Origin of the sequence: Streptococcus tangpeifui (assembly GCF_011038795.1) — a bacterium.
Lineage (GTDB): Bacteria > Bacillota > Bacilli > Lactobacillales > Streptococcaceae > Streptococcus > Streptococcus tangpeifui.
Genome location: NZ_JAAKDU010000013.1, coordinates 1 through 54,651, shown reverse-complemented (window position 1 = coordinate 54,651; position 54,651 = coordinate 1). Strand labels below are relative to the sequence as shown.

Annotated in this window: 43 protein-coding genes and 2 pseudogenes; 9 read left to right on the top strand and 36 right to left on the bottom strand. The window is 42.6% G+C overall.

All coding sequences use genetic code 11. From position 1 onward, the window contains the following. The 7 genes from G7Y32_RS09295 to G7Y32_RS09265 form a co-directional block, all read right to left on the bottom strand. Nucleotides 1-566: nicotinate-nucleotide adenylyltransferase (locus G7Y32_RS09295; protein ID WP_165213094.1), on the bottom strand; the 566-nt coding region annotated here is incomplete at its 3' end. Between the two features lie 162 nt (nucleotides 567-728). Beyond that, nucleotides 729-1,040 (bottom strand): ribosome assembly RNA-binding protein YhbY, encoded by a 312-nt coding sequence (yhbY, locus tag G7Y32_RS09290; protein WP_165209752.1) that lies wholly within the window; start codon nucleotides 1,038-1,040, stop codon nucleotides 729-731. 14 nt (nucleotides 1,041-1,054) lie between these two features. Next, entirely contained in the window at nucleotides 1,055-2,176 is a 1,122-nt protein-coding gene (gene yqeH / locus G7Y32_RS09285; protein ID WP_165208976.1) for a ribosome biogenesis GTPase YqeH, read from the bottom strand. Next, nucleotides 2,176-2,703 (bottom strand): YqeG family HAD IIIA-type phosphatase, encoded by a 528-nt coding sequence (locus G7Y32_RS09280; RefSeq protein WP_165208972.1) that lies wholly within the window; start codon nucleotides 2,701-2,703, stop codon nucleotides 2,176-2,178. The genes yqeH and G7Y32_RS09280 overlap by 1 nt, the downstream gene beginning before the upstream one ends. A 264-nt stretch (nucleotides 2,704-2,967) precedes the next feature. Next, nucleotides 2,968-4,467: a prolyl oligopeptidase family serine peptidase gene (locus G7Y32_RS09275; protein ID WP_165208968.1), complete on the bottom strand. Its 1,500-nt coding sequence runs from the start codon at nucleotides 4,465-4,467 to the stop codon at nucleotides 2,968-2,970. An 804-nt stretch (nucleotides 4,468-5,271) separates the two neighbouring features. Next, entirely contained in the window at nucleotides 5,272-5,880 is a 609-nt protein-coding gene (locus G7Y32_RS09270) for a DUF4230 domain-containing protein (RefSeq protein WP_165208964.1), read from the bottom strand. Between the two features lie 153 nt (nucleotides 5,881-6,033). Next, a complete protein-coding gene (locus G7Y32_RS09265) occupies nucleotides 6,034-6,753 on the bottom strand; it encodes an immunity protein (protein ID WP_165208960.1) in 720 nt (239 codons plus the stop codon). A 108-nt stretch (nucleotides 6,754-6,861) separates the two neighbouring features. On the opposite strand from G7Y32_RS09265, the pseudogene G7Y32_RS09260 reads away from it, so the two are divergent. Next, nucleotides 6,862-7,139 (top strand): annotated as a pseudogene (locus tag G7Y32_RS09260) (SDR family oxidoreductase); the annotation flags it as partial. Nucleotides 7,140-7,226: 87 nt separating this feature from the next. Here G7Y32_RS09260 and G7Y32_RS09255 read toward each other — a convergent pair. The 5 genes from G7Y32_RS09255 to gatC form a co-directional block, all read right to left on the bottom strand. After that, nucleotides 7,227-8,102: a DUF3114 domain-containing protein gene (locus G7Y32_RS09255; RefSeq protein ID WP_165208956.1), complete on the bottom strand. Its 876-nt coding sequence runs from the start codon at nucleotides 8,100-8,102 to the stop codon at nucleotides 7,227-7,229. 356 nt (nucleotides 8,103-8,458) lie between these two features. Further along, nucleotides 8,459-9,574, bottom strand: a complete 1,116-nt coding sequence (locus tag G7Y32_RS09250; RefSeq protein ID WP_165208951.1) for a 5-methyltetrahydropteroyltriglutamate--homocysteine S-methyltransferase — start codon at nucleotides 9,572-9,574, stop codon at nucleotides 8,459-8,461. A 186-nt stretch (nucleotides 9,575-9,760) separates the two neighbouring features. Continuing rightward, the gene (gene gatB / locus G7Y32_RS09245) at nucleotides 9,761-11,200 is read right to left on the bottom strand and encodes an Asp-tRNA(Asn)/Glu-tRNA(Gln) amidotransferase subunit GatB (protein WP_165208947.1); all 1,440 of its coding nucleotides are present in this window, start codon (nucleotides 11,198-11,200) and stop codon (nucleotides 9,761-9,763) included. Continuing rightward, nucleotides 11,200-12,666: an Asp-tRNA(Asn)/Glu-tRNA(Gln) amidotransferase subunit GatA gene (gatA, locus tag G7Y32_RS09240; protein WP_165208943.1), complete on the bottom strand. Its 1,467-nt coding sequence runs from the start codon at nucleotides 12,664-12,666 to the stop codon at nucleotides 11,200-11,202. Before gatA ends, gatB begins: the two co-directional genes overlap by 1 nt. Further along, nucleotides 12,666-12,968 (bottom strand): Asp-tRNA(Asn)/Glu-tRNA(Gln) amidotransferase subunit GatC, encoded by a 303-nt coding sequence (gene gatC, locus G7Y32_RS09235; protein ID WP_165208940.1) that lies wholly within the window; start codon nucleotides 12,966-12,968, stop codon nucleotides 12,666-12,668. Before gatC ends, gatA begins: the two co-directional genes overlap by 1 nt. Before the next feature lie 131 nt (nucleotides 12,969-13,099). Between gatC and G7Y32_RS09230 the strand changes: the two genes are divergently transcribed. After that, nucleotides 13,100-13,882 carry a TraX family protein gene (locus G7Y32_RS09230; protein ID WP_165208937.1) on the top strand — a complete coding sequence of 261 codons (783 nt, stop codon included), beginning with the start codon at nucleotides 13,100-13,102 and terminating at the stop codon, nucleotides 13,880-13,882. A 95-nt stretch (nucleotides 13,883-13,977) separates the two neighbouring features. Here the strand turns inward: G7Y32_RS09230 and G7Y32_RS09225 are convergent, their stop codons facing one another. Both G7Y32_RS09225 and G7Y32_RS09220 read right to left on the bottom strand, forming a co-directional pair. Beyond that, nucleotides 13,978-16,611 carry an ABC transporter permease gene (locus G7Y32_RS09225; RefSeq protein ID WP_165208934.1) on the bottom strand — a complete coding sequence of 878 codons (2,634 nt, stop codon included), beginning with the start codon at nucleotides 16,609-16,611 and terminating at the stop codon, nucleotides 13,978-13,980. A gap of 12 nt (nucleotides 16,612-16,623) precedes the next feature. Further along, nucleotides 16,624-17,325, bottom strand: a complete 702-nt coding sequence (locus tag G7Y32_RS09220; protein WP_165208931.1) for an ABC transporter ATP-binding protein — start codon at nucleotides 17,323-17,325, stop codon at nucleotides 16,624-16,626. A 119-nt stretch (nucleotides 17,326-17,444) separates the two neighbouring features. On the opposite strand from G7Y32_RS09220, the gene G7Y32_RS09215 reads away from it, so the two are divergent. Next, nucleotides 17,445-17,993, top strand: coding sequence for a TetR/AcrR family transcriptional regulator (locus tag G7Y32_RS09215; protein ID WP_165208928.1), 549 nt, complete (start codon nucleotides 17,445-17,447; stop codon nucleotides 17,991-17,993). Between the two features lie 712 nt (nucleotides 17,994-18,705). Here G7Y32_RS09215 and G7Y32_RS09210 read toward each other — a convergent pair. The 3 genes from G7Y32_RS09210 to G7Y32_RS09200 form a co-directional block, all read right to left on the bottom strand. After that, on the bottom strand, nucleotides 18,706-19,257 hold the full coding sequence (locus tag G7Y32_RS09210) for a cysteine hydrolase family protein (RefSeq protein WP_165208924.1): 552 nt from the start codon (nucleotides 19,255-19,257) through the stop codon (nucleotides 18,706-18,708). A gap of 76 nt (nucleotides 19,258-19,333) precedes the next feature. Further along, nucleotides 19,334-20,119: a GTP-sensing pleiotropic transcriptional regulator CodY gene (codY, locus tag G7Y32_RS09205; protein ID WP_004226020.1), complete on the bottom strand. Its 786-nt coding sequence runs from the start codon at nucleotides 20,117-20,119 to the stop codon at nucleotides 19,334-19,336. A 301-nt stretch (nucleotides 20,120-20,420) separates the two neighbouring features. Further along, entirely contained in the window at nucleotides 20,421-21,635 is a 1,215-nt protein-coding gene (locus tag G7Y32_RS09200) for a pyridoxal phosphate-dependent aminotransferase (protein WP_004228433.1), read from the bottom strand. Between the two features lie 192 nt (nucleotides 21,636-21,827). Between G7Y32_RS09200 and G7Y32_RS09195 the strand changes: the two genes are divergently transcribed. After that, nucleotides 21,828-22,277, top strand: coding sequence for a universal stress protein (locus G7Y32_RS09195; RefSeq protein ID WP_172459641.1), 450 nt, complete (start codon nucleotides 21,828-21,830; stop codon nucleotides 22,275-22,277). 98 nt (nucleotides 22,278-22,375) lie between these two features. Here the strand turns inward: G7Y32_RS09195 and G7Y32_RS09190 are convergent, their stop codons facing one another. Further along, a complete protein-coding gene (locus G7Y32_RS09190; protein WP_165208919.1) occupies nucleotides 22,376-23,782 on the bottom strand; it encodes a Cof-type HAD-IIB family hydrolase in 1,407 nt (468 codons plus the stop codon). A gap of 70 nt (nucleotides 23,783-23,852) precedes the next feature. Here G7Y32_RS09190 and G7Y32_RS09185 point away from each other — a divergent pair, with 70 nt between their 5' ends. Then, entirely contained in the window at nucleotides 23,853-24,818 is a 966-nt protein-coding gene (locus G7Y32_RS09185; protein WP_165208916.1) for an asparaginase, read from the top strand. Between the two features lie 551 nt (nucleotides 24,819-25,369). Here the strand turns inward: G7Y32_RS09185 and G7Y32_RS09180 are convergent. Continuing rightward, nucleotides 25,370-25,717 (bottom strand): MerR family transcriptional regulator, encoded by a 348-nt coding sequence (locus G7Y32_RS09180; RefSeq protein WP_165208913.1) that lies wholly within the window; start codon nucleotides 25,715-25,717, stop codon nucleotides 25,370-25,372. An 86-nt stretch (nucleotides 25,718-25,803) separates the two neighbouring features. Here G7Y32_RS09180 and G7Y32_RS09175 point away from each other — a divergent pair, with 86 nt between their 5' ends. After that, nucleotides 25,804-26,166: a carboxymuconolactone decarboxylase family protein gene (locus tag G7Y32_RS09175; RefSeq protein ID WP_165208909.1), complete on the top strand. Its 363-nt coding sequence runs from the start codon at nucleotides 25,804-25,806 to the stop codon at nucleotides 26,164-26,166. Between the two features lie 54 nt (nucleotides 26,167-26,220). On the opposite strand, the gene recG is transcribed toward G7Y32_RS09175, so the two are convergent. Further along, nucleotides 26,221-28,236: an ATP-dependent DNA helicase RecG gene (gene recG, locus G7Y32_RS09170; RefSeq protein ID WP_165208905.1), complete on the bottom strand. Its 2,016-nt coding sequence runs from the start codon at nucleotides 28,234-28,236 to the stop codon at nucleotides 26,221-26,223. Nucleotides 28,237-28,494: 258 nt separating this feature from the next. Here recG and G7Y32_RS09165 point away from each other — a divergent pair, with 258 nt between their 5' ends. Then, nucleotides 28,495-28,647, top strand: coding sequence for a hypothetical protein (locus tag G7Y32_RS09165; RefSeq protein ID WP_165208902.1), 153 nt, complete (start codon nucleotides 28,495-28,497; stop codon nucleotides 28,645-28,647). Nucleotides 28,648-28,747: 100 nt separating this feature from the next. Here G7Y32_RS09165 and alr read toward each other — a convergent pair whose 3' ends face one another. From alr to G7Y32_RS09120, 9 genes are all read right to left on the bottom strand, one after another. Next, on the bottom strand, nucleotides 28,748-29,851 hold the full coding sequence (gene alr / locus G7Y32_RS09160; protein ID WP_165208898.1) for an alanine racemase: 1,104 nt from the start codon (nucleotides 29,849-29,851) through the stop codon (nucleotides 28,748-28,750). Nucleotides 29,852-29,907: 56 nt separating this feature from the next. Next, nucleotides 29,908-30,261, bottom strand: coding sequence for a holo-ACP synthase (acpS, locus tag G7Y32_RS09155; RefSeq protein WP_165208895.1), 354 nt, complete (start codon nucleotides 30,259-30,261; stop codon nucleotides 29,908-29,910). Nucleotides 30,262-30,447: 186 nt separating this feature from the next. After that, nucleotides 30,448-31,506: a 3-deoxy-7-phosphoheptulonate synthase gene (locus G7Y32_RS09150; RefSeq protein ID WP_165208891.1), complete on the bottom strand. Its 1,059-nt coding sequence runs from the start codon at nucleotides 31,504-31,506 to the stop codon at nucleotides 30,448-30,450. Between the two features lies 1 nt (nucleotide 31,507). Continuing rightward, nucleotides 31,508-32,539, bottom strand: a complete 1,032-nt coding sequence (locus G7Y32_RS09145) for a 3-deoxy-7-phosphoheptulonate synthase (protein ID WP_165208886.1) — start codon at nucleotides 32,537-32,539, stop codon at nucleotides 31,508-31,510. Nucleotides 32,540-33,027: 488 nt separating this feature from the next. Continuing rightward, nucleotides 33,028-35,562 carry a preprotein translocase subunit SecA gene (gene secA, locus G7Y32_RS09140; RefSeq protein ID WP_165208882.1) on the bottom strand — a complete coding sequence of 845 codons (2,535 nt, stop codon included), beginning with the start codon at nucleotides 35,560-35,562 and terminating at the stop codon, nucleotides 33,028-33,030. A 497-nt stretch (nucleotides 35,563-36,059) separates the two neighbouring features. Beyond that, a complete protein-coding gene (locus tag G7Y32_RS09135) occupies nucleotides 36,060-41,138 on the bottom strand; it encodes a collagen-flanked surface repeat-containing protein (RefSeq protein ID WP_165213092.1) in 5,079 nt (1,692 codons plus the stop codon). Between the two features lie 529 nt (nucleotides 41,139-41,667). Continuing rightward, nucleotides 41,668-42,615, bottom strand: coding sequence for a mannose-6-phosphate isomerase, class I (gene manA / locus G7Y32_RS09130; RefSeq protein WP_165212738.1), 948 nt, complete (start codon nucleotides 42,613-42,615; stop codon nucleotides 41,668-41,670). 109 nt (nucleotides 42,616-42,724) lie between these two features. Then, a complete protein-coding gene (gene scrK / locus G7Y32_RS09125; protein WP_165212736.1) occupies nucleotides 42,725-43,612 on the bottom strand; it encodes a fructokinase ScrK in 888 nt (295 codons plus the stop codon). Nucleotides 43,613-43,776: 164 nt separating this feature from the next. Then, nucleotides 43,777-45,741 (bottom strand): sucrose-specific PTS transporter subunit IIBC, encoded by a 1,965-nt coding sequence (locus G7Y32_RS09120; RefSeq protein ID WP_165212734.1) that lies wholly within the window; start codon nucleotides 45,739-45,741, stop codon nucleotides 43,777-43,779. 953 nt (nucleotides 45,742-46,694) lie between these two features. Here G7Y32_RS09120 and G7Y32_RS09115 point away from each other — a divergent pair. Together G7Y32_RS09115 and G7Y32_RS09110 are read left to right on the top strand one after the other, a co-directional pair. Next, a complete protein-coding gene (locus tag G7Y32_RS09115; protein ID WP_165212732.1) occupies nucleotides 46,695-48,131 on the top strand; it encodes a sucrose-6-phosphate hydrolase in 1,437 nt (478 codons plus the stop codon). A gap of 3 nt (nucleotides 48,132-48,134) precedes the next feature. Continuing rightward, nucleotides 48,135-49,097, top strand: coding sequence for a LacI family DNA-binding transcriptional regulator (locus G7Y32_RS09110; protein ID WP_165212730.1), 963 nt, complete (start codon nucleotides 48,135-48,137; stop codon nucleotides 49,095-49,097). A 74-nt stretch (nucleotides 49,098-49,171) separates the two neighbouring features. Here G7Y32_RS09110 and nusB read toward each other — a convergent pair whose 3' ends face one another. The 7 genes and pseudogenes from nusB to G7Y32_RS09075 form a co-directional block, all read right to left on the bottom strand. After that, nucleotides 49,172-49,591, bottom strand: coding sequence for a transcription antitermination factor NusB (gene nusB / locus G7Y32_RS09105; RefSeq protein WP_165212728.1), 420 nt, complete (start codon nucleotides 49,589-49,591; stop codon nucleotides 49,172-49,174). Next, nucleotides 49,584-49,970 carry an Asp23/Gls24 family envelope stress response protein gene (locus tag G7Y32_RS09100; RefSeq protein ID WP_165212726.1) on the bottom strand — a complete coding sequence of 129 codons (387 nt, stop codon included), beginning with the start codon at nucleotides 49,968-49,970 and terminating at the stop codon, nucleotides 49,584-49,586. The genes nusB and G7Y32_RS09100 overlap by 8 nt, the downstream gene beginning before the upstream one ends. Nucleotides 49,971-50,192: 222 nt before the next feature. Next, complete coding sequence (efp, locus tag G7Y32_RS09095) at nucleotides 50,193-50,753, bottom strand: elongation factor P (protein ID WP_004225331.1); 561 nt, start codon at nucleotides 50,751-50,753, stop codon at nucleotides 50,193-50,195. A gap of 91 nt (nucleotides 50,754-50,844) precedes the next feature. Continuing rightward, nucleotides 50,845-51,300 (bottom strand): deoxycytidylate deaminase, encoded by a 456-nt coding sequence (locus tag G7Y32_RS09090; RefSeq protein WP_165212724.1) that lies wholly within the window; start codon nucleotides 51,298-51,300, stop codon nucleotides 50,845-50,847. 9 nt (nucleotides 51,301-51,309) lie between these two features. After that, a complete protein-coding gene (locus G7Y32_RS09085) occupies nucleotides 51,310-52,377 on the bottom strand; it encodes a M24 family metallopeptidase (protein ID WP_165212722.1) in 1,068 nt (355 codons plus the stop codon). Between the two features lie 366 nt (nucleotides 52,378-52,743). After that, a complete protein-coding gene (locus tag G7Y32_RS09080) occupies nucleotides 52,744-53,613 on the bottom strand; it encodes a hypothetical protein (protein WP_165212720.1) in 870 nt (289 codons plus the stop codon). Nucleotides 53,614-54,107: 494 nt separating this feature from the next. Beyond that, nucleotides 54,108-54,651, bottom strand: a pseudogene (locus G7Y32_RS09075) (excinuclease ABC subunit UvrA); the annotation flags it as partial.

Below are 54,651 nucleotides of genomic sequence, written 5' to 3'. Positions count from 1 at the left end.
TGGCCAGTCTTAATCAACTCCCGAACATTAGTTGAGGAAATATCCATTAGGGGCACATCAACCCAGATAACCGGATAAGACGTCCCGACTTTATACTTGGGACGCTGCACCCCAACAAACTGCACCAGCTCAACCAGATCGTCAATGCGGTGCCATTTAGGAAGATATTCCACCATATCCGCCCCGATGATAAAGTAATAATCCGTATCGGGATTCTTCTCCGTCAGATACTTCATCGTATCATAGGTGTAGCTAATGCCTTGACGCTCCAGCTCAATCGTCTCGATATCCAAACCTTCGATACCATTGATAGCCAACATGAGCATATTGAGACGGTGCTGCTCAGCAATGGTCTCCTTTTTATCAACGTGAGGAGGAATGAATTCCGGCATCAGAAAAACTTCATCTAGACACAGCTGCTGACGAACCTGATCAGCGACAAGCAGATGAGCATTATGAACAGGGTTAAAATTGCCGCCTAAAATTCCAACCTGCTTACGACCAGTTTTCTCAACAGCTGTCTCCAATTCCACCTTAGTAAATGGCGTTACTAAATCAAGTGCCATAGACTTCTCCTCATGCTTTACGTATCAACTCTTTTAGCTTTCATTATAGCATAAATAGGGCAAAAGAAAAAGCCGACAAAACGGCTGGTTGAAAGCGATAAGACTACTTTTCAAGACTATTAACAAGGCTTATACTTTCACAAAACTATAAGACACTAAACGCTAAATTTCCTTGACTTTCTGAGATAGTTTTCGATTTTCCTTTTTGGCAGATTGCTTATAAAGAGTAAGGATGCGGCCAGTTTTGGCAACCGACTGGGCTCCAATTTCATCCTCTAAAATTTCAGCTACCTCATGAATCGTCTCATCAGTATTTTGCAACAGCTTGACCTTGATGAGCTCACGCGCATCTAAGGCATTGCGAACACTGGTCTTGATTTGGTCGTTGAGGCCGTTCTTACCGATTTGAACGATCGGCTTCATCGCATGAGCCTGACTATTGAGATAGGCACGTTGTTTTGATGTTAACATAATAATTTCCTTCTTTTTTAAATCAAAGCCTTGCGAACCAGCACTCCAACACCTTCAGGAGCCCAGCCAGCAACAAGGACAGGTTTGTCAGGCTTGGCAGCAATGCGTATCCAACCAAGACCAGAAAAGACCAAATCAGCCTTATCTTTAATGGTAAATTCGTGACGAACCAGTCTAGGAAAATTATCCTTGTCCTTAGCAGATGGTGGTGTCAAAAGACTGCCCGTATGCTTGTCGTAAAATTCATCAGCTCCCTCAAGTTTAGTCCGGTGGAGCTTGAGATTATTGTCAAAGTAGGCCGTAAAGCCCTGCTTATCTCCCTGAATAAAATCAAAGCGTGCCAGCCCCCCTAAAAATAGGGTCTGTTCAGAATTGAGCTGATAAGTCTTGGGTTTAATCTCCTTTTTAGGACTGACATACTTGAGGTCCTTGGCAGACAGGTAGTGGGCCATCTGGTGGCGATGAATAATCCCCGGTGTATCAAAGATATAAGAACCATCATCCAGTGGAATCTCAATCTTATCGAGTGTTGTCCCTGGAAAACGTGAGGTCGTGATAACATCCTTGTCTCCAGTGATTTCCTTAATGATAGCATTAATCAGCGTTGATTTCCCAACATTGGTCACTCCGACCACATAAACATCACGGCCAGCACGAAGCTCCTCGATCCGCTCAATCAAAGTCTTGATGGCATGATGATTTTGAGCACTGGCCAAAACAACATCTACTGGTCGCAAGCCTTCTTCGTGCGCGCGTTCACGCAGCCACTGGGTGACCTTGCCATCCTTAACAGACTTGGGCAGAATATCTTTTTTGTTCCCTACTAGGAGAACATCATTCCCAGATACAAAGCGGCTGAGACCTGGAATAACAGAGCCATTAAAATCAAAAATATCTACAACATTGACGACTAAAGCCTGACTATCCCCAACTTCATGAAGCAAGGTCAAAAATTCGTCATCGCTAATATGGACATCAACGATATCATTGTAGTGGCGCAGACGAAAACAACGCTGACAGTATAGTTCACCATCGCCTTCTGCTGCCTTCTCAATACTGGAGCGGGGCGTATAACCAGCAGCATCCTTATTCTCACTTTGAATCCTAGCGCCACAGCCAATACAATATAATTCTTCCATTAAATTTCCTTTTTGTAAGTAATTTCACCGTATTTCTCAGTAATCTTGCGCATAACCCGCCGCTCCCTAGCACGATTAAACTTGGTATTCCAGGCATCCGACCTCACCAACGGTTTGACCAAGATAGAACGGATACCTGCTCGGTGACAGGCCCTAATATCCGTCATAAGCTGGTCACCAACCATGACAACTTCATTGCGATCAAAGCTATAGCGCTCAATCGCCTTGTTAATACCACGAGTGAAGGGTTTCATGGCACGGCTGACAAAATCCACATGGAAAGGTTCAACCGCACGTTTCACACGTTCAAATTTATTATTGGAGACGACGACCACTGGGATACCAGCCTCTGTCATATCATCCAGCCACTCCCGCAGCTCTGGTGTGCCATCAGGATTATTCCAAGCAATCAAGGTATTATCCAAATCCACCAGCACCGCCGCAATGCCATGCTTACGCAAGCTTGCAGGCTTCAAATCATAAACAGCTTCCACCGCAAAGGTGGGTATGTAATCTTCAATACTCACAGCTTTCTCCAAAATATGATAGTACGCCCTATTATAGCATAATTTAGAGCTCTTTTGAGGGGAGAAAAAAATTTATCCTTAGTAGCATTCTTTACTATCCTACCTTTACGATAATAGGACTATGGCCTCTCAAATTATGATGCCATATACAAAAACATCTCTGTCCACGAATGAGTATGTAAAAAGCCCCAGTAGTACTAAGGCTTGTTTACATCTGAAAATGATACTCAAAAATCCAAATGTCCTATCACACAGAAAAAAACTTTACCGGTGCTGATCATTCAGCCAGTCAAAGAGATTATCGTAAGCTTTACCATCAACCTCAGCCTGAGCAGTACCGCCGGCTGATTGGTTGTCAGCTTGGAAACCCGTTAAGTCATCATGACTACTGATTTTTTGGACATCCTGAACACCTTTGACCTTATCGTTAAAGTAATAAGTCCAAGACCAATGGCCATTATAGTGGATTCCTTTCATATCAGAACCTTCAACAGACTTAAAGAAAGAGAACCATTTATTTTTGGCACCGCTATCCACCAAGGCTTTGTAAACAGGCAGAGCATAAAGTTCTGGATTAACAACCTTATCATTTTCTGCGTGGATAAACCATATTGGTATATCCTTCAAGGCGGCTACTTTTTCAGTATCAAAGTAAACCTCATCCGTCCTCACGGCTGCATAGCCTGACAGACTGTCCTTGCTGGCCACCATTTTATAGGTTCCATCATTATTACGTTCATAATTGTAATAAGAATAGGCTGCTGATTGAGGAACAAGGGCTGCAAAGTAATCAGGATAATGAATAGCCATGTTGAGTGTCATATAGCCGCCATTAGAGCCCCCACTCAAATAAATACGATCGGTATCAATATCTGGGTTACTAGCCACATATTTTTTAATCGCTGCCATCAAAACCTCAGTATAACGAGAATTTCCTGAACCAGAACCATTGCTGCCATCTCCTTCATCCATCCAATAGGTCGGGCATTCCACCGCCAAGACATAAGCTCCTTTGGTCTTCCCAGTTGTAAAGTGATTTTGAATAGTCTTTTGTGCCAAGGCAACGGCTTCATTGCCTAGAAGCGTAATATTCAGGTCATCGCCGCCTTCACCTTGTCCATGAAGCCAAATAAGCAGAGGATTTTTCTTACCGCCAGCTAAGGAATCTGGCTCATAGGCCGCATAACGCAGGGTAAGGTTTTCCTTAACCTGAGTGATTGGATTGCTATAATTGCCTGTAAAGTCATCACGTTTATTAAAGCTATCTGCCTGAGTTAAGATCCGATTGCCAATAACGTTTTCCTTATAGTTTAGACTCGTTGTCTTCCCACTCTTTGAGACTTTAAGTCCCTTAATAGATACCGTATAAGCCGTCACCCAATGGTTATGGAAATCATCCAAATCAAAGCTGAAAGGACTGGCAACCGCTGCACTTTTCTTAGTATCAAAAGAAACAGGAAGCTGAATCGTCACATGATGGCTGGATTTTTTAGACGTCCGATTGCCCTCAGCATCAGAGAGAAAAACTGTTTCTACTTTTTGCTTAACACCAGCCGTAGTGACGCTTAAGTCTTTTGACGAAACATTGGTGACAGCACTATCCAGGTCAATAACCAACTGACGGACAGCCGGACCAAATTCATATCCTTTAATACCAAGATTTACTTTATCAATAGCCACACCTGAATCTCCTTTCAAGCCTGAACAACCAACGATCAAAAAACTTAAAGCTAGAAAACCTAATATTAACTTCTTCTTACTCATATCCTTTCCCCTTTACTAAAAAATTTTACAAGTGCTGACACTAGAATGGAAAGTCCAAAAGCTTCACTTTCTGAAGCCAACCATCGCCAGAAGTATAATGAGACAAGCAGTCTGAGAGACTACAGTGGTATATTCCAAACTTCCCATTGTCTGTACTGACTTGCATCAGTAACTCCATGGCATGTCATCTATCTACACACCTATATTCTAGCACAAAAAATGTAAGCGTCAACATTCTTGAGGCAATCACTGTCCTCATTCATTTAGAAAAGCAAAAAGAGTGAGAACGAGCCCTAAAATTGAAAATTTCAGCTCTCACCACGTCCTGATTTAAGGGGGTGACCTGAAACTGTCCTTTCCCTACCCCCGCACAGCTTAAAAGATCCAAGGGACCTTTTAAGGTTGGAAATAAGATAAACGCTGGTTATCACATTTGTTTAGTTTTTCCAATTTGATCTTGTCCAGCTAGCAGTGGTTCAGTGAAGCTGGGGAAAAAGTATTCCAGCCTTCTATTTTTTGCAGTAATAACAGTTTGACGCAGTGGTTGGTTGGAGGTGGGACAACGAAGTCAATTTATATAAAAAATCGACTTCTTATACGTAATCTTCAAAGATTACAATGTTTTGTGGGTGAGAACGAAGCCATCATGGCTGTTTGTCCCACTCTCTAATGAACGTACAGGGGTAAGAGTTCATTCCGAAACAAGAAGGCTGGACGAGTTTTCGCCCAGCCTCTGTGAGATTATTAATATGATTTAGCAAAAACGACAAAGATTATCAAGTGCTACAAGTACTGACCTACCAATCAATCCTGAAACTCACATTCTACTTTTGCATCCTTATCAATAGAAGTTAGAAGTTGCCGATAGTATTCTTTAGCAGAATCTTTGATCATTTCCTTGTACTCCTTTAGATAACCCTCTTGTTCCTTATCAGCTAGACCACCTGCAACAAGCTTTCCAGTATCGACATCATCAGTTGCTCCACTTAAGAAGCCACCAGAAGTATCATACAATTGGTAAGGATTGTCTTTAGCTAATTCAAAACCTATAACCTCAAATTTTGGAACGATAACTTTATAGCTTGATTCTCCCAATTTCTGCACTTTTACAGGTTTTTTAATACCAAACTTTGCCTTATAATTAAGGATGATAATAGCTTCCTTTTCGGAAAATGGCAGATCTAAATCTGTAAAAAGGACTTTCGTCGTTTCTTTCGAAGTAATGACTTTTTGGATACCAACATTAAGGAACGTAATTTGATTAACTTTTTCTAAGGAAGTAATCCTAGCACTTACAGTTGTAGTTGGCTTTTGCTCAAAAAAACTATTTAAGAAGCCAGATCCCATAATAAAAATTACTACAAGCCCAATACACACAATCCAAACGAAATAGGTTAAAGTCTTTTTAATCATGGTTAATTCCCTTTCACAAGGTATCCTAAAATTATTACAATTATTCCTAACCAAAGATTTAAAAAGGCTAAACATACTCCGAGGATAACTAATATAACAGATAAATATTTCACGAATGACACCTACTTCCAACTCTGCGAAATTATCAATTAATCACTCTGATTCCAGCGGAACAACTGCTGGTTCCCCTTTGAACGAAAAATACGGTTTAATTTCTAGTTCTAAATCTTCATCACTGTTAACAGCAAAATGTTGAGTTGCCCCTTTATAATCGCGACCAGCGGAAATAGTTTCGAAAGTATTGTCATTAGCATAAGATTCCATTTTAGCTCCGTTTGCATAAAGCTCTAAATCATCTCCAATAACATAGTCATCGTCTGATAAATTTTTAACATCATAAGTAACCTTCAATACCTTTTTAGGCTGCGTATCTTCAAACTCATTTCGCTCATCCGTCCATTCAACTGACGTAATGGTGTACTCAACTTCCCCTTTAAAAGTGATTTTGTCGCCAACCTTATAAGTCTTTTGACTTTCTGACGATTTGGAAATACTTGAACCTCTTTTTTCGCTTTGCCTTGTTGGTTTATCATTTTTCCCCAAAGCATTATCCAGTACAGCCCCATAACTCGCCTGTGTCACCAGAACAACGATAAAAGAAATGATGGCAATCATAATTGAAATTAGAGCTAGCAATTTTTTCTTTTTCAGGTTAATGAACAAAGCAATCATTCCCAAAACAAAGGCAATAATCGCTAGAACGGCGGAGGCGTTATTGACAAAGGGTATCCATGAAGTCACCAAGGCGATACCACCAAAGATTAAAGCAATGATCCCCAAAACTTTCTTCTCATCTTCTTTAACAGGTTTCATCTCTTTTCCTCCATTTTTTAATTTTACAAAACTATTATATATATATATAATATGTCAATAACGTTACAAAGAAGTGGAGTTTTTGACTAAGCACTAAAATCGGTTAGTCAATTGGGCTTTATGCGCAGTGCTGCCTTAGAATACACAAAGAACGGTATCACTATCAATACCGTTCAACCGGGCAATGTTCTAACTGAAGGCCTGATTGCCCAAGGTCAATCCTATTTAAATGAAATGAAAAAAAACTATACCGATACACACATTGGGAGCTCCTGGGGATATTAGCACAGCTGACGCCTTCCTTGCATCAAAAGAAGCTCACTACTACATTATCGGACAAAGATTGCGGACAGATTTTGCCAGAATCTTTTGATGCTATTTTATAAATTCTATTCCTTTAGACAATAACAATAAGAGAGGCCTAATCTGGCCTCTCTTATTGTAAATACTAGGTTTCTTGCTAACCTACTCGGCTAGTTTCTGGCCTTCAGGGCTCTTTTGAAGCTCTTCTTCTGCTTTTTAACCAAACTGATCAAGGCTTGCCCTTCTTTGGCATAACCGCCTCTCTTATTATAAAAGCTGCGGTCAAAGTCAGCTGTTTTTCTTTCCTTCCAAAATCGAGCCAGTCGGACTCTACCCGTTCGATTAGGGGAGCGATAGCCCTTGGTTGCTTGACGGCGAAATGCAGGATCGTGCGGACCAACAGGATAAACATCAAGACGGAAATGACTTTTAGTTGTGTTGCCATAATTAAAACTAGCCCCATTAATAATCCCATTGGCAGTCATTCTTTCAGCATCAACTTCATTGAGAAAATTCCCGTGACTGTCAATAATAAATTCTGTCCGGAACTGGAGTAAAACCTTTATATTATAAGATTCTTGACCATCTGGAAAGAGAAAATCACCTGCCTTCAAGCACCGTTTATTATGCAAGCGGGCATGATCCCAAAGACTAGGGCGCAAATAGTTATCCCGCAGATAAGCAATCAAGGCTTCCTGATCTGTCATGCTTGATTTTCTATAAAATCGACGGACATACTGAGCCTGCTGACTTGAAATGATGTATCGAAGTTGATGAAGCTGACGATTAAAGAGAGTCTGCTCTTGAAAATCCTGCCCCTTCATTGCTAGACGAACCTGTTTGGCCAGATCAGCCCAAAATTTATCGTGAGGAGCTAAGTCCTCTGAAAACCTGGCGACCAAGGCTTGATTCTCTGTCAAATCTCCTGATAGATCCCTAGGCAGATCCAGTCTTTCCAGAAGGAAGCGCAGTGCCTTACTAGCATCTTTATCTTTTCTAAGTTCATCCCATTTAGTCCTGAACAATACTGAACCAATCTTGAGCATAAGAACCTCCCTTTTCTAGTATTATAGCGGGACTTGATCTAAATAGCAAAGGTTCCAGTCATCCGCATTTTGTGAAAATATCTTCGAGTTCTCTTACCCATCTTTCAGCAGACTGCTGACCAAGATTAACCCGCAAAACGTGGTAAAGTTCGTGAACTTTTATCAGCCAATCGCTCAAGCTAAAACTAGCCGATAATTTTCACGGCACCAGCTCAATTGACATCCTGAGACTCCTAATTAGTGATGTGGAATCAGAGCATAAGCTATAAAGCTAGCCAACACCTAAAGATGGCTGAAGCCGTAAAAAAAAGCCATTCCTAAGAATGACTTGCTAGTAGTCGTTGAGCGAGATGCGCTTAGCCCCAAACCTCATCAATAATCTCTTTAACAAGAGCCAGCTTGTTCCACTGATCTTCTTCTGTGATGAGATTGCCTTCTTGAGTTGAAGCAAAGCCACATTGAGTTGCTAGCCAGAGTTGTTCCAGGGGCAAAATCTCCTGAGCTTGACGGATACGCTTGATAACAGCCTCTTTATCCTCTAGTTTTCCTTCCTTTGTCGTAATCAAGCCAAGAACAGCTACCTTATCAGGATTCTTAAATTCTGCCAAAGGTTCAAATCCACCAGACCGCTCATTATCGTATTCAAGGAAGTAAGCTGTCGCCCGTTCGCGACCAAAGAGTGTCTCAGCCACTGCTGTGTAAGGTCCTGTTGTCGCATAGGTTGACTGGTAATTTCCACGGCAGACATGGGTATTAATTTGGAGGTCTTCTGGAAGATTTTCCAAGGCCTTATTATTGATATAAAGCAACCCTTCACGAATGGCATCCTTATCAATCTGACCACCTGTTACGGTCTTATAAAACTCATCATCCATGATAATACCCCAGGTACAATCATCCAGCTGAACCGTACGAGCACCTTCTTCGTAAAAAGCAAGGATAGCATCGTGATAGGCTGCAGCCAAATCGTCAATCAAGTCTTGCTGATTAGGATAGACCGCTAAGGCCTTTTGGATATTAGTGCCGCGTTGCAATTCAACCAAGCACTGAGCTGGTGCGGGAATGCTGATTTTAGCCTCCACGCCACGCTCATCAGCCAGTTTCTTCAAAAACTGATAGTGCTTGATGAAGGGATGATGTTCCTTGGTAAAACCAATTTTACCAGTAACGATAGCCGAATCATCGTTAGTTTCTACCTCTTGAAAGGCCAAACCTTCCCCATACTGATAGCGCTTAATGCCATCAAAGCCCCAGAAAAAATCCACATGCCAGTTAGCCCTACGAAACTCACCATCAGTTATTTTTTCAAGACCAGCAGCAACCTGCTTATCGACCAAGTCTGTAATCAGCCGGTCTTCAACTGCAGTCAAGTCTGCTTTCGAAATCTTACCAGCTTCAAAAGCTGCACGTGCTTCCTTCAATTCTGCTGGCCGTAAAAAGCTACCTACGTGTTCAAAATATTTTTTTGTCATGTATTCTACCTCTTGATTGTTATAGGTTCATTGTATCAGAGGGTGCTATAAGTGTAAAATATATATTTTATATAGAAAAACATAGTTATTAGTTATATCAAAAAGGGAGAGCGAGGAAAATCAAAATCGTGATTTTATCACGATTTACTGATTAAGTCCCACTCTCTCTTAGGGTTTAGGTTTATATCAATCTAATAGTTTTGCCAACTCTTCCTTGAGCAGTTTTTGAGCCACCTGCGGGTTAGCTTGGCCTTTGGTTGCCTTCATGAGGAAACCAGTAAAGGCCTTGTCGGCATTGCGTTTACCTGATTTGAAGTCAGCGACAGCTGCTTCATTATCCGCAAAGACTTGGTGGATAATCGGGATCAAGACATCTGGATCGGAGATCTGTACCAAACCAGCCTTTTCCACATAGTCACGCGCAGAACCGCCATTTTTAGCCAGATGGACAAAGACCTTTTTAGCAATCTTAGATGAAATGGTGCTATCTTCGATCAAGCCCAGCATTTCTACCAGATTTTCTGGTGTCAGATTAATGTGTTCAATGGTTTTAGCTTCGCTATTAAGAAATTGGGCCACTTCACCTTGGAGCCAATTGGAAACCTGCTTGGCATCGCCGCCTAGGCCAACAGCTTTTTCAAAGAAGTCTGATGTCGCTTTAGTCGCTGTCAATTGACTAGCATCATAGTCCGTCAGACCCAATTCATTCACATAACGAGCTCGGCGGTCTTTGGCAAATTCAGGCAGGCTACTCCGCATGTCCTCGATCCAATCATCAGAAATCTCAAAGATTGGCAGATCGGGCTCTGGGAAATAACGGTAATCGGCCGAACCCTCTTTAACCCGCATAAGAATTGTTTGTTTTCCAGCTTCATCGTAACGGCGGGTTTCCTGACGAATCACACCACCGGAACGCAGGATTTTAGCTTGACGCTCTACTTCATATTCCAAGCCCTTGCGAACATTGCTGAAGGAATTGAGATTCTTGAGTTCGGTCTTAGTACCAAATTCCTTTTGACCATAGGGACGCAAGGAAATATTGGCATCGACCCGCATGGAGCCTTCTTCCATTTTGACATCAGAAATACCGGTGTATTGGATAATCTCCTTTAAAGCTGTCAAATAAGCATAAGCCTCTTCAGGAGAGCGCATATCAGCCTCAGAAACGATTTCAATCAAAGGCACACCCTGACGATTGAGGTCAACGTAGGAATAACCATCATCAGCGTGGGTATTCTTACCAGCATCTTCTTCCAAATGCGCCCGTTCAATACGAATTTTCTTTGTTGAACCATCATCCAGCTGCGCTTCCAGCCAGCCATCATAACCGATTGGTTCATCAAATTGTGAAATTTGATAGGCTTTAGGATTATCTGGATAGAAATAGTTCTTGCGGTCAAAGTGCATGGTCTGATGAATATCCATATTGAGCGCCAAAGCAGCTTTTATGCCTGCATCAATAACACCCTTATTCATAACCGGCAAAACACCCGGGAAGGACCAATCGATGATATTAGTGTTGGCATTGGGATTCTCACCAAAATGAGCCGATGATGGTGAGAAAATTTTTGAATTGGTATTTAATTCCACATGGACTTCCAGCCCAATAATGGTTTCAAAGTTCATTAGTTCTCACCTCCAAAAATTGCTGGCTGCTGCTTATGGTAGTCAGTCACTGCTTCAAAAGCAGAGGCTGCTTGATAGATAGTTTCCTCACCATATTTAGGACCAATTAATTGCAATCCAACTGGCAACCCTTCCACAAAGCCTGACGGGATCGAAATTCCTGGCAGCCCAGCTAGATTGACCGGAATGGTCAAAAGGTCAGCTAGATACATGGCAACAGGGTCATGATTGAGTGTATCCAGGCCAAAAGCTACCTGCGGTGCTGTAGGACCAAGGATAAGGTCATAATTGACAAAGACCTTTTCAAAATCTTGAATAATCAAGCTACGTACCTGACCAGCCTTTTTAAAGTAGGCATCATAGTAACCAGACGACAGACTGAAGGTCCCCAGCATGATACGGCGTTTAACTTCATCACCAAAACCTTGGCTGCGAGTCTTGACATAGATATCCTCTAGAGATTCGGCACCTTCTGCTCGGAAACCATAGCGAATCCCATCGAAGCGTTGCAGGTTGGAGGAAGCTTCTGAAGAAGCAATGATGTAATAAACCGCCACACCATACTTGGAATGGGGCAGACTAACTTCTTCAACAATGGCTCCCAAGTTTTCAAACTGCTTAGCCGCTGCTAGAATATTTTCTTTAATTTGTGGATCAATGCCTTCGCCCAAGTATTCCTTAGGCAGGGCAATTTTCATCCCTTTGATGTCTTGCCCAATCTTACTGGTATAATCAGCAATCCGAACAGGAGCAGAGGTGGAATCCTTCTTGTCCTCGCTGGCAATAGCATTTAGCAGTTGGGCATTTTCTTTAACAGTCTGCGAAAATGGACCAATCTGATCCAGCGAGCTGCCAAAAGCAATCAGGCCAAAACGGGACACCGTACCATAAGTTGGCTTAAGACCGACAACACCATTAAAAGCTGCCGGTTGACGGATGGAACCACCCGTATCAGATCCCAGTGACAGACGAACCTGACCAGAAGCTACTGCTGTCGCTGAACCACCTGATGAACCACCGGGGACCTTGCTTTGATCCCAAGCATTTTTAGTCTTCTTGAAGTAGGAAGTTTCGGTTGAGCCGCCCATGGCAAACTCGTCCATGTTGGTCTTACCAACGACGATCATACCTTTTCCATAGGCATTTTGAACAGCTGTCGCATCAAAGATGGGTTCATAATTGTAGAGAATTTTCGATGCAGCAGTTGTTAAAATCCCCTTAGTCGAAATATTATCCTTAACCGCTAAAGGAATTCCTGACAGGACATTATCCGCATCAATTCCTTCTTCATCTATAGTCTGAGCCTGCTCCAAAGCCGCCTCTTCCGCTACCGTGATAAAAGAACCAACAGCCGTCTCACGCGCCTTGATATCCTCGAGTGTCGCCTCAGTCAGTTCAGTCGCAGAAATTTCTTTTTTGACCAGAAGGTCGTGTAATTCTTCAATTGTTTTATGATTAAAAGACATCAGGCATCTCCTCCGTCATCTAAGATCGCCGGTACCTTGATATAATAATCTTTCGACTCCGGTACATTTTTAAAGAGCTGATCGCGATCAGTTCCTTCTTCAGCCACATCAGGGCGAATAACTGTCTTGCGGTCAGCCATGGTTGTTGTAATAGGCACACCAGTCGTATCAACTTCATTCAACAGCTCAACCATGTCGACAATTTTGGTCAAGGTAGTCGCAAATTCAGCCGTTTCTTCATCTGAGAAGGACAACTTTGACAAAGCCGCTACATGGCGAACTTCTTCTTCAGAAATTTTCATCCATTTTTCTCCTATAAGCATTACATAGTCTTCAAAATTATATCACACTTTTAAAGATAAAAACATTCTTTCAAAATTGTAAGGGCAGGGCTTCATTATTTTGGTACACTGATATTAAGGAGGAAGATGCCATGAAAACACTAAAAGGATGGAATACTAATCAGCTTAAATACATCGCCCTGACTTTTATGGTAATGGATTCTGCATTTTTTGCCTTCCCTGGCTTGCCAAGCTGGCTGCATCTCATGACACGATTTGTTGCTCCTGTCTTTGCTTATTTAACACTGGAAGGTTTCTTTCATACCAGAAATCGGCAAAAACATTTGCTTCGATTGTGGGTGGCTGCCATTCTCATGCAGCTGGGTGACTTCCTATCTTTGCTGCTCCTAGGATCTAAGCACCAGATCGTAGATAATATTTTTTTAACCCTCGCTTTAGGTTACAGCATGATCTATTTTTGGCAAAAAGCTAAAGACTCCACCAATCAGCGCAGCCTTAATCTTATCTTGGGAACAGTGATTTTCATCATGGGACTTTTCCTATCGCTTATCGGTCTGCCTCTTGGCCAGCACCTCAGCCTGACACTGGAAGGCGGTGTCCCAATTCTCTTTCTTATGCTGATTTTTTGGGGATTCTACGGCAGTCCTAAAAGGCAGCTGCTCGTCTTTGGATTATGGAGCGTCTTGCTCTTTATCATAATGGGACCAGACCTTAATATCAGTCATTACCCAAGTCTGGGCGTCTGGTTTGAGATGTTTTGTTACAACAGCGATGCTATGAGCTTCCTCTTCCTTCCCTTCCTATTTTTCTATAACGGGCAAAAAGGCAGCACTAAGCCTATCCACAGATGGTTTTTCTACATCTTTTACCCTGTCCATCTTTGGATCTTGCATATACTAGCTTTCTTCTTGTAAATGGATCTTGCACATCATAAAGAGGTTGGGAACGTTCCCAACCTCTTTTAACCTGCAGAGAGGATGATATCACCAACACTTCTGCTGGAAATTTATCACTCTGCTGCCTGTAAAGCTTCCAGCATATCAAGATATTTGAGTCGATAGTGAACAAATACCCCTAATCCTACAAGAATAAGACAAATAAAAACAATTGGGATCACATAAACCTGAATATCAACATTTGTCCCAAATAATACATTATCAGAACCAATCATCTCCATGATTACTTGATGCAAATAATGACCAGCTAAGAGTCCCAAAACATTTCCTACCATTGAAAGAACAATCGTTTCACGGTAAATATACAAGGTAACCTCACTATCGTAAAAACCAAGAACCTTTACCGTGGATAACTCTCTAATACGTTCAACAATATTGACATTAGTCAAGTTATAAAGAATAACAAGGGCCAAAAGAACTGTATTGACAACCAGAACAATCATGGCTGCATTCAAAGAGGTAACAATTGTTTTAATCATCTTCATCCGAGATGTATTTTGAGTCACCGATGCAACCTCGTTCATAGCCAGTAATTTCGTTGATATATCCTTAATATGAGAAGAAGAATCATCCTTTAGGTTGATAAAATAAGCATTATCATCGGGCTTCTGACCAAAAATATCTTGATAGACTGACCGAGTCATAAATAAATAGTGGCCGACATTCATCTTGGCAATGGCAGCAACCTTGATACGGCGCTTCTTACCATCACTGTCCTTAAGATAAAAACTCTTACCCTCATCGACCTTATAAAAGCGGGCTAATTTTTCAGAGATAACGACACCGTGCTTAGGCAGTTTTAAGTCCTGATTAGTACGGGCATCCTTTAAGCGAACAAAGTCGTCAAAGTTGTCGCCATCCGTTGCCATAACAGCAATACTCTGCCGGTCTTTTAACTGAGGGACCTCTTCAGTCAAGTTAGTGTAATAAATACTCTGATAACGCGCAACGTCCTTTGACCTTAAAAAGTTCGTTAAGCTATCATTATCTTTGACACCTTCCTTTTTCATAGCTACCAGATGATAAGGGGTCAACTGCGTAAACTGTTCCCTAATCACCTTTCCCAAAGAGGATTGGATTCCTAATCCTGCAAAAAGAAGTGCAACTGAACCAGCCACCCCCAAAATCGTCATCAGCATCCGCTGCTTATAGCGAAAAATATTACGGACGGTCACTTTATGAGTAAAACTCAAACGCCGCCACATAAACCCTATCCGCTCTAAAAAGATCTTCGACCCTCTCACAGGCGGCTTAGGCAGCAGCAACTGAGCCGGTTTTTCACCCAACTCCTTACTGGCAATAAGATAAGCCGGTAAAACAGCACTCGCCAATCCTAACAAAACAGCGATTAAGGTATAAGACCAGTAAAAGGATAAATGGGGACTGCCCAAGACCATATTCCCTGAAAAAATCTGTAGCACAATTCTTGAAAGTAAATAATGGCCTCCGATAATACCTAAGAGGCTGCCCAGCATGCTAGCTACAAAACCATAAATAAGAAATATCCGGATAACATCCTGTTTCGTATAGCCCAGAGCTATCAGTAAACCCGATTTGTTTCTTTCCTCATCAACAAATCGAGTCATCGTCGTAAAGGTAACCAAGGCAGCAACACCATAGAGTACAATAGGAAAAATATTGCCGAGATTGCCCATACTGTCTGCATTGGCAGAATAGACCGTATAACCTTCTCCGCCCAGCATGGTCGAACGTGTATAAGTATTATAGATTGGTTTTGGCATGGCATCAATTTGAGCCTGAGCTTTTTGAATCTGCTGCTCCTTTTGAGCGATTGATTGGCGCGCTTGACTAATAGACTGCTGAGCCAACTCTTGCTGATAAGGAGGTGCTGATGCTAGAGCAGCTGTACTTTCTTGCAGCTTCTTTTTTGCGTCAGCCAAGGCTATTTTACTTTGGTCAACTTTTTTCTGCGGTGCCTTTTTCAAGTCTGCCAGACGCTTTTGGCCATTATCCTCTAACACTGTATCTAACGCGTCTTGATAACTATTCACTTTTTTAGTGTAACCATCGGAAAAAGGATTAAGCTTTTTCAGTCGGTCATAGCGAATTCTAGCCAAAGTATTGGTGCTATTCGCAAAGGCTGAGGAATTCACAACACCATAACTTGTCAGATTACCATCTCCTGCTGTCGATGATCCTAAATTTAAGTTAGACCAAATTTCAGATGACTTGATGAAACCGACTATTTTGAAATCTTTTTCTACCAAATTAGACTTCTCAGAAAGCTGAAAGGATAATTTATCACCCAGTTGATATTTCTTTTTCAAAGGAGCAGCCAGAGCAATCTCATTCTGTTTCTTGGGTAAATTGCCTGATTCTAACTGGTAAGTCGAGATGGTCTGACTTTTGGAAAACACCCTCACAGCATTGTCGGTATCCTCAATCGTCACATCTGTTACTTTCCCAAACTCTACCTTAGCACCATCAACATGCTCTAACTCTTCCTGATCAGCCTGACTAAAACCATGGCTGGCTGTTACAAATAAATCTGCTGTTTGATGGGCTTGCAGATACTCATCAGCTCGCCCTTGCATATTGGGTCTTGTTGCTTTTAAACCGATAAAGGTAAACGATCCTAAAAACATCAAAAGCATAATAGAAAGAAAGCGGCCTTTTGATCCCAACAAGGCCTTCCAGATCGTTTCCCAGTAAACCTTTTTTCTCATAAAATCACCCCTTTAATACTCAAGACTATCAATATCTAAAGGCTGATCATTGCAGGTAATCTTACTAACCTTGGCATCATGCAGATAGATCACTCTGTCAGCAATTGGCGCCAAGGACGAGTTATGCGTGACAATTATAACAGTGGCCCCTCTTTGACGAGACATATTCTGTAAGAGTTTTAGGATCTGCTTACCTGTTTGATAGTCCAGAGCTCCTGTAGGTTCGTCACATAAAAGTAACTTAGGGTTTTTAGCAAGAGCACGGGCAATAGATACTCGCTGTTGCTCTCCCCCAGACAGCTGGGCAGGAAAGTGGTCTAACCGATTTCCAAGCCCAACTTCCTCTAGGGTTTCAGCAGCATCTTTAGCATCAGACACTATTTCTGAAGCCAGTTCCACATTTTCTTTGGCTGTCAAGTTGGGAACCAAGTTATAAAATTGAAAGACAAAGCCAACATCATTGCGGCGATAAGCCGTTAACTCTTTGGGACTGTAAGCGGCAATATTATTACCATCAATCCAAACTTCCCCATCATCATTCGTATCCATACCACCAAGAATATTAAGAATCGTTGATTTGCCGGCACCAGAAGCTCCCAAGATAATAACCAGCTCTCCTTCATCAATCCCAAAGCTGATATCATTATTGGCGATAACTTCTCTTTCTCCCATCTGATAACGCTTATAGGAATGTTTCATTTCAACATAACTCATCTAACCATCTCCTTATTTAGACACTTGTTGCTTTAATCTTTCCTTTAGTATATAATAGACTAAAGTGAAAAACAAGCAGCATTATATAGACTTTTGTCTATTTAAAGAGAGGATATCCTATGACTCAAAAACGTCACACACAAAGTAAGGCCAAAATAAAAGCAGCTATTACCGAGCTGCTGCTAGAAAAGAAAGCATTTGGAGATATCACTATCCGTCAAATCACTGAAAAAGCCCACATCAACCGCAGCACTTTTTACCTTCATTATCAAGATAAATATGACTTGATTGAAAAGCTTATGCACGAAATCACTGACCATCTCCGCAAAGAATTGAGCGATGATCCTGCCAGTATTAAAGAAAAACTCATTCACAGTCTCAATTACCTACAAAGCCAGCAAGAATTTATCAAGCTCATCATTGATATAGCACCGATAAATTTTTCACAAAAAACACGCCAGTTTATTACTGAGCTGGTCGAGAACGATCCTGCCCTCTTCTATGATGCGGTCAACCCAGATCTACCCCTCCCCCAAGATTATAGGCTGACAACCTATGTTGCCAGCATTGAAAGCATCTATGCTCATTGGATGCTAACAGGTGCTCAAGAATCTCCCCAAGAGGTTGCGGATATGATTCTAGTTGTCCGAGGATTTTATCAAAAATAATCAAAAATATGGAGGTCGCATTATGGCAAGGCTATCTATCCATCGAAACATCAGTCTTTTCAACGTCCGAAGTCCGCTCTTTCTCATACTTGACAATAAGAATATTGGCCAACTGACAATTATCAAGCCGAGGGAATGCTCTATCCCAGCGAGCGAACACACTGTTTATGTCAAAGATATCTTAGGATTTACCAGTCCAGTACTGACTATAAATATTCGAGAAGATAGAGAATCTGTGGTAAAGGTAAGCAACAAACTTTCCTTACTGCTCCTATTGCTCTTTCTAATAGTATTCAGTATTCTGCTCAAAAGTCTTCTAGTCTCATTCCCTGCCTCAGCGATTAACCCTATCTTAATAACTATCTGGCTGATATCTCTTGTAGTCCTCTTCATCTTTTGCCGCCACTCCTTTTATAAGGTTCAGGAAGACACCCCAGTCCAGAACAAACATCTATGATGGCTTTGCCTTCACCCATAAATATGGGAATCTCTGAAGATTGCGTATAAATCCACTGTCATTAAGTTAAGTCAGACACATACTCAAGCGACCAACTGGACATCAGGAAATTTTTCCGTCTGAGATCCAGTTGGTTATTTTTGTGTCTACTTAAAGAAGGGGGAGTATTACCCAAAGTTTGAAATTATGGCACTCAGTAGGTAAAGCTTACCGAAAATTGCGCCCCTAGTCATCGCTTAAATAGCGATTCGATTTTCATTCTGTAACAGTCGCCCCTAAGACATTCTTGAAATGATCAAGGGCAAATTGATGATTTTCTTGAGTCAGGCTTGCCACGCAGGAAGCAGGAATCTCAATATCATAACCCAGATTATAAGCATCAATAGCTGTATGAAGGACGCAGATATCAGTGAGAACACCAGTTAAGACTAAAGTTGTCACCCACCTTTCCCGCAGCCGAATATCCAAATCCGTTCCCGCAAAGGCTGAATAGTGGCGCTTATCCAGCCAGAAAACCCGACTGTCATCCTTGATAGCTTCATAAACATCAGCCAGCTGACCATAGAGGTTGCGTCCGCTGGTCCCCTTGATATTGTGGGGTGGAAAGAGTTTGGTTTCGGGATGAAAAGTATCTCCTTCATCATGGCCATCAATGGCAAAGAAAATATAATCACCAGCTTCATAGGCTGTCTGGGTTTTAGCAGCAATGGCTGTTTCAATGGCCTGAGCAGGCTGACCTGCTGTCAGTTTGCCATCATCCGCCACAAAATCATAGGTATAATCAATCGAAATCAGCGCTTTAGTCATTTTTATCCTCCATTTTAGACATAGATATTTTCTTCATTATACTAAAAAATCCTGCCATAGGGACAGGATTTTTCTACTACTCAAAATCTTTAATCTTATCAAAGATACCTTCGTTAATAACCTTAAGGTAGGTTCCCTTCATTCCCAAAGAACGACTTTCGATAATACCGGCACTTTCCAACTTTCGCAAAGCATTGACGATAACCGAACGAGTAATTCCAATCCGATCAGCAATCACAGAAGCAGTCAAACGCCCCTCAAGACCTCCTAATTCATTAAGAATGGCAGCTACAGCTTTCATTTCCGAATAAGACAGGGTATTGATGGCCATATTAACAGCTGTTTGCTTGCGGATGGTTTCTTCCAAATTTTCTGTTTGCAGATTGAGCAATTGAATCCCAACAACGGTCGCTGCAATTTCAACCAAAATCAAGTCATCATCGGTAAATTCATCATCATTGCGCCAGATAATTAAAGATCCCAGCCGCATGCCACCACCATAGATCGGTGCTAAAGTGGTCAGACCTCTCGGATAGATATCTCGGGACTCTACTGGAAAGATGGTTAACTCGCTGGAGACAGGGATATTGGCTTCGGTATCGTAAACCCGACTAATCCCCCGCATATAGTCATCAGGGAACTGCTGAGCGTCAAAAATCTCCTCAACACGGTCGGTGTTGGTTTTATAATTCATGGCATAGCCAAGAAGCGTTCCCCCACCATCAACGATACAGACATTACAATCAATAATATCAGCCAACTGCAAGGCCATAATATTGTAAGGTAAATCCTCTTGCAAACTGTCAACCGAGCGTTGCAAGATGGATGTGATTTTTCTTGTTTTTTCTAATAAGCTAGGCATTTCTCTTTTCCCTCTTTATGATTTCACCTCATTATATCAGAGTCTTTTTGAAATCGCAATCAATTATCAGAAAATTTCTTATAGTTCCAAAATTATAGTCAATAATTTACAATTTTAATAAAAATGTTCGGATTTTAATGGATCTTTTTCCCTTTTTACATAATAGCCCCGCTGGTATCTTGCTCAAAATCAAGCTGCTATCGCTTTTTTACGAAGAAAATCTTTGCAATGCTTGGCAAACGCCAGAAAAAAGAAACCTCCCAATTCTAGGGAAGTTTCTCCAATAATAGACTTTATAACTTTAACGTTTATACTGAGCCAAGACCCGAGTGATCTTTTCTTGAACCTCTGCCAGTTCAGATACTCGGGGCAGATAAACAATGCGGAAGTGATCAGGCTTGTTCCAATTGAACCCTTTACCAGGAACTAGCATGACCTTCTCTTGCTTAAGCAAGCGCAAAACAAATTCTTCATCATCATCGACCCTATACATATTCGGGTCAATCTTAGGAAAGATGTAGAGGCCAGCCTTAGGTTTGACGGCTGTTAAGCCAGGAATATCATTGATAGCCTTAGTGATAAACTCTCTCTGCTCATAAATTCGACCGCCTGGGACTAACAATTCATCACCAGATTGGTAGCCGCCCAAGGAAGTCTGAACAACATGCTGAGCCAAAACATTGGAGCAGAGTCGCATGTTAGACAGCATATTAAGTCCTTCAATATACCCCTTGACAGACTCCTTAGGTCCGGACAAAACCATCCATCCAACCCGAAAACCACAGATACGATGGGACTTGGAGAGACCATTCATAGACACACAGAAAACATCAGGAGCCAGACTGGCGATGGCTATATGCTGTGCCCCATCCATTACCAAACGATCATAGATCTCATCCGCAAAGATAATCAAATCATTCTGCCGAGCAAGCTCAACAATGTCTTCCAAAATATCCTTAGGATAAAGGGCACCTGTTGGATTATTGGGATTAATGACCACGATCGCCTTGGTATTTGAGCTAATTTTGGACTTGATATCATCGAGATCCGGATACCATTCAGCCTGCTCATCACAGAGATAGTGGACAGCCTTACCTCCCGCTAGACTGACACAAGCCGTCCAAAGAGGATAGTCGGGCATAGGAACCAAAACCTCATCCCCATCATTTAGCAGAGCTTGCAGGGACATAGAGATCAGCTCAGAAACCCCGTTACCGATATAAATATCATCAATATCAACCGGTGGGAAGCCCTTGGTCTGACAATACTGCATAATAGCCTTGCGGGCAGAAAAAATTCCTTTAGAATCTGAATACCCCTCACTCTCTCTGACATTTAAAATCAAGTCTCGGATAACTTCGTCAGGAGCTGTGAATCCAAAAGCTGCAGGATTCCCTGTGTTGAGGCGGAGAATTTTCTCACCATTAGCCAACATACGATTAGCTTCATCAAGGACCGGCCCACGAATGTCGTAAGCCACATGTTCGAGTTTGGATGACTTATTAAATTGCTTCATTACTTGTAACCTCTGTCGCTTTATTATAGCTGAATTAATAAAAAATTGGAAACAATTTTAAGAGCTTTCGCTAAAAAAGATAGCTGAGAGGATTGGAAGAAATTTCCGAAAATTCTAGCAATCGCTTTCATAAAGTTTGAAAAAGAGGTATAATAAACTTACGAAAACAAGAATAGGGGGAACAATCCTATGATTCAAGCTTATAAACATATCCTCGTTGCTGTCGATGGTTCTGACCAGGCCGAATTGGCTTTTAAAAAAGGGATTGCTGTTGCTAAGCGCAATGATGCCGAACTTGTCTTAGCCCATGTTATTGATACTCGGGCTATCCAGAACATCGCTGCCGTTGATACCTTCACCTACGAAAACCTTGAAAAAGAAGCTGATGCTCTTTTAGGCGGCTACGAAAAAACTGCCAAGGAAGCCGGCGTCAAAGAAGTCCGTAAAGTAATCGAATTCGGCAACCCTAAACGTCTTTTAGCCATTGATATTCCTAAACGTGAAAAGACTGACTTGATTCTTTTAGGAGCGACCGGTCTTAATAATTTTGAACGTCTTTTAATTGGTTCTTCTTCTGAGTATATCATGCGTCATGCCAAGGTGGATATTTTAGTTGTTCGTGATGAACAAAAGACTTTGTAAATCAGCTAGTAGCTGTTTGCAAAAATGATGAAAAATCCTTGCCTGTTGAGCAAGGATTTTTCTGATAGCTTCGGCTATTTTCAGTTAGGAAAGTAAAGCTAATCATTTAGACTGCTAGTCTCGCTGGCTTTTCGCCGCAGAGCTTTATGCAGCTGGCGATCAACTTCTCGCTTAATGGCAGGTTCTGGAGCAAAACGCTTTTCCCAATCATCTGGTTTTAAAATTTTATGAGTCACTGGGTCAAAATGGGCTTTGCCGTCCGGGAAGGTCTTCCCCATATTAGCCGCATGAACAATATCAAAAACACCACTAGGATCAACGCCCATCAGGACGAAGGAGCCATAGGTTAGATAGAGCAAATCAATCAAAGCATCAACTTGCCCAACCAGCGGACTTTCTGGATGCTTCTTGGCTTGCACCTTGGTCGCTGCCTTATCTAAAGCAGTATGCAAGTTAGCTAGGGCCTGCTCAAAGTCATCTGAGGTCTGACAGGTTGCATAAATGAATTCAACAATTTCCTCCAATTTAAAGTCAGCCCGATGGCTTGCTTCTTCAAGACCATAAACTCGAGGAGTATTGTTAGTTGCCCCATCCATAAGCCGGTGAAAATCACGCACTTTATTGAAATTATCATCAGCTGACAGAAAGTCATTTTCACTTCCCAGATGGATGAGACCATAATGGGACAGAGCCTTGGCAATACCATTTTGATTGTTGGAGTCAGTGATATAGTGAGCCGTCTGCTTGAGCGCCTCAGTCCCATTCCCCATGGCAATACCAATACCAGAACCCAGCAGCATCTCAATATCATTTTCCGAATCGCCAAAGGTCATGACTTCAGATAGCTCGAAATCAAAAATCTGACCCAAGCGTTCAATTCCCTTAATTTTGGACTGACCTTCTGAAATCAAGTCAGCTGAGTAAGGACTGGAACGAGTGATTTTAATATGAGGAAATTTTTCCTGAATCTTACTGGTCTCGCCTTCAGTTGCCACCATGACGACCTGATAGACAGGCTCTCGCATAATAGTTTTTAGGGCCTCTAAGTTCTGAGGTTTGACACGACGAATAATGTTTTTAAAGGACCGCTCAACAAACTTGGCCAGACGTTTGGGGACCAGCCGACTGGCCACTTGACCAAAGCGGGAAGTTCCCATATTGATGATATTAGAACCTAAGAGGCCGACCGATGTCCCTAGAGAAACCTCTCTTCGGCGTTCTTGAGCATATTTTATCAAGCGGTAAACAGTTGATTTGGGTAATTGATTCTGGTAGATAACCCGATCGCGACTGACGATGTACTGACCGTTATAGGTGACCGCAAAATCCAACCCCAGATTTTCCATGAAAGGAGCGACGAAAGCCGGACCGCGACCAGTAGCTAGGCCGACAAAGATGCCTTGATTTTTCAGCTCAGCAATAGCTTGCTGGGTCGTCCGCGAAACGTTTTTACGGTCGTTCAAAAGCGTGCCATCAATGTCAAAAAATACTGCCTTAATTGCCAAAACGCCGGCTCCTTTCCAGTCTTTTATGATAGAATAAATTATAACACAATTTCAGAAAGAAAAAAGTACGATGAAAAAAATCCTTGTTCTCCATACTGGCGGTACTATTTCCATGCAGGCAGACGATGCTGGTCAAGTTAACTCCAGCAAGGATAACCCTATGAACCATATTGGGCTAGACTTGTCCAACATTGAGTTAACCGTTCTTGATTTTCTTAATATTCCCAGCCCCCACATGACTCCTTACCACATGCTGGCCCTTTACCATAAGATTAGGGAATGCGCCGATCAGTTTGATGGAGTGGTCATCACTCATGGGACTGACACTTTAGAAGAAACAGCCTATTTTTTGGATACCATGGCAATCCCAGAGATTCCCATTGTTTTGACAGGAGCCATGCGGTCATCCAATGAACTGGGAAGTGATGGCGTCTATAATTACCTGTCAGCCATTCGAGTAGCCAGTCACAATAAGGCGACAGACAAGGGAGTTCTGGTAGTCATGAACGATGAAATTCATGCAGCCAAGTATGTGACCAAGACCCACACCACCAATGTGGCTACCTTTAATACCCCAACCCACGGTCCCCTTGGCATTATTATGAAACATGACATTCTCTTTTTTAAAACGGCAGAACCTAGGGTCCGTTTTGACTTAGATACCATCACCGGAACGGTGCCCATCATCAAGGCTTATGCTGGCATGGGAGTGGGCGAGGGGATTATCAGTCTTTTAGATCCGCAGAAAATTGATGGGGTAGTTATCGAGGCCTTAGGTGCTGGAAACCTACCACCCGAAGCAGCGAGTGAGTTGGAATGGCTGATGAGTCAAAACGTGCCAGTTGTGCTTGTCTCTCGCTGCTTCAATGGCATTGCCGAGCCCGTCTACGCCTATCCTGGTGGGGGCGCTAAATTGCAGGAATCTGGGGTTATGTTTGTCAAGGAACTCAATAGTCAAAAGGCCAGACTCAAGCTTCTTATCGCTCTCAGTGCTGGGTTAAAAGGAAAAGCATTAAAAGAATATATTGAGGGATAACAATGGAGGAAGAACAAGACCAGTAGCCGCACTCGGTGACCAACTTAATTCGCCAGACTGTTTAACCTATAGGTATAATACTGTATTCTCGCTGATACTGATTAATGCTTAAAGCATCCAGTCTACCATCACGAATCCCCACTACGTTAAGAGAGCTATTTCGAAATAGAAGGCTGGAAAAAAGTATTCCAGCCTTCTATTTTTTTGCAGTAATAACAGTTTAACGCAGTGGTTGAAAGTAAGACCTGTTGGCTATACCAAGAAGTCTTACCCCTGCACAGTTCATTAAGTACTTTAGTCAGCACCAATGAACCACTGCTGATTGGAGGTCCTTATCTTGGGGTGCAGTCCCATTTTCAGGCACCCCCTTAAACAGTCCACTGGACTGTTTAACTACTCTGCAATTGTTAGCGGCCATCCTAGTCAGCTGTGCGGAGATGGGACGACGAAGTCAATTTATATAAAAAATTGGTTTCTTATACGTAATCTTCAAAGATTACAATGTTTTGTGGGTGAGAGCGAAGCCATCATGGCTGTTTGTCCCACTCTCTTCATTTCATCATATCTCGGTAAATAGCCATTTTATCCTTCAAATTTTCCATAAACAATTGATAATCGGCTATCTTAGATTCCAGAAAAAGTTGGTGTTCTTGTAAAATGTCAAAACGCTCTTTAACAGTTTCCTCACCCTGATATCGCAAATCGGCATAGCGTTTGATTTGGGATAAGGGCATTCCCATGGCCTTTAAGCGTTTAATGAACTCAGCAAATTCTAAATCCTTTTCCGAAAACTCACGAATACCATTATGACGTTGGACCTGCAGGAAACCTTGCTTTTCATAATACCTTAATGTACTCTCTTTAATCCCCGTTTTTTTAGCAAATTCACTAATTTTCATTTTTCCCTTGACTTAAACCTCCCTTTAAGTTTTACAATCAGTATATCACATGAATTTGTGAAATAAAAAATGAAAAGAGAAATCTTATGACACAATCGCGCTTTGACATTGGTTTAGAAAAATTCGCTGAAATTGACGGGGAGTTAGGACAGGCCACCAAAGAAAATTTAGACCAAATTTCGCCTGACCTTTCTAGAATGGTCATTGAAATGTTTGGGGATGTTTACAAAAGAGAAGGATTATCCCTAAGAACACGGGAACTTATAGCCATATCTACCTTGCTGGCTATGGGAGGCTGTGAAGAACAGCTACGGATGCACACTTATGCTGCCTTATCTGCTGGTGTGACCAAAGAAGAAATCGTTGAGATTTTGATTCAAGACATCAACTATTGTGGTATTGCTAGAGTTTTAAATGCTGCTAAGGTCATCAAGGAAGTTTTAGCCTAAACCACTTAACCATTCAGAAAGGAAAAATTTCTTTTCTGAATTTTTTATTGTTTTCTAATCAAAATTTCCTTGTTCTTTTAAATTGGCTGAGAGCATAGACCAACGGGGATCAGCCTGCCAATCCTTCTGAGTAACAATTTGACTGGCAACTTTTCTGGCTTCCTCTAAGATATTATAGTCTTCGACAATATCTGCCACTTGAAACTCCGGAATTCCCGACTGACGGGTACCAAAGATTTCACCAGACCCCCGCATTTTCAGATCTTCCTCAGCCAGAACAAAACCATCAGTAGTCTCACACATGGCTTGCATCCGCCGTTTACCAACCTCATTTTTAGGATTGGCTACCAGAACACAGTAGGACTGCTTATCACCCCGACCGACTCGGCCTCGCAGTTGGTGGAGTTGGCTGAGACCAAAGCGGTCGGCATCCATAATAATCATGACTGTGGCATTGGGAACATTGACTCCGACTTCGATCACAGTCGTTGAAACCAGAACTTGCAGCTTTCCATCATTGAAGTCCTGCATAATCTGATCTTTTTCATCATTTTTCATGCGACCGTGCATGAGGGATATCTGAGTTTGGGCTCCGAAGAAATCAACCAGCTCTTGGTGCAAATCAAGAGCATTTTTCAAATCCAGACTCTCGGATTCTTCAATCAAGGGGGAAATAACATAGGCTTGAGCTCCTTTGCCTACTTCTCCCTGCAACCAAGTTAGGACTGTTTCTAATTGCTCATGTTTAACCCAGCGGGTAATAATGGGCTTACGCCCAGCTGGCATCTGGTCAATAACAGAGACATCCATTTCGCCAAAAGCCGTAATGGCCAAAGTTCTAGGGATAGGAGTAGCTGTCATCATGAGAACATCAGGATTATTCCCCTTTTCACGGAAAATTCGGCGCTGATTAACGCCAAAACGGTGCTGCTCATCGGTAATGACCAACCCCAACTTGTGGTAGGAAACCCCGTCTTGGATTAAGGAATGAGTTCCAACAATCATATCCACCGAACCGTCTGCAATCCCAGTCAGAGCTGCCTTTTTAACCGCTGATTTCATGCCAGCAGTCAAGAGAGCAATGTTAAGATCAGGAAAGAGCTTAATCAGGCTCTCAAAATGCTGTTGGGCCAAGATTTCTGTCGGTACCATCAGGGCTGATTGAAAGCCTGCTGTATAGGCTGCATACATAGCCAGACTGGCGATGACTGTCTTGCCAGAGCCCACATCACCTTGCAAAAGCCGATTCATGTGAGCACCTGATTTCATGTCCGCTAAAATTTCTTCCAAACTCCGCTTCTGGGCCTGAGTCAAACTAAAGGGGAGCTGGTCAATCTCTTTTTTGAGGGCCTGCTCGTCGTAAGGGATAGCTAGTCCGTTGCTTGCCGCCCTGTTTTGCGATTTAAGAACCTGCAAATTGAGCTGAAAATAAAAGAGTTCTTCAAATTTAATTCGTCGCAAGGCCTGCTTGTATTCAGCTAGGTCTTTTGGAAAATGCATAGCCCTAGTTGCTGTCTGACGATCTAAAAGACGATACCTTGCTAGCAGGTCCTGAGGCAGATTCTCTTCAAGTTCTTCCAAAGCTCCGCTATCAAAGGCTGCCTTGATGGCCTTGACTAAGGCATTTTGCGAAATTCCTTGGGCTACATGGTAGACTGGCTGTATATCATCTTGGACCTGAGCTAGGACCTTCATACCTGTCACAGCTGATTTGCGAGCATCCCACTTGCCAAAAATAGCAACTTCTTGCCCCAGCTCAATTTTATCGGCTAGATAAGGTTGGTTGAAAAAACTGACTGCAATCACAGCATCACCCTGCTTGAGCTTAAAGGATAGACGATTGCGCTTAAAACCATAATATTGAACATTGGCAGGTGTCACAACAGTTCCTGTAACAACAGCCTTTTCCCCATCGATCAGTTCGGCGACAGACCTAGCCTTAAAATCCTCATAGCGAAAAGGATAGTAAAGTAGGAGATCCTCCACTGTATAAAGGCCTAACTTGGTAAATTTTTCAGCGGACTTGGGCCCAAATCCCTTGAGTACCGCAATTGGTTGGTCACATAACATGAGTTTATTATAACATACCGTCCGACTGGAAGGATACTCAGCTACTATAGCCGATTCCTATGATTGCCAAAATTAAATTATCAGATTTTTATAATAATATCCCGTTCACGACATATTTTGACCGTTTCACGACAAGTATATATTATCACTGACATTTTATGCTACTATATTCCTGCCTAATATATTTGAAGAAAATTTTTCTAAATTCTTATCAAGTTCATCTCTTGCATTTTCACCATATCAGGAGGCCAGCAGGATATGCGAAAACAAAAATTAGCATCCTTACTGATTTTAGTAGTTTTAGGAATCACAAATTTATTTAGACATCTGGGATTATTAGCGCAAGTGATTAACCTCCTTGGCCTCTCCCTTTTGCTATATGCAATTCTTACGGATAAGGATAAAAGCTAACGAGACTAGCTGAAAAATAGGCTTAATCCCCCCTTAAATAATAGAAATAGCCCCCACTGAAACAACAACGGTTGCTAAGTGAGGGCTGTTTGATTACTTTTTATTCATATTCTCTCGGTACACGATCACTAAGTAGGCAGAGTACTTCATAGTTAATCGTTCCCCGCTTTTGAGCCACATCGGTGGCTGAAATGGTTTGATCAACGCTTGTACCAATTAGAGTCACTTTTGTCCCCAAAGGATAACTTTGAGGCAATTTGACTGTAATCTGATCCATAGACACACGTCCGACAATGGGGCATCTCTGCCCATCAATCAAAACATCAAATCCTTGCATATCCCGGGTCCAGCCATCCGCATAGCCAAGAGGCAGGGTACCGATCCATTCTTCCTCAGAACTAGTATAAGTGGCCCCGTAACCTATATCTGTGCCAACCGGAACTTTTTTCACATGAACTAAGGCAGACTCCAAGGTCAGAGCAGGTTTTATTGTATAGGGTAAAGTCAACTCACAACCGCTAGGATTGAGACCATAAATAACCAAGCCTAAGCGAACAGCGGTAAAAATGCCCTCCCTGTGCCAAAGACTCGTTGCCGAATTACTCGCGTGAACAATTTCTGGGCAATAATCTAAGCCTGCTACTAACTCCTTGAAAAAAGCCAGTTGTTCTTGGAACTTATGATCATCAGCTTCATCAGCTGTAGCAAAATGGGTAAAAATCCCTCTGACCTGACTGCCAGCCTTCAATAGTCCTGAAATCAAGTCGTTAGCCTCAGCCAGACTGCGAACCCCAATTCGCCCCATACCTGAATCTACAGCAACATGAATCAAAATTCCTTCTAAATCAAGCTGCTTCTGCTGAGCTGCTTCTAACCATTCTAAACTGGCTACTGTCAGAGTCAGGCGATAATCTCGAGCTAGGGCAACTTCATCTGGCAGAACCACACCTAAGATGAGAATAGGCTTTCTTATTCCAGCCTGACGCAACTCAATCCCTTCATCAATATTAGAAACACAGAAACCATCTACCAACCTTTGAATATGGCTGGCAACAGCAACAGCTCCATGTCCATAGGCATTGGCCTTAACAACAGCAAAGGTTTTAACTGCTTGAGGAATACGATCCTGAACCTGTTTAATATTATTTGAAATAGCTGACAAATCAACCTTAGCCAGAGTTGGTCGGTGTAAACTTGAAATCATATCAGAACCTCTTTTTTGATTTTATTTCAAAGACAGTAAAAAAATTCTAACTTCCGCTAATCCACTTCCAAAATCACACTGGCTTGAACAAAACCACCGCTATGAGAAATAGAGACAAAAGCATTACCTGAGAAGACCTTGCTGGTAATAATAGGAGCTCCTTTTTCATTAGTTGCCACCTCAATATCATGAAAACGTAATTTACCGATTCCAGTCCCCCAGGCCTTGGCAAAAGCTTCCTTGGCTGACCAGCGTCCTGCCAGATATTCCATTTTTCTTCGACCTTCGAGAGAGTCAAAACGCTGAAACTCTAAATCGGTCAGAACTTTTTGAGCAAAAGCAGGATTGCGGACATAAGCTCCTTCAACCCGCGAAATCTCCTGCAAATCAATACCGTGTCCAATAATCATCTTTTATCCTTCACATAAAATTCATCCCAGCCTAGAAACCCGGGCTGACTCTTTCTTATTGCAGTATGTTTCAGTAAAATAATCCCTCGTTCAGCTTAAAAAGCGTGATTTTTAAAAAGAGATTAGCCACTGACTTCCACCTTAATCTCACGGTAAAGGAGCTGAGATTTTCCCAGCTCCCGACCATTAGTTATTTAAAAAGTCTTCAAAGGAATCCTTACCTAAGGTTTGGTAGATTTCTCGAATCAATTTTTCGGTCTTATCCCAACCCAGACATGGATCCGTAATAGATTTACCAAAGACTTCTGGCTTGTCCTGACGGCCATCTTCTAAATAAGATTCAATCATAAAGCCACGCACATACTTGTTAATCTGCTTATTCCAATCACGATTAATCAAGGTTTGCCGAACAATTCGAATTTGATCCAGATAGTTCTTGCCAGAATTATCATGATTAGTGTCGATCAGGATGAAGGGATAAGCTAATCCCATCTGCTCGTAACGTTCAATGGCCTTGACTAAAATATCATAGTAAAAATTAGGCTCATTTTCACCATGTTCATTCGTTGCTCCACGCAGAATGGCATGAGCCAGTGGATTTCCATCAGTGTCAACTTCAGCATCATGATAGATAAAGTTCTGCTTGTTCTGAGCTGCATAGATAGCATTAAACATAATATTAAGATTGCCGGAAGTTGGATTTTTCATACCAGTTGGGACATCAATCCCCGAAGCCACAAAACGATGTTCCTGATCTTCAACTGAACGCGCCCCAATCGCATGGTAGGAAACCAAGTCATCAACTAAGGGTAGATTTGAGGGATAGAGCATTTCATCTGCTGTGGTCAAACCAGTTTCGGTAATCACACGATAGTGCAGATTTCGGACTGCTGCAATCCCATTGATGAGATCGGGTAATTTTGAAGTATCCGGTTGGTGAATCAGGCCCTTGTAGCCATCACCATTAGTCCGTGGCTTAGCTGTATAGACCCGCATAACCATAAAAACACGGTCTTTAACTTCTTCCTGCAAGGCAGATAGGCGGTGAGCATATTCTAAAACAGCATCTTCATTATCGGATGAACAAGGTCCGATAACCAAGAGCAGGCGATCGTCCTCTCCTTTAATGATAGCATCTAGTTCTTTATCTCTAGCTTCTTTTTTAGCCAGTGCCTCTCCTTCAAGTTTTGACAGTTGTTTAACTTGAGCAACGTTAATTTTTTGGCTCTTTTGATGAATTCCCATATTATTTTCCTAGTGTTTCGTATATTTCGTGGATGAGTTCAGCAGTTTTATCCCAACCCAAGCAAGGGTCAGTGATAGACTTACCATAGACATCTGGTTGGTTTTGACGGCCGTCTTCTAAATAAGACTCAATCATAAAGCCACGAACAAATTTGTTAATTTTATCACTCCAGTCACGGTTAATCAGGGTTTGCCGGACGATCCGCACCTGTTCCAGATACTGCTTTCCAGAGTTATCGTGGTTAGTATCAATAACGATAAATGGATTTTCCAAGCCCATCTCTTCATACTGATCGATGGTCGCCAGAAGATCATCATAATAGTAGTTTGGCACATTCTTACCATACTCATTGAGAGCCCCCCGCAAAATAGCGTGAGCTAGAGGGTTTCCTGTTGTTTTGACTTCCTGACCGTTATAGAGGAAGTTCTGCGGAGATTGGGCAGCATACATGCCATTGAACATAACATTGAGGTTACCTGAAGTTGGATTCTTCATGCCAGTTGGGACATCAATACCCGAAGCTACAAAACGGTGTTGTTGATCTTCAACCGAACGAGCTCCAATAGCAATATAAGATACCAAATCATCAACTAAAGAGAGGTTTTCTGGATAAAGCATTTCATCTGCCGTGGTCAATCCAGTTTCGGTAATCACCCGATAATGGAGATTACGAACAGCTTTGATACCATTAATCAGATTGGGCTGACCTTGAGCATCTGGCTGGTGAACCAAACCCTTGTACCCATCACCATTGGTCCGCGGTTTAGCGGTGTAAACCCGCATCACCATAAAGACGCGTTCTTTGACCTTTTCTTGTAAATCAGCCAAACGATGGGCATAATCTAAGACAGCATCTTCATTGTCTGATGAGCAAGGACCTATAACCAAGAGCAGACGGTCGTCCTCTCCCTTGATAATCGCCTCTAGCTCTTTATCACGTGCTTCCTTACGTGATAAGGCTTGGCCGGTTAATTTAGAAATCTGCCGAACCTTCTCAACATCAATTTTGTCACTTTCTGGAATAAATGCCATACTTGCCTCCCTTTTAATATAAAATAAAACTCCGAAGAGACTTATTTTGAAGACTAGATTTGCTAGGGTAACTCCAAAAACTTGGGAGGAAATTGCCCTTACAACCCAGTAACATTTTGAATTTGTAAAAGTAAAAGTGATATAAAATACATTATATCACTTTCTAGTCTTATTTCAATCTGATTTTAGACAGTTATGCAACTCTATACCAGCATTAAGAACTTGTATTCACATTTTTTGACAGTTAGCCTTATGTGGTAGGGACGCAAGCGACCTCCTAACGGAGTTCCATTGCTCATTTTCAAGCCAGAGTCTTGAAAATCCCCTCGACGATTGACTTAAATAGGACAATCGTCTTTTTACCACGGCGGCAACTGTCTGTTTTGAGCGACCTTATGGTCGCTTTTCCCAGCTGACGCTAAGAATTTAAACTTGTGAATACAGTTTCTAAGTTCTGCTGACTTTAAACGGCTCAACAATCTGCCTGCCTAACTAACCCGACGACGGCCGTGGCAATTTTTGAACTTCTTACCAGAACCGCACGGACAAGGATCATTGCGCTTGACATCGGTGAAGTCAAGGTCTTGATCTGCTACTACTTGACCAGACCTTTGAGCTGCAATATTAGCCGCTGCAGTTGTATGAGCCTGAGCTGTTGTTTTTTCCCGTTCTTGCTGATGAATTTGTGCCTTCATCATCAGACGAGTCACATCAAACTCAATGGCTCCAATCATATCATTGAACATGCGGAAACTTTCAGATTGGTATTCAACGATAGGGTTATTCTGGGCATACCCACGCAGACCAACGGAATTACGCAATTGATCAAGAGCATCGATATGGTCGGTCCATTTGTTATCCACAACTCGTAAAATCAGCACCTTTTGAAACTCGATAACAGACTCTTGATCCGGCAGCTTAGCGATCTGCGAATCGTAAACGTCCATAGCGCGGTCGTAGAGTTCATCCTTCATTTCTTCATAAGACCACTCATCTAAGTCATCCATACTGATAGAATCTTCAGGCAGGAGATTATTGTGAGCAAAATTAAGAATAGCTTCCAAGGCTTCGTCAACATTACTATTGCGACTATGACCATCTATGGTACGGTCAATGGTCCGCCGAATCATCGCTTTAATTTCTGGGCCAAGATCGCGTTCAGCCGTAATAACATCATAACGCTCGGCATAGATGATTTCACGCTGTTCCCGCATGACATCATCGTATTGGAGGACTTGTTTCCGAATATCGTAGTTATTTCCTTCAACGCGTTTTTGAGCAGACTCCACCTGACTGGTCAGAAGGCGCGATTTTATCACCACATCTTCATCCTCTGGCGAGACTCTCTCCAAGAAGAACTTAACTCGCTCAGACCCGAAACGTTTCATCAGGTCATCTTCGAAGGATAGATAAAATTGAGATTCTCCCTTGTCTCCTTGACGACCTGAACGACCGCGCAGCTGGTTATCGATCCGGCGGCTTTCATGGCGTTCTGTACCAATAACGCAAAGGCCGCCTAACTCTACAACACCCTTACCAAGCTTAATGTCTGTACCCCGACCAGCCATATTGGTTGCAATGGTAACAGCGCCGCGTTGCCCCGCATTCATAATAATTTGCGCTTCTTTTTCGTGGTTCTTGGCATTTAGGACCTCATGCGGAATACCAGCCTTTTGCAACTTCTTAGAGATTAAATCAGAAGTCTCAACTGCTACGGTACCGACCAAAACAGGCTGTCCTTTTTCATGACGTTCCTTAATATCTTCAATAACCGCCCTAAACTTAGCATCTGTAGTTGCAAAAAGCAAGTCTGGGTGGTCAATACGCTGGACAGGTCGGTTGGTTGGAATCGGAATGACCCGCATGTTGTAAATTTCACGGAACTCTTCTTCCTCAGTTTTACCAGTACCAGTCATCCCTGAGAGCTTACGATACATCCGGAACATATTTTGATAAGTGATTGAAGCCGACGTCTTGGATTCATCTTGAATTGGCACACCTTCTTTAGCTTCAATGGCTTGGTGGAGACCGTCAGAAAAACGCCGTCCTTCCATGGTTCGACCAGTGAACTGATCGACAATGAGAACTTCTCCTTCAGAAACCACATAGTCCATATTAAGAGTCATGATATAGTTGGCCCGCAAAGCATTATCAATATAATGGGTCAAGGCAACATTATCAATATCGTAAAGGTTTTCTAAATTGAAGAATTCCTCAGCCTTATCAATTCCTGAGTCCATAAGGCCAATGGTCTTAGAAGGGACATCAATAGCATAATCGACAGATTCCAACGTCTTAACAAACTTATCAGCCCGTGTATAGAGAGCACTAGTTTCGGAACTGACAGGCCCTGATACGATCAAAGGTGTCCGCGCTTCGTCAATTAGAACCGAGTCAACTTCATCAACCAGAGCGTAGTTAAGCGGACGCTGTACCATATCCTCCTTGCGGACAACCATGTTATCACGAAGATAATCAAATCCGACTTCTGAGTTGGTTGAATAAGTAATGTCACAGTTATAAGCTTCCCGCTTTTCAGCTGGCGACTTAGAAGACAAGTTAATCCCAACCGAGAGACCAAGCCAGCTGTAAAGCTCTCCCATCTCAGTGGCATCACGAGCGGAAAGATATTCGTTGACGGTAATAACATGAACCCCATCGCCTGCTAAGGCATTGAGGTAAACAGGCATAGTTGCCGTCAACGTTTTACCTTCACCAGTCCGCATTTCTGAAACATCACCATTGTGGAGAACAATCCCCCCCATGATTTGCACACGGTAAGGGAAGAGGCCAAGCACCCGCTTAGCGCCTTCACGAACAACCGCAAATGCCTCAAACAGCAATTGATCCAGCGTCTCTCCCTCTTGATAACGCTTCTTAAATTCCTCAGTTTTGCCTTGAAGTTCTGAATCTGACAATGCTTCCATTTCGTCCGCATAAGATTCAACCTTCTTGGCCATCTTTTCTAATTTTCTAATTTCGCCTCTGTCATTTTCAATGACCTTGCGTAAAATATTTGCCATCTCTTTTCCTTTCGATAGTCACTAACATCATATTTTATCATAAAAGCCATACCGATACAATAATTCAACTAGCCTAATCCATTCAAAATACTAGGTTGAATTGGCCATTTATTTTTCTAACAACAAAGTATCTGGCAGCCTGCTATGGATAGTCAGATTTAATAGGCTTATTCAAAAATAAGTCAGATTACAATTAATTCAGTTCGTAACTCAAATCGCTTCCCTTGATTGCGATAGGAATAAACTATAATTGAAAAGTCTTAAATTTGGCATTGAAATGTTCCTCTTCTATGCGAATAAACACTATTGCATAACCTATCTTTCTCGGTTAGTTGATGATGAAATGATCAATGTTTGCTACATCAATACAGATACCACAAAACTCAAATCACTTTAAGCTAAAAAGCAACAGTCAATCAACTGTTGCTTTTACTGTATGGGACTATTTATCAACTTAGACCTAAATGAAGCTAAATTTAACTTCCGTATTGCGTTAATTAAATATCGCCATCTTGTCTTTTTCCAAATACCCCAACCATGACTACAAGGACAAGAGCGCTACCTGCAAGACTAGCAAAACTTAGATTTTTATCACCTGTCTCTGGTAAACGTTTTGACTGTCTATCATGCTTTTTCGTCACCAACTGTACAGGTACTTCATTAACAACGACGCTGGTCTTTCTACTCTCACTAGAAACTGAATTTGGAAGATCAGTATCATGAGTCCCCGGATCGTCAGATGAATCAGGAGTAGGGGCATTAGGTACAATTGGAGGGAGCGGAGGCAGAGGTTGACCAGGAATTACCGGCGGACAACCACAGATACCGCCACGACCATCTTTTCCATCCCTAACAGTCACTGTTGACGTTGATCCATCTGCATTCGTTACTGTAATCGTATAGCTACCATCATGATTATCGGTAACTTGTACGATTGGTGCTTTACCATCTTTACCGTCTTTACCATCTCTTACAGTTACTGATGAGGTTGTTCCATCGCCATTCATTAGCGTAATAGTATATGTACCATTTCCGTTATCTTTAACGGTTGCAGTAGCCGATTTACCGTCCCTGCCGTCTACACCGTCACGACCAGCGGCTCCGGTGTCTCCTTTGTCACCCTTATCGCCTTTAACGCCTTGGGCACCATCGGAAACGGTAACGCTGCTCTTTTCGTCGTCAGAAACGATGCCATCACCGTTAGTATCGGTTCCTGTGGTGATCGTCTTAATACCGTCGTGATTATCCACGACATTGACAAAGCCTGCGGCGCCGGCTTTACCGTCCTTGCCGTCTACGCCGTCACGACCTGTAGCTCCGGTATCACCCTTGGCACCTTGGGCACCGGTGTCTCCTTTTTCACCCTTATCGCCTTTAACGCCTTGGGCGCCATCAGAAACAGTGACACGGCTCTTCTCATTTTCTGAGACTACACCATCGCCATTAGTATCCGTACCTGTAGTGATTGTCTTGGTGCCGTTGTGGTTATCCACGACATCGACGAAACCGGCGGCACCAGCTTTACCATCTACGCCATCACGACCGGCGGCACCTGTATCGCCCTTGTCACCCTTGGCACCTTGGGCGCCATCGGAAACAATTACGCTGGTCTTCTCATCGTCAGAAATGATGCCGTCACCGTCGATATCCGTACCTGTGGTGATTGTCTTGGTGCCATTGTGGTTATCGACAACATTGACGTAACCCGCGGCGCCTGCTTTGCCGTCTACGCCGTCACGACCTGTAGCTCCGGTATCACCCTTGTCACCTTTAACACCTTGGGCTCCGTCTGAAACTGTCACGCTGTTTTTCTCATCGTCAGAAACGACACCATCGCCGTTAGTATCGGTGCCAGTCGTAATTGTCTTGGTGCCGTTATTGTTATCTACAACATTGACGAAGCCGGCGGCACCTGCTTTACCGTCTACACCATCGCGACCTGCAACGCCTGTGTCTCCTTTATCACCCTTGTCACCTTTGGCACCTTGGGCTCCATCGGAAACCGTCACGCTGCTCTTTTCATCGTCAGAAACGATGCCATCACCGTTGGTATCCGTACCAGTCGTAATCGTCTTGGTGCCGTTGTGGTTATCCACAACATCGACGAAACCGGCGGCACCTGCTTTACCGTCTTTGCCATCTCGGCCATCTCGACCTGCGGCTCCGGTATCTCCTTTAGCTCCTTGGGCTCCATCGGAAACAGTGACATGGCTCTTTTCATCTTCTGAGACCACACCATCGCCATTAGTATCCGTACCTGTGGTGATCGTCTTAGTGCCATTGTTGTTATCCTTGACATCAACGAAGCCTGCGGCGCCGGCTTTACCGTCCTTGCCATCTACACCATCGCGACCTGCAGCTCCGGTATCGCCTTTGTCACCTTTAGCTCCGGTGTCTCCTTTTTCACCCTTATCGCCTTTGGCACCAGTATCACCTTTGGCACCATCAGAAACAGTAACACTGTTCTTCTCATCGTCAGAAACGATGCCATCACCGTTAGTGTCTGTACCAGTTGTAATTGTCTTGGTACCATCGTGGTTATCAACAACATTGACGTAACCAGCCGCACCAGCTTTACCATCTACGCCGTCACGGCCATCGCGACCGGCAGCTCCAGTATCTCCTTTAGCGCCTTTATCTCCCTTGTCGCCTTTAGCGCCTTGGGCTCCATCGGAAACCGTCACGCTGCTCTTTTCATCGTCAGAAACGATGCCATCACCGTTGGTATCCGTACCAGTCGTAATCGTCTTGGTGCCGTTGTGGTTATCCACAACATCGACGAAACCGGCGGCACCTGCTTTACCGTCTTTGCCATCTACGCCATCTCGGCCATCTCGACCTGCAGCTCCGGTATCGCCTTTATCACCTTTGGCTCCTTGGGCTCCATCGGAAACAGTGACACGGCTCTTTTCATCTTCTGAGACCACACCATCACCGTTAGTATCGGTTCCTGTGGTGATCGTCTTGGTGCCATCGTGGTTATCGACGACATTGACGTAACCCGCGGCGCCTGCTTTACCATCTACGCCATCGCGACCTGCGGCTCCGGTATCGCCTTTGTCACCTTTTTCACCTTTAATAGTATTAACAGTAAATTGTGCCGAAGCTTCTTGTCCAAAGGCATCAGTGTATTTAACCGTGTAGGTACCATTTTCACCCGGTGTAATCTCGAGCTTAGGTTTCTGAGTATTAATTGAATAGGTGAAGACATTGCCATTCTGCTCAATATTAAGACCGTTTCCTGCGCGGAAGGTAATGGTATCACCACCATGAACCTGCTGAGCATCAGGGGCAACATTGGTATCGTTCACTTGATTTTGCGTACCTGTTCCAGCAGTACCGGATGTAGCAATCCAATGATAATCTCTGGTCAGAAGGTACAATTGCGAACCGTTGACAGCATCTGTGGAACTTTCAGAAATAGCTCCCGCTGCAACATTTTTGATTTGACGTTCTTTATCTTTATAACCAACTGAAACCTGATCGCCATCAGCTTTCACCTGACCGGCAAAACCGGAATAAGTAATATTATTGACAGTTGCTTCATTCTCTGCGGTTGCTTCTGAATCTGTTCTAGAATATGCACCAAGAGCAACAGAATTATAATAAGTAGATTCAGCTGAAGGACCAACTGCTGAGGAAAGAATCGCTTTCGATTTAGCTTGGGTACCAAGCGCTATACTGTTGGCCGCTTTGGCATTGGCATAGTAGCCCACACTAACACTTGAATCGGCATCGGCAGAAGCTGTATAACCAATATTTATTGCGCCGACACCGCTTGCTTTACCACCGAGGGCAATGGCTGAATTAGCGCCAGCATTGGCAGTATTACCAATAGCAATCGCATTTTCACCGTTGGCTTTTGTATAAGTACCAAGAGCAACTGCACCGCCCTTATTATCCAAATCAACATTGGTTTCTGCATAGTAACCAATAGCGGTATCATGATTGTTGGATGGTGTTGCATTGTCGCCCAGATGAACGGTACCCACAGGATTTTCACCAGCTACAGCCCTAAATACAGAGCCGCCCGATTGGGTTGGCTGAGCAGACACGGCTGATGCATTTATCGGATTAGCCGTAAGCGAAACAGATGGCAGACCAGGACCATTTTGTTCAGCTACATATAAATGGCTTTCTGTTACATAAGTTACAGCACCTGAACCAACATAGGTACCGTCAGGGTTTGTTGCTTCAACACTAGCCTGCGACAAAATAGTATAGCTGCCGGCCTGAGCAACCTGCCCTTCAATTTTACCAGTGGATGAATCATACACTAGGCCTTCTGGCAGACCATCCTTAGTAACGGTTTCTCCCTGAATCGTTGCACTGTAGCTAAATTTAGTTGAGACCGCATTAATTCCACCATTAACGGCAATACCAGAAATTTTACGACCAGAAAAAACAGCCTGATCACTCTTAGGCAGCGCATTAACATCCAGATCAATAGTCTTGCTGGCTGTAGCCCCATCAGCGGCTTGCACAGTAGCTTTAATTGTATACTGACCAGATTGGAGGACTGCCCCCGTTAATTGGCCACTTTCAGCATCATAGAAGAGGCCGGCAGGCAGCCCATCAACTACTTCAGCTGTCCCTTCTTTAGTATAACTAAAGGACAACTCTGCCTGTGCTGCCTTACTATCTGATGTTTCCTCCTCATCTTCATCAACATTGCCCATAAGGACAAGATCAATCGCCTGACCAGATTGGGTCGCTGTGATAGCAATGGGACGGATACTGCTCGCTTCATTCAGCGATTGATAGTCACGGCCAATAGTCACACCAAGGGTGCTTTGAGCTTGACCACCACGCTGTTCAGTAGCAATTTGCCTACTATGATGCTGTGCAGAAGTCTGCCCATTACTTGCTGCAGCTGTCACCTGATTAGCAGTCTTTTGAACATAGAACGTTACATACTTGGACTTTTGAAGTTCTAAAGCTGCAACAGCTTGCGTATCAGCTTGATTTGGAGCTAAAGCATAACCTGATAAGCCTAGTTGATTTAAGTTGGCTGTTTCAGTCACAATTTTATCAGCCAAATCATCAGCAGGAATCACCAAGGATTTAGCTGGTGTCTGAGCAATCGTCGTTTCGGAACCATCAGCTCCTTGCTCAACATAACGTACCTTATAAAAAACATAGGCATTCTGCCCTGCAGCATTCACTCTAGCCGAATCACTAACGTGGCTATTTGATTGTGAGCCCTCGCTTACTTGCGAGTGATCAGCAGTTGGATCATTATCGGTAGTTTGTTCTGCATTTTGTGACGTTTCTGCCAGACTATTATTCTCCCTTGATAGGCTCGCCTGACTTTCACCAGTGCTATTGCTAACACCAGCATCCTGTGTTGGCGTCACTGCTTGATCCGAACCAACCGACTGACCGGCTGACCCTTCCGAAGACTGAACAGCTACGACTGTAGACTGAGTTTGGGGCTGCTCTTCAGCGAGAACGCTACCTGTAGCGAACAAACTGACCCCAATCAAGGCCGAAGCTGCGCCAAACTTAAACTTACGAATAGAAAAGTATTCTTTCCTTTGAATAGAATACTTAGATTTCCTAGGCTTAGGTTTCATAGAATGTATCCATCCCTCTCTAAAGATTTTATGTTGATTATAAACACTTTTAAACATCTATTGTCAAAAGCAAGCACAATCACTCTAATTATAAAGCTTAAGAAAAATAATTGCAACCTAAATGTAATGTTTTTAATTATTTTTATTTTATCGGTCGTTTTACTGTCCACTCTTTGACAGGAAGGCAATACCATGACCTCGTTACGACTGCATTCTAACCAAAAACAGAACTTAGCCTAAGACTAAATTCTGTTGAGATGAGGTACTTTTCTCAGACTAAATTCTGCTGATCTGAAGCCTAGAACTTACTCTGAGAATTCTGCTTTTTATCTTGCTCACTTTCTCCGCTTGACTACGTCCTATATTTTTTAGAATTTAACACCTATACAGCTTCAAAAATAGCATCACAACCTAATATGATCACTTGCCAAATGAGTGTTTTTTGTCTCGCACCAAAGGACGCGAGACGGACTAAAAGTCACTAATCAAAAAAATCAAGGAGCCTGTCGCTGCTCCTTGATTTGCTTTATTAATCCGTTATATGACTGACAATCATAGATAAATCCCCAGACATTTCCCAATTTCTAACGGTATTAGGCAGGATAAAATGTTGCCCTTTCTCCAATGGATAGGACTGATCAGCAATCCTAATCTGTCCCTGACCATCAATGACACTAACAAGATAGTAAGGAGCAGCAGCTTCAAAATAAGTCTGACCAACAACCTCCCACTTATAGACCGTAAAGAATTCATTAGCTACCAGCAAGGTTGAGGTTAAGTCACCCGTTTTTAAAGTGGCAGGGTGGGAATTTTGCGGTTGACCAATCGTCATGACATCAATGGACTGCTGAATATGCAGAGGGCGCAAGTTCCCTGACGCATCAGGACGGTCAAAATCATAAACCCGATAAGTTGTATCACTGGATTGCTGTGTTTCCAACACCATAATTCCCTTACCAATAGCATGCATCGTGCCGCTTGGAACATAGAAAAAATCGCCAGCTTTGACAGGTACTCTTGTTAAGAGTTGATCCCAGTCTCCAGCTTCAATCCGCTCTGCTAATTCCTGACGACTCTGAGCGGTATGTCCGTAGATAATTTCCGCTCCCTCATCAGCAGTCAGAATATACCAACACTCAGTTTTTCCTAACTCCCCCTCATGTTCCTGAGCATAAGCATCGTCAGGGTGAACTTGAACACTGAGCCAATCATTAGCATCTAAAATCTTCGTTAAGAGTGGAAAAACCGGACTGGATGGATTGCCAAAGAGCTCGGGCCTCTCTCGATAAACCCGATCCAGACCCTGATCAGCCAGAGAGCCGTTTTCAATAATGGAAACCCCATGAGGGTGACCGGAAATAGCCCAATATTCTCCGGTTGTTTCTGTCGGGATATCATAACCATAGACATCTCTCAGTCTTGTCCCACCCCAAATTTTATCATGCATACTAGCCTTTAAAAATAATGGTTCTGCCATGGCTGTTTTCCTCCGTTTTTACTGCCATTCTAACATTTTTCCCAAAAGAAAAAAAGTGAATAGGAAGAGACCAGCAACGATCTAGCACCTATTCACTATTATTACTTTACTAATCAAAACGCTCTGCGACCTTTTTCGCTAAGGCAAAATTACCGATAGTAGCTGAGCCATTACCAGATACAGCTGGTGTGACAATATAATCTTCAACAGGCGGAACAGGAAGATAATCATTGAGCAGATTCGTAAATTTCTCACGCACCCGGCGTAACATGTGCTCTTGAGCCATCACACCACCGCCAAAGACAATCACATCTGGACGGTAAAGAAGGGTTGCTTGAACAGCAGCTTGGGCGATATAGTAAGCCTGAATATCCCAAACATCTGAATGCTGTTCAATCAGCTCGCCCCGAATTCCTGTGCGGGCTTCCAGTGAAGGACCAGCCGCTAACCCCTCCAAACAGCCATTATGGAAAGGACAGGTTCCGTGGAATTCATTAGCCACATCGCTGGGGTGCAGGGCAACGTAAACATGGCCAGCCTCTGTATGACCAGCACCACCAACAAATTCTCCGCGTTGGATAGCCCCAGCGCCGATACCCGTTCCGATGGTGTAATAAACCAGATTTTCAACCCCTTGGCGAACCATAGCTTCACCATAAGCCGATGAATTGACATCTGTCGTAAAATAGAAAGGAACCTTGAATTCTTTAGCAATCAAGCCAACCAAATCTACATTTGACCAATTAGGCTTAGGGGTCTTGGTGATATAGCCATAGGTTTTCGAATTTTCGTCAATATCAACAGGTCCAAATGAGCCGATGGCAATTCCTTGCAAGTCAGCTTCAAATTTTTTAAAAAATCCTACCGTCTTATCAATGGTTTCATAGGGTGTCGTCGTTGGGAACTGCACTTTTTCGACGACCTGAAAATTTTCATCGCCGACAGCACAGACAAACTTGGTCCCGCCTGCTTCCACACTTCCATATAATTTAGTCATTATTTTTTCCTTTCTTTACCAATCTATTCCTTTTCATTATAAAAAATTCAAGAGCATAAATCAATGGAAATCCCAAGGTTTCCTGCCCAATAAAAGGAGTTTTTGAACAGCAAACAAAAGGGACCAAGACCGAAATCTCACTCCCTTTAGAATATACCAAAAACTTATTTTACTTCAAGCAAATCAGCACCAGCCGTAACAGCACCTGAGGCTACCGGAGTAACGTCTGTATAATCCGCAGAGTTGGTTACGATAACCATTGTCGTGTCTTCCAGACCCGCTGCTGCAATAGCTGCTGCATCAAATGTTCCAAGAACGTCACCCTTCTTAATAGCTTGATTGGCTTTGACCTTTTGCTCAAAACCTTTACCATCCATTGAGACAGTATCAATACCGATATGAATAAGAACTTCAGCTCCTTGATCTGATTTCAAACCATAGGCATGGCCAGTTTCAAAAGCAATTTGTACAATGCCATCAACCGGCGATACAATCGTATTGCCATTAGGTTTAATAGCGACACCTTTACCCATAGCCCCTGATGAGAAGACAGGGTCATTGACAGAAGACAGTTCAACAACTTGACCATCAAGGGGAGCGTAAATGGTTTCTTCAGAAACTTCTGTTTTGGCTGCTTGTTCATTGCCGGAGGCTTCATCAAGACCGTGTACTTCGACATCTGCTTCGGCAGCAGCCACAGCCGCTTCTGCTTCAAAGACCTTGGCTTCCTTAGTCTTACCATAGTAGTAAGTGATCAGAAAAGCAATAACGAAGGAAATCGCTTCACAGACCAAATAGAAAGGAATTGATTTAGGGGTGATAGAGATAAGACCAAGGACACCAGCCGAGCCTAATGATACAGCAATAACTCGTAAAAGACCAGCAATGGCTGCTGCAATAGCCGAACCTACCAAGGCACAGAAGAATGGGAAACGGTATTTCAAGTTAACCCCAAAGACTGCTGGTTCTGTAATACCAAGAAGAGCTGAAACACCAGCTGAACTTGAAAGCCCCTTAGTTTTAGAATTCTTAGTCAAGGCAAAGATAGCAAAAGCTGCAGCGGCCTGTGCCATATTGGCCATTGAGGCCACAACGAAGATAAAGTCCCCTGAGCCATGACCAGCTTTATAGGAATTAAGCAGGATTGTTTCGAAGGCTGGGAAGGATTGGTGAAGTCCCGTAACAACGATTGGCGTATAGAAAGCACCAAAGATACCCATACCCAAGAAGCCTAAGGTATCATATAACCAAACCAAACCATTGGCTACCCAGTCAGAAACTTGACCAAAGACCGGACCAATGATGGCAAAGGTCAAGAAACCTGAGATAATCATTGTGAAAAGCGGTGTAAAGGTAAAGTCAACTGCTGAATGCAAGTGTTTGTGGAACCATTTTTCAATGATACACATAACCCAAACGGCGATAATCGCTGGAATAACTTGTGAAGTATATTGCTGTGCATGAAGTGTCCAGCCAAAGAAATTCCAATTCAGTGACGTTCCAGCTGCCTTCACCACAGCTTCATTAAGCTCTTGCGAACTCATCATGAGTCCAAGAGCAGCTCCAAGGAACTGGTTACCGCCAAAACGTTTAGCAGTTGAGATACCAAGCAAGACCGGCATATAGATAAATGGAGCATCCGACAAGACAGTCAGCATATCAGAAATACCGGAAACTTGCGGGTATTGGGCAATCAATGATTGTGATCCAAACAATCCTTCTGACTTAAAGATGTTATTGACCGCCATCAAGAGACCGCCGGCAACAAGAGCTGGGATAATAGGTACAAAAATTTCAGACAGAACTTTAATAAAGGCCATAATTGGGTTTTGCTTATGTCCTTCTGCTGCAATTTTCTTAACCTCTTCGGTAGAAACTTCCTGCAAGCCAGTTTGTTTAATCAACTCGGCATAAACATGGTTAACGTCACCAGCACCAATAATAACCTGATATTGGCCATCCATTTTGAAAGTCCCTTTGACATCGGGATTGTTATCAAGAGCCTCTTGGTCAACCTTCGTATCGTCTTTTAAAACAAGGCGCAGACGAGTGGCACAGTGGGCACCAGCGACAAGATTATCTTTACCGACCGCTTTAATAACGTCGGCAGCTACTTTAGCATAATCCATTGCGTAACTCCTTTAAAATTTAATAAGATAAAAGCTTTCAATTTTTGAAAACGCTTTTTTACAATTCTTAATTTAACACAAGACCGTTACTATGTCAACCGTTTTGCAGAAATTAAATTTTTCCCTACAAGCTTGTTGAACTCATTAAAAAATTTATTCGACTGTTATCTAAACTTGACCAGCATCTCCTAAGGCTATGTATAGCACAACCTAGTAAAACCGGCTTATTTATCACTAATTAAAGATAATATATTCAAAATTTTTTGCTAACCCTTGACAAAATTTTCAGAAGCTCTTGATTCTATCAGTGACATAGTCTATGAATCACAGATAATACAACACTATTCATAAGCAAAAGTCCCCTATCATTAAAAATTCAACATAAACCAAAACTGTACCACCCGCGACATGAAGTCAGGTCAATCGATAACACTTGGACTGACTGAATTAGTAAGGAATATAGTTAGATCGCCATAGCGACTAGCGGAATAAGTTATCTCAAAGAGATAAAACTTATTTTATCCCCACGACACAAAGTCAGGTCAGCCGATAATACTGTATTGACATTGACCAAATGAATAAGAGGAACAGTGGGCTAATTTTTTGTAAAAATAGCACTACTTTTCCTACGAGATAAAGCTTAGAAAGTGACATTACCCATTAAACTGAGTTAGGAAGGGAAATTGGGCAAAAACTCGTCCAGTCTTCCTATTTTGGAACAAGCTCTTGGCGCAGCAGCTGGGGGGAGACCGTTTAAGGTCGCCACCTTAAAACTAGGGTGTGGTGAGAACCAAAATTTTCAATTTTTGAGTTGACCCCTCCCCATAGCTGGTATCAATGTTATTTTAAATAGACCAATTTTCTTCCTTGATTTTTCCCATGAAAACCTTTACTATGTTATGGACGTGACATTTCTTGCCAATAGTTGACATATAATATATGGAGGAATACTTATGAATCTACCAACAGAGGTGCGTTATCGCTCCTATGCTGACTGGACCGATGAGGAGAAAGCTGAGATTAGAGCTCATGTCGCTGCCTCGCCTTGGCGGGCCAACTATCATATTGAGCCAAAGACCGGCCTTTTAAATGATCCAAATGGATTTTCTTACTTCAACGGAAAATTCCAGCTTTTCTATCAAAACTGGCCTTTCGGTGCAGCTCACGGCCTTAAGCAATGGGTCCACACAGAATCCCAAGACCTGGTTCACTTCAAAGAAACTGGCATTACCCTCCAGCCTGACCACGAAAATGACAGTCATGGAGCTTATTCCGGGTCGGCCTATCCGATTGATGATAAACTCTTTATCTTCTATACGGGTAATGTCCGCAATCAAAACTGGGTACGAGATCCTCGCCAAATCGGAGCTTGGATGGATAAGCAAGGCCATATTGAAAAATTCGACGATATCCTTATCAAACAGCCAGCCGACGCGACTGAACACTTCCGCGACCCACAGATTTTTAATTACAAGGGACAATACTACGCCATCGTTGGAGCTCAAAGCCTTGATAAAAAAGGTTTTATCAAGCTCTACAAGGCCCTTAACAATGATGTCCATAACTGGCAAGAAGTCGGTAATCTGGACTTTGGTGGCACAGGTTCTGAATACATGATTGAGTGTCCAAATCTGGTTTTTGTTGATGACCAACCAGTCCTTCTCTACAGTCCTCAAGGTTTGGATAAGACTGAACTAGCCTATGATAATATTTATCCAAATACCTATAAAATCTGTCAAACGTTTGACACAAATAAATCAGCCCTCCTTGGCGCTTCGAAAATTTTCAATCTGGATTATGGCTTCGAAGCTTATGCTACCCAAGGATTCAACATGCCTGATGGTAAGGCTTATTGCGTCAGCTGGATTGGCCTTCCAGATATCGACTATCCTACCGACCGATATGACTATCAAGGAGCCATGAGCTTAGTTAAGGAACTGTCTATCAAGGATGGCAAGCTCTATCAATATCCTGTTTCAGCCATAACCAGTCTGAGAACTACCCAAGAAGTCTTTGGTGACAAAGATCAGACAGATAATTGCTATGAATTAGACTTAACCTTTGCTCCTGACCAAAAGACTGAGCTTCTCCTCTTTGCTGACCAAAAGGGACAGGGGCTCAAACTTACTGTTGATAATAACAAAGGAAAAGTTATCCTCGATCGTTCCCAAGCTGGTGTCCAATATGCCACTGAATTTGGCACGATCAGAGAATGCCAACTGGACCAAACTCAGGAAGCTCGTATCTTTGTTGATAAATCTATCGTGGAAATCTTTATCAATAAGGGGGAAAAGGTCTTCACCAGTCGTGTCTTTCCCCAAGCTGACCAATCTGGTCTTAAAATTCTCTCCGGTCAGGTTAGCGGAACTTACTATCACTTAAAGGGATAAGCTATGGTCGCAAAATTAACTGATGTTGCCAAATTGGCCGGTGTCAGCCCAACCACCGTTTCTCGTGTCATCAACAATAAGGGCTATCTCTCTGAAAAAACTAAGGACAAAGTCCATGCAGCCATGCGCGAACTGGGCTATAAACCCAATAACCTGGCCCGTGGACTTCAGGGAAAATCCTCTAAGCTAATCGGACTGATTTTCCCAAACATCTCTAATGTGTTCTACGCTGAAATTATTGAGCACTTAGAAAATATCCTTTTCTATCATGGCTACAAGGTCATTATTTGCAACAGCCAGAACGAGTCCGACAAAGAGCGAGACTACTTGGAAATGCTGGCGGCCAATCAGGTCGATGGTATCATCTCTTCCAGCCACAATCTGGATATCGAGGACTACGAACGAGTGGAAGCTCCCATTGTTGCCTTTGACCGCAATCTGGCACCCCGTATCCCTGTTATTTCTTCCGATAACTTTGAAGGCGGAAAATTAGCGGCCATTAGCCTGCAAAAGGTGGGCTGCCAAAACATTATCATGTTTACTGGTAATGATAATTCCAATTCAACCACTGGGCTGCGTCGCAAGGGCTTTAGCTCTGTCCTTCCTGAGGCCAAGGTTTTCAATATCCCCAGCGACTATTCTGCTATTCGCAAAGAGATGGAAATCAAGTCCATCCTGTCTCAGGAGAAGCCCCATGGAATCTTTACTTCCGATGATATGACAGCCATTCTGACGATGAAAATTGCAGACGACATGGGTATCAAAGTTCCCCAAGACCTAAAAATTGTTGGCTACGATGGAACCCAGTTTGTGGAAAATTACTTCCCGCAGCTGACCACTATTAAACAGCCCATCAAGGAAATCGCTGAGCTCTTGGTCGACGTCCTCCTAGCTAAGATTGAAGGCAAGGATGTTCAAGAAAACTACACTCTGCCCATCAGCCTCCTAACCGGAAAATCTTTATAAAATAATCCCTTGGCAACCAATGCTAAGGGATTTTTCACATTTCACCAAAATAAAAATGACCAACTCGGGTCATTTTATTCTTCAACAAACTTCGTCAAGATGCCGTTAACAAATTTGGCGGAGGTTTGATCGGAGTAGGTTTTAGCCAACTCAATAATCTCATTGAGGGCAACCTTGTCCGGTGTTTCTTGGTAATACTTAATTTCAAAGAGTCCTAAACGCAGGAGACTGCGGTCGGTCAGGGTCAGCCGTTCTAAAGACCAGCCTTCTTTAAGATTCTCAATAATATAAGTATCGATTTCAGCCAGATTATCCACAGTACCCTTGACTAAATTCAAGAGCAGGGTCGGAACGTCAAATTCTTGTCCTTCTTCTGCTGCCTTGTCATAGGTATAGGCAAAGCTAACAGCCTCAAGAAAATCAGCTTGACCAAATTCTAAACTAAAGATCGCCTGAAAAGCCCGTTCTCGTAAATTATGTCTTGAATCAGTCATTCAGGAAATCCTCGTCAAACAAGGCTGTCATATCTGGTTTTGGTGCCTTTTCAGGAACGATGCCAACAACATGGACATTAACATCTGAAATTTCAACCTCTGCCATATCGTAGACAGCTGATTTAACAGCTCTTTGAACTTCAATCGAAACCGCTGGGACATTTACTCCATATTGCAATTGCAGGTAAATATCCGCTGTAACCTTATCTTCACCACTGGTAGTGAGATAGACACCACGACTAAGAGTTGTTTTACTGATGCTATCCGTTACAGCCTTATTGTTGAGCGAATATACCCCCTCAACCTTGGTCGCTGCAATTCCCGTGATAACCTCTAACACTCGAGGAGCGATGACAATATCTCCAATTGTTTCTGCCATAGGTCTTCCTTTCTAATCATTCTTATTGAAATTTACGCCCTTAGGCAAGACTAACGATCCTAAGGTTTTAATCAAACTTTTTATTAGTTTTTGACACAAAATTTGACCAGTCGCTAGCACTAGTCAAACCAAGTCAATTAAGGACATCAAAAGCTATAGATGATAACTTTTCGTCGTCATTCTATTGAAAAGATAGAAAGACTCTGTCCGTGATATCGTACTTTAGGCACGTGATACGTAAGTTCCTTCTTGAGTATTGATGACCAATTTTTGACCAACTTCGATGAAGTCTGGTACGTTGACCACAAGGCCTGTTTCCAAGGTAGCTGGTTTACCTGAACCTGTTACGGTAGCTCCCTTAATAGAAGGTTGGGTATCCGTAACAGTTAGTTCAACAGTTGTTGGAACCTGTACCCCAATTACTTCGGTTCCATAGAATTGAATCTTGACATCACCGTTTTCCAAAATGTAGCGCAATTCATTTTCCACGTTAGCCACTGGAATTTCATATTGGTCATAGGTTTCGCTATTCATGAAGTAGGCTGTATCATCCATCTTATAAAGGTATTGGGCAGGCACTGTTTCAATGATAGCTTGTTCAAATTTTTCTTCTGGACGATAGGTTGTGTCGAAGGTTGAACCTGAACGAACATCACGCAGTTTCATCCGCATAACAGTATTCCCTTTACCTGGTTTATGGTGGCTGGCTTCCAGAACACGGATTAATTTCCCATCACCTGTCACAAAAGTCATACCAGCTCTAAGCTTACTTGCTTCAATCATGTTTTCTACCTCTTCATTAATTTAGTTATCAGCTTATTTTATCATAATTTGTGATGCTACTCAAATTCTTTATGAATATAAGCAGCCTTGCCTAGTCCTCCCCTAAGGTGATATGGGGAACATCATGCTGGATATATTCCACACCTTTCTGCCTCATCAGTTCGATAGCCAGAGCATTGGGACGATAGTCGGATTTATAGGTGATTTTCTTGATACCTGCTTGCAAAAGAGCCTTGGTGCAGTTGATACAAGGAAAATGGGTGACGTAGATTTCGGTATTTTTGGTCGAGATACCTTCCTTGGCACATTGAATCAGGGCATTCATCTCAGCATGAACTGTCCGAATGCAGTGACCGTCTTCCATATAGTGGCCAACCTCATTGCAATTATCTGTTTCAGAAACCCCGCCGTTATAGCCCGTAGCGATAATCCGTTTGTCCTTAACCAGAACTGCTCCAACATAGGCACGGTCACAAGTTGACCGTTTCGAAATCAGCTCGGCATTAGCCATAAAATAATCCTGCCAAGATAGACGATTTTCAGTCATGGAAACCTCCTAAATAATAATCAATTCCTTGGGTGCTTTGGTCAGGACTTCACAGCCTGTCTCAGTCACCAGTATATCATCTTCAATCCGCACACCGAATTTTCCGTCCAAATAAATCCCAGGTTCATCAGTGATAGTCATCCCAGACGCCACTAAGTCGGTTGACTGCCCAAAGTAAGGCCCTTCATGGATATCAAGACCGATACCATGACCAATACCGTGGGTGAAGCAAGCGCCGTAACCAGCTTGGGCAATAACTTGACGTGCAAGACCATCATAGTCACAGCGTCTCATGCCAGCCTTGACGGAGTCAATCACGGCTTGGTTGCTCTTGCGGACAAGATCATAAACAGATCGCTCTTCATCAGAAGGCTGACCAACATGAATCGTTCGTGTGATGTCACTGACGTAGTGATGATAAACACAGCCGAAGTCTAAGGTTAGGGTCTCACCCTGACTAATAATTTTTTCGCTAGCCCGGCCATGGGGCATGGCAGAACGCTGACCCGAAGCCACGATAAAGTCAAAAGATGGTCCGGTCGCTCCGCGTTCTCGCATCCGAAAATCAAGAAAATTGGCAACTTCAATCTCGCTGGTTTGATTAGGCTTGATAAAATCTAAAACATCTAAGAAGGCTTGATCAGAGATCTTACAGGCTTGACGAATGGTTTCAATCTCACTGCTGTCCTTAATCATTCGCAACTGTTCAATCAAATCAGTCAGAGATTGCAGACGGTACTCTGCAAAGTTCTCCTTCAACTGCTGATAGTAGTGATAGGAAACAGCTTCTCCCTCAAAACCAATTACAGTCAATTGATCACCTTTAATAATCTCAGCAATGTCAGCAAGCGGTTGGCGGGTCTCAATAATCTCAAGGCCTTTAACTTTTTCCCTAGCCAAAAGGCTGTAACGGGAATCCGTCAGAAAGAGCCGTCGCTGCTTAGAGATAAATACTGTTCCTGCCGTGCCATAAAAGCCAGTCAAATAATAGATATTCGTTAAATTAGTAACTAAAAAGCCATCACAGGCTGTCTTCTCCAAAGCTGCCAGCAGTTTTTCTACACGCGCTTCAAACACCTGAAAACACCTCCCATCGAATAGCTTTATTCTAGCATGAATGAGGGTAAATTACTAATTTGAAAGAATTTATACAAAGACTGACTTTAATAGACTTGTTTGAAAACTAAGGCATTTCATAATCGATAATGCCTCAAATCACTCAGCTTAACCATTTTAAATGTTCTGAGTAAAGTTTTAGGGCCTTTCGTACGCAGTTTTGGTTACCGAAGAAATCTAATATATTTTTGACATTCTAATCCTTTTAGCTCAATCCTCTGCAGTTTTTGGAAGTTCTTAAAAGAAAGGATAACCACCCCGAGGTTGCTTAATTTCTCTGATACGTTGCGTTACCGAAACCATAGTCCCTCCCTTAAATGATATAGATTAATTGTTGACCTTAGTATAAGAATCATTCTCATAGATACTGTACTCGGAATAGTTTGGCTCCTCATTCATTCCATACTGCCAAAGAATAGGATATAACGTTTGTCCGTCAGAACTTAATTTGTAACCAAAGTCGTATTGAATACCACTCCCCCCTAGCTGCGCAGGCAACACTGTTCCTGAATAATCCACAATTCTATAAGTTGTCTCATCAACTGGAATCATTGAATAGACTGTCCCAGAGACTTCAGAACTACTGCTATCGCTTCCATTAACCTTTATTCTTAAGTCGCCATTGCTCGAGAAAGTAATCGTAGTTGGCGTTCCTGACATAGTTCCCTTCCAAGTTCCAATCATTTGGTTAGGAAACACACCATCATAAGTGGAACTTTTACCGTCTGCCTGAGTAGAGGAAGAAGTTAAATCTGAGGAAGCCTGACTGGATGACAAAGAAACTGAACTTGCTTGGAATTGGTCAATTTGGTTCTTCTTATTTTGATAAGAAGTCCAAAGCACAAGGGCAATGCAGGCTAAAACTGCCAGAATCAAAATCGTTAAAATATTATAAATAAGTTGCTTACGCCTTTCTTGGCGCTCCAACTTATCCTTTTCTATATAATAAAGATTTTGCTCCAAAATTGCTTCATCTAATAAATTTTTGACTTGTTGTCGCTTTTTAGGATCACTTGTCTGAGCTAGAGCTAACTCCAAACGGGAAATTTTCTCCCGCATCTCCCTCTCTTGTTGCTCATCTATGAGTTCCTGATGAAAACGTTCCTGATCTCGCTGCATCTTTTCCAATGCAGAACTCTGCCTCGATTGTTCCCAAGTATTGCGGTCTATGGAATTTTTGATTTTCCAATCATCCATACTATTTTCTCCCTCCATTTTATACAATGATAATTTTCTAAAAAATTAGATACATCTTTAGTATAACAAACAAGAAGGCCTAGAGCAATATTGGTAAAGAATCTATGACATAATATTACATTTATGATACTTTTATAACATCAAAATTGCTAAAATCCTGTCGACTAAAGGCCACTAGACTAGCATACTTTAGAACTTGATTCAGTTAGATATAGACATCTAGCTTTTTTCACATAAAAAAGATGCGGGACAAAACTTGTCCAGCATCTCTGTTTTAGATTAAACGCTTGGCGCAGTGATTAGAGGTAAGACTTGTTCTACGCAAACTTAATCTTACCACTGACAATTCATTAGGGGCTTTAGCACCAATGAACCACTGCTGATTAGTTTCCCTTTTGCCACAAGGTCAAAACGGAAAACTTAGCCAAGTATGTCGAGGTGAAAAGACACCCCAAATTTTCAATTTTTTGGGTGATTCCACTCCATTCTTATGGCTATTTCAACTTATCTTGTAAATATTGGCCGGTAAAGGACTGGGGATTTTTAGCCACCGCCTCGGGGGTACCCGTAGCAATAACTTGGCCGCCGCCAACACCGCCTTCTGGTCCTAGATCGATCAGGTGATCTGCCGTTTTGATGACGTCCAGATTATGCTCGATAACGAGCACTGTATTTCCTTCGTCGACAAAGCGTTCCAAGACCTTGAGCAGACGGGCAATATCATCGGTATGCAGACCGGTAGTTGGTTCATCCAAAATGTAGAAGGACTTGCCAGTTGAACGCTTGTGCAGTTCACTGGCCAGCTTCATGCGCTGAGCTTCCCCGCCTGACAGGGTAGTAGCTGGCTGACCCAATGTCACATAACCCAGTCCGACATCCTTGATGGTTTGAAGTTTGCGGGCAATCTTTGGAATTGGCGCAAAGAAATCCACCGCATCATTAACAGTCATATCAAGGATTTCTGCAATATTTTTTTCCTTGTAGTGGACTTCTAGAGTCTCACTGTTGTAGCGTGTGCCGTGACAAACTTCACATGGA

Excerpts from the sequence above, each read along its gene's own strand:
- yqeH (WP_165208976.1), bottom strand. The coding sequence starts at position 2,176 with ATGGAAGAATTATATTGTATTGGCTGTGGCGCTAGGATTCAAAGTGAG.
- G7Y32_RS09275 (WP_165208968.1), bottom strand. The coding sequence starts at position 4,467 with ATGAGTAAGAAGAAGTTAATATTAGGTTTTCTAGCTTTAAGTTTTTTG.
- G7Y32_RS09270 (WP_165208964.1), bottom strand. The coding sequence starts at position 5,880 with ATGATTAAAAAGACTTTAACCTATTTCGTTTGGATTGTGTGTATTGGG.
- G7Y32_RS09265 (WP_165208960.1), bottom strand. The coding sequence starts at position 6,753 with ATGAAACCTGTTAAAGAAGATGAGAAGAAAGTTTTGGGGATCATTGCT.
- G7Y32_RS09255 (WP_165208956.1), bottom strand. The coding sequence starts at position 8,102 with ATGCTCAAGATTGGTTCAGTATTGTTCAGGACTAAATGGGATGAACTT.
- G7Y32_RS09250 (WP_165208951.1), bottom strand. The coding sequence starts at position 9,574 with ATGACAAAAAAATATTTTGAACACGTAGGTAGCTTTTTACGGCCAGCA.
- gatB (WP_165208947.1), bottom strand. The coding sequence starts at position 11,200 with ATGAACTTTGAAACCATTATTGGGCTGGAAGTCCATGTGGAATTAAAT.
- gatA (WP_165208943.1), bottom strand. The coding sequence starts at position 12,666 with ATGTCTTTTAATCATAAAACAATTGAAGAATTACACGACCTTCTGGTC.
- gatC (WP_165208940.1), bottom strand. The coding sequence starts at position 12,968 with ATGAAAATTTCTGAAGAAGAAGTTCGCCATGTAGCGGCTTTGTCAAAG.
- G7Y32_RS09230 (WP_165208937.1), top strand. The coding sequence starts at position 13,100 with ATGAAAACACTAAAAGGATGGAATACTAATCAGCTTAAATACATCGCC.
- G7Y32_RS09225 (WP_165208934.1), bottom strand. The coding sequence starts at position 16,611 with ATGAGAAAAAAGGTTTACTGGGAAACGATCTGGAAGGCCTTGTTGGGA.
- G7Y32_RS09220 (WP_165208931.1), bottom strand. The coding sequence starts at position 17,325 with ATGAGTTATGTTGAAATGAAACATTCCTATAAGCGTTATCAGATGGGA.
- G7Y32_RS09215 (WP_165208928.1), top strand. The coding sequence starts at position 17,445 with ATGACTCAAAAACGTCACACACAAAGTAAGGCCAAAATAAAAGCAGCT.
- G7Y32_RS09210 (WP_165208924.1), bottom strand. The coding sequence starts at position 19,257 with ATGACTAAAGCGCTGATTTCGATTGATTATACCTATGATTTTGTGGCG.
- codY (WP_004226020.1), bottom strand. The coding sequence starts at position 20,119 with ATGCCTAGCTTATTAGAAAAAACAAGAAAAATCACATCCATCTTGCAA.
- G7Y32_RS09200 (WP_004228433.1), bottom strand. The coding sequence starts at position 21,635 with ATGAAGCAATTTAATAAGTCATCCAAACTCGAACATGTGGCTTACGAC.
- G7Y32_RS09185 (WP_165208916.1), top strand. The coding sequence starts at position 23,853 with ATGAAAAAAATCCTTGTTCTCCATACTGGCGGTACTATTTCCATGCAG.
- G7Y32_RS09180 (WP_165208913.1), bottom strand. The coding sequence starts at position 25,717 with ATGAAAATTAGTGAATTTGCTAAAAAAACGGGGATTAAAGAGAGTACA.
- G7Y32_RS09175 (WP_165208909.1), top strand. The coding sequence starts at position 25,804 with ATGACACAATCGCGCTTTGACATTGGTTTAGAAAAATTCGCTGAAATT.
- recG (WP_165208905.1), bottom strand. The coding sequence starts at position 28,236 with ATGTTATGTGACCAACCAATTGCGGTACTCAAGGGATTTGGGCCCAAG.
- G7Y32_RS09165 (WP_165208902.1), top strand. The coding sequence starts at position 28,495 with ATGCGAAAACAAAAATTAGCATCCTTACTGATTTTAGTAGTTTTAGGA.
- alr (WP_165208898.1), bottom strand. The coding sequence starts at position 29,851 with ATGATTTCAAGTTTACACCGACCAACTCTGGCTAAGGTTGATTTGTCA.
- acpS (WP_165208895.1), bottom strand. The coding sequence starts at position 30,261 with ATGATTATTGGACACGGTATTGATTTGCAGGAGATTTCGCGGGTTGAA.
- G7Y32_RS09150 (WP_165208891.1), bottom strand. The coding sequence starts at position 31,506 with ATGGGAATTCATCAAAAGAGCCAAAAAATTAACGTTGCTCAAGTTAAA.
- G7Y32_RS09145 (WP_165208886.1), bottom strand. The coding sequence starts at position 32,539 with ATGGCATTTATTCCAGAAAGTGACAAAATTGATGTTGAGAAGGTTCGG.
- secA (WP_165208882.1), bottom strand. The coding sequence starts at position 35,562 with ATGGCAAATATTTTACGCAAGGTCATTGAAAATGACAGAGGCGAAATT.
- G7Y32_RS09135 (WP_165213092.1), bottom strand. The coding sequence starts at position 41,138 with ATGAAACCTAAGCCTAGGAAATCTAAGTATTCTATTCAAAGGAAAGAA.
- manA (WP_165212738.1), bottom strand. The coding sequence starts at position 42,615 with ATGGCAGAACCATTATTTTTAAAGGCTAGTATGCATGATAAAATTTGG.
- scrK (WP_165212736.1), bottom strand. The coding sequence starts at position 43,612 with ATGACTAAATTATATGGAAGTGTGGAAGCAGGCGGGACCAAGTTTGTC.
- G7Y32_RS09120 (WP_165212734.1), bottom strand. The coding sequence starts at position 45,741 with ATGGATTATGCTAAAGTAGCTGCCGACGTTATTAAAGCGGTCGGTAAA.
- G7Y32_RS09115 (WP_165212732.1), top strand. The coding sequence starts at position 46,695 with ATGAATCTACCAACAGAGGTGCGTTATCGCTCCTATGCTGACTGGACC.
- G7Y32_RS09110 (WP_165212730.1), top strand. The coding sequence starts at position 48,135 with ATGGTCGCAAAATTAACTGATGTTGCCAAATTGGCCGGTGTCAGCCCA.
- nusB (WP_165212728.1), bottom strand. The coding sequence starts at position 49,591 with ATGACTGATTCAAGACATAATTTACGAGAACGGGCTTTTCAGGCGATC.
- G7Y32_RS09100 (WP_165212726.1), bottom strand. The coding sequence starts at position 49,970 with ATGGCAGAAACAATTGGAGATATTGTCATCGCTCCTCGAGTGTTAGAG.
- efp (WP_004225331.1), bottom strand. The coding sequence starts at position 50,753 with ATGATTGAAGCAAGTAAGCTTAGAGCTGGTATGACTTTTGTGACAGGT.
- G7Y32_RS09090 (WP_165212724.1), bottom strand. The coding sequence starts at position 51,300 with ATGACTGAAAATCGTCTATCTTGGCAGGATTATTTTATGGCTAATGCC.
- G7Y32_RS09080 (WP_165212720.1), bottom strand. The coding sequence starts at position 53,613 with ATGGATGATTGGAAAATCAAAAATTCCATAGACCGCAATACTTGGGAA.